General features: G+C 46.5%; 45 protein-coding genes and 1 riboswitch (2 of these 46 running past the window's edge). Of the genes, 11 read left to right on the plus strand and 34 right to left on the minus strand.

Annotation, left to right across the window (positions count from 1 at the left end):
• Window positions 1–887, plus strand: partial view of a glycosyltransferase family protein gene (locus AC1DLI_RS22030; protein ID WP_477606445.1) — the 3' portion only. Its footprint begins 169 nt before the window's first position; the window shows 887 of its 1,056 coding nt (coding positions 170–1,056); its start codon lies beyond the left edge, outside the window; it ends in the stop codon at window positions 885–887.
• A gap of 113 nt (window positions 888–1,000) precedes the next feature.
• Here AC1DLI_RS22030 and AC1DLI_RS22035 read toward each other — a convergent pair whose 3' ends face one another.
• The 5 genes from AC1DLI_RS22035 to AC1DLI_RS22055 form a co-directional block, all read right to left on the minus strand.
• Complete coding sequence (locus AC1DLI_RS22035) at window positions 1,001–1,813, minus strand: hypothetical protein (protein ID WP_477606447.1); 813 nt, start codon at window positions 1,811–1,813, stop codon at window positions 1,001–1,003.
• Window positions 1,814–1,980: 167 nt separating this feature from the next.
• Entirely contained in the window at window positions 1,981–3,825 is a 1,845-nt protein-coding gene (locus AC1DLI_RS22040) for a polysaccharide biosynthesis protein (protein ID WP_477606449.1), read from the minus strand.
• A gap of 16 nt (window positions 3,826–3,841) precedes the next feature.
• A complete protein-coding gene (gene wecB / locus AC1DLI_RS22045; RefSeq protein ID WP_477606451.1) occupies window positions 3,842–4,906 on the minus strand; it encodes a non-hydrolyzing UDP-N-acetylglucosamine 2-epimerase in 1,065 nt (354 codons plus the stop codon).
• Between the two features lie 34 nt (window positions 4,907–4,940).
• Complete coding sequence (locus AC1DLI_RS22050) at window positions 4,941–5,849, minus strand: glycosyltransferase family A protein (protein WP_477606453.1); 909 nt, start codon at window positions 5,847–5,849, stop codon at window positions 4,941–4,943.
• Between the two features lie 177 nt (window positions 5,850–6,026).
• Window positions 6,027–6,476, minus strand: coding sequence for a hypothetical protein (locus tag AC1DLI_RS22055; RefSeq protein WP_477606455.1), 450 nt, complete (start codon window positions 6,474–6,476; stop codon window positions 6,027–6,029).
• Window positions 6,477–6,606: 130 nt separating this feature from the next.
• On the opposite strand from AC1DLI_RS22055, the gene AC1DLI_RS22060 reads away from it, so the two are divergent.
• Together AC1DLI_RS22060 and AC1DLI_RS22065 are read left to right on the plus strand one after the other, a co-directional pair.
• A complete protein-coding gene (locus AC1DLI_RS22060) occupies window positions 6,607–8,022 on the plus strand; it encodes a glycosyltransferase family protein (RefSeq protein ID WP_477606457.1) in 1,416 nt (471 codons plus the stop codon).
• Window positions 8,023–8,041: 19 nt separating this feature from the next.
• Window positions 8,042–9,241 carry a glycosyltransferase gene (locus tag AC1DLI_RS22065; RefSeq protein ID WP_477606459.1) on the plus strand — a complete coding sequence of 400 codons (1,200 nt, stop codon included), beginning with the start codon at window positions 8,042–8,044 and terminating at the stop codon, window positions 9,239–9,241.
• Window positions 9,242–9,743: 502 nt separating this feature from the next.
• Here AC1DLI_RS22065 and AC1DLI_RS22070 read toward each other — a convergent pair.
• The 3 genes from AC1DLI_RS22070 to AC1DLI_RS22080 form a co-directional block, all read right to left on the minus strand.
• On the minus strand, window positions 9,744–11,057 hold the full coding sequence (locus AC1DLI_RS22070; protein ID WP_477606461.1) for a nucleotide sugar dehydrogenase: 1,314 nt from the start codon (window positions 11,055–11,057) through the stop codon (window positions 9,744–9,746).
• Between the two features lie 218 nt (window positions 11,058–11,275).
• Complete coding sequence (locus AC1DLI_RS22075; RefSeq protein ID WP_477606463.1) at window positions 11,276–12,439, minus strand: hypothetical protein; 1,164 nt, start codon at window positions 12,437–12,439, stop codon at window positions 11,276–11,278.
• Window positions 12,440–12,629: 190 nt separating this feature from the next.
• Window positions 12,630–13,355, minus strand: coding sequence for a YhcN/YlaJ family sporulation lipoprotein (locus AC1DLI_RS22080; RefSeq protein WP_477606465.1), 726 nt, complete (start codon window positions 13,353–13,355; stop codon window positions 12,630–12,632).
• Between the two features lie 158 nt (window positions 13,356–13,513).
• Here AC1DLI_RS22080 and AC1DLI_RS22085 point away from each other — a divergent pair, with 158 nt between their 5' ends.
• Window positions 13,514–14,521, plus strand: a complete 1,008-nt coding sequence (locus AC1DLI_RS22085) for a beta-ketoacyl-ACP synthase 3 (RefSeq protein ID WP_477606467.1) — start codon at window positions 13,514–13,516, stop codon at window positions 14,519–14,521.
• Window positions 14,522–14,605: 84 nt separating this feature from the next.
• Here the strand turns inward: AC1DLI_RS22085 and AC1DLI_RS22090 are convergent, their stop codons facing one another.
• The 18 genes from AC1DLI_RS22090 to moaA all read right to left on the minus strand — a co-directional run bounded on the left by AC1DLI_RS22090 (window position 14,606) and on the right by moaA (window position 42,390).
• Entirely contained in the window at window positions 14,606–14,782 is a 177-nt protein-coding gene (locus AC1DLI_RS22090; RefSeq protein ID WP_477606469.1) for a hypothetical protein, read from the minus strand.
• 27 nt (window positions 14,783–14,809) lie between these two features.
• A complete protein-coding gene (locus AC1DLI_RS22095; protein WP_477606471.1) occupies window positions 14,810–16,192 on the minus strand; it encodes a glycosyltransferase family 2 protein in 1,383 nt (460 codons plus the stop codon).
• 250 nt (window positions 16,193–16,442) lie between these two features.
• Window positions 16,443–18,350, minus strand: a complete 1,908-nt coding sequence (locus tag AC1DLI_RS22100; protein WP_477606473.1) for a hypothetical protein — start codon at window positions 18,348–18,350, stop codon at window positions 16,443–16,445.
• A gap of 918 nt (window positions 18,351–19,268) precedes the next feature.
• Entirely contained in the window at window positions 19,269–25,889 is a 6,621-nt protein-coding gene (locus AC1DLI_RS22105) for a WIAG-tail domain (protein WP_477606475.1), read from the minus strand.
• 153 nt (window positions 25,890–26,042) lie between these two features.
• Window positions 26,043–27,014 carry a FecCD family ABC transporter permease gene (locus tag AC1DLI_RS22110; RefSeq protein ID WP_477606584.1) on the minus strand — a complete coding sequence of 324 codons (972 nt, stop codon included), beginning with the start codon at window positions 27,012–27,014 and terminating at the stop codon, window positions 26,043–26,045.
• 62 nt (window positions 27,015–27,076) lie between these two features.
• Window positions 27,077–28,117, minus strand: coding sequence for a FecCD family ABC transporter permease (locus AC1DLI_RS22115; RefSeq protein WP_477606586.1), 1,041 nt, complete (start codon window positions 28,115–28,117; stop codon window positions 27,077–27,079).
• Window positions 28,118–28,321: 204 nt separating this feature from the next.
• Window positions 28,322–29,476: a glycine oxidase ThiO gene (gene thiO / locus AC1DLI_RS22120; protein WP_477606477.1), complete on the minus strand. Its 1,155-nt coding sequence runs from the start codon at window positions 29,474–29,476 to the stop codon at window positions 28,322–28,324.
• The gene (locus tag AC1DLI_RS22125) at window positions 29,476–30,294 is read right to left on the minus strand and encodes a thiazole synthase (RefSeq protein ID WP_477606479.1); all 819 of its coding nucleotides are present in this window, start codon (window positions 30,292–30,294) and stop codon (window positions 29,476–29,478) included. The genes thiO and AC1DLI_RS22125 overlap by 1 nt, the downstream gene beginning before the upstream one ends.
• Window positions 30,295–30,299: 5 nt before the next feature.
• Window positions 30,300–31,154: a thiamine phosphate synthase gene (thiE, locus tag AC1DLI_RS22130; protein ID WP_477606481.1), complete on the minus strand. Its 855-nt coding sequence runs from the start codon at window positions 31,152–31,154 to the stop codon at window positions 30,300–30,302.
• Between the two features lie 35 nt (window positions 31,155–31,189).
• Window positions 31,190–32,263, minus strand: coding sequence for a ThiF family adenylyltransferase (locus AC1DLI_RS22135; RefSeq protein ID WP_477606483.1), 1,074 nt, complete (start codon window positions 32,261–32,263; stop codon window positions 31,190–31,192).
• Window positions 32,256–34,019 (minus strand): phosphomethylpyrimidine synthase ThiC, encoded by a 1,764-nt coding sequence (gene thiC / locus AC1DLI_RS22140; RefSeq protein WP_477606485.1) that lies wholly within the window; start codon window positions 34,017–34,019, stop codon window positions 32,256–32,258. The genes AC1DLI_RS22135 and thiC overlap by 8 nt, the downstream gene beginning before the upstream one ends.
• 332 nt (window positions 34,020–34,351) lie before the next feature.
• A riboswitch (TPP riboswitch) is annotated at window positions 34,352–34,456 on the minus strand.
• A 73-nt stretch (window positions 34,457–34,529) separates the two neighbouring features.
• Window positions 34,530–35,687 (minus strand): glycosyltransferase family 4 protein, encoded by a 1,158-nt coding sequence (locus AC1DLI_RS22145; RefSeq protein WP_477606487.1) that lies wholly within the window; start codon window positions 35,685–35,687, stop codon window positions 34,530–34,532.
• A gap of 85 nt (window positions 35,688–35,772) precedes the next feature.
• Window positions 35,773–36,804, minus strand: a complete 1,032-nt coding sequence (gene ytvI, locus AC1DLI_RS22150; RefSeq protein ID WP_477606489.1) for a sporulation integral membrane protein YtvI — start codon at window positions 36,802–36,804, stop codon at window positions 35,773–35,775.
• A 75-nt stretch (window positions 36,805–36,879) separates the two neighbouring features.
• Window positions 36,880–38,019, minus strand: a complete 1,140-nt coding sequence (gene yfkAB / locus AC1DLI_RS22155; RefSeq protein ID WP_477606491.1) for a radical SAM/CxCxxxxC motif protein YfkAB — start codon at window positions 38,017–38,019, stop codon at window positions 36,880–36,882.
• A 134-nt stretch (window positions 38,020–38,153) separates the two neighbouring features.
• Window positions 38,154–39,272: an HD-GYP domain-containing protein gene (locus AC1DLI_RS22160; RefSeq protein ID WP_477606493.1), complete on the minus strand. Its 1,119-nt coding sequence runs from the start codon at window positions 39,270–39,272 to the stop codon at window positions 38,154–38,156.
• 149 nt (window positions 39,273–39,421) lie between these two features.
• Entirely contained in the window at window positions 39,422–40,870 is a 1,449-nt protein-coding gene (locus AC1DLI_RS22165; RefSeq protein ID WP_477606495.1) for a bifunctional metallophosphatase/5'-nucleotidase, read from the minus strand.
• Between the two features lie 41 nt (window positions 40,871–40,911).
• Window positions 40,912–41,379 (minus strand): hypothetical protein, encoded by a 468-nt coding sequence (locus AC1DLI_RS22170; RefSeq protein ID WP_477606497.1) that lies wholly within the window; start codon window positions 41,377–41,379, stop codon window positions 40,912–40,914.
• A gap of 9 nt (window positions 41,380–41,388) precedes the next feature.
• On the minus strand, window positions 41,389–42,390 hold the full coding sequence (gene moaA / locus AC1DLI_RS22175) for a GTP 3',8-cyclase MoaA (protein ID WP_477606499.1): 1,002 nt from the start codon (window positions 42,388–42,390) through the stop codon (window positions 41,389–41,391).
• 102 nt (window positions 42,391–42,492) lie between these two features.
• Here moaA and AC1DLI_RS22180 point away from each other — a divergent pair, with 102 nt between their 5' ends.
• The 4 genes from AC1DLI_RS22180 (at window position 42,493) to AC1DLI_RS22195 (ending at window position 46,776) form a co-directional block, all read left to right on the plus strand.
• Window positions 42,493–43,227 carry a molybdenum cofactor biosynthesis protein gene (locus AC1DLI_RS22180; RefSeq protein WP_477606501.1) on the plus strand — a complete coding sequence of 245 codons (735 nt, stop codon included), beginning with the start codon at window positions 42,493–42,495 and terminating at the stop codon, window positions 43,225–43,227.
• 52 nt (window positions 43,228–43,279) lie between these two features.
• Window positions 43,280–44,359 (plus strand): ThiF family adenylyltransferase, encoded by a 1,080-nt coding sequence (locus AC1DLI_RS22185; protein WP_477606503.1) that lies wholly within the window; start codon window positions 43,280–43,282, stop codon window positions 44,357–44,359.
• Window positions 44,360–44,451: 92 nt separating this feature from the next.
• Entirely contained in the window at window positions 44,452–45,507 is a 1,056-nt protein-coding gene (locus AC1DLI_RS22190; protein ID WP_477606505.1) for an HD-GYP domain-containing protein, read from the plus strand.
• Window positions 45,508–45,657: 150 nt separating this feature from the next.
• Window positions 45,658–46,776 carry a YhfM domain-containing protein gene (locus AC1DLI_RS22195; RefSeq protein WP_477606507.1) on the plus strand — a complete coding sequence of 373 codons (1,119 nt, stop codon included), beginning with the start codon at window positions 45,658–45,660 and terminating at the stop codon, window positions 46,774–46,776.
• A gap of 60 nt (window positions 46,777–46,836) precedes the next feature.
• On the opposite strand, the gene sufB is transcribed toward AC1DLI_RS22195, so the two are convergent.
• The 6 genes from sufB to AC1DLI_RS22225 form a co-directional block, all read right to left on the minus strand.
• Window positions 46,837–48,234 carry a Fe-S cluster assembly protein SufB gene (gene sufB, locus AC1DLI_RS22200; protein WP_477606509.1) on the minus strand — a complete coding sequence of 466 codons (1,398 nt, stop codon included), beginning with the start codon at window positions 48,232–48,234 and terminating at the stop codon, window positions 46,837–46,839.
• A gap of 29 nt (window positions 48,235–48,263) precedes the next feature.
• A complete protein-coding gene (gene sufU, locus AC1DLI_RS22205) occupies window positions 48,264–48,695 on the minus strand; it encodes a Fe-S cluster assembly sulfur transfer protein SufU (RefSeq protein WP_308996885.1) in 432 nt (143 codons plus the stop codon).
• On the minus strand, window positions 48,682–49,908 hold the full coding sequence (locus AC1DLI_RS22210) for a cysteine desulfurase (RefSeq protein WP_477606512.1): 1,227 nt from the start codon (window positions 49,906–49,908) through the stop codon (window positions 48,682–48,684). Before AC1DLI_RS22210 ends, sufU begins: the two co-directional genes overlap by 14 nt.
• On the minus strand, window positions 49,905–51,212 hold the full coding sequence (gene sufD, locus AC1DLI_RS22215) for a Fe-S cluster assembly protein SufD (protein WP_477606514.1): 1,308 nt from the start codon (window positions 51,210–51,212) through the stop codon (window positions 49,905–49,907). The genes AC1DLI_RS22210 and sufD overlap by 4 nt, the downstream gene beginning before the upstream one ends.
• A 21-nt stretch (window positions 51,213–51,233) precedes the next feature.
• Complete coding sequence (gene sufC, locus AC1DLI_RS22220) at window positions 51,234–52,013, minus strand: Fe-S cluster assembly ATPase SufC (RefSeq protein WP_308996882.1); 780 nt, start codon at window positions 52,011–52,013, stop codon at window positions 51,234–51,236.
• Between the two features lie 280 nt (window positions 52,014–52,293).
• Window positions 52,294–52,875 carry a DUF1802 family protein gene (locus tag AC1DLI_RS22225; protein WP_477606517.1) on the minus strand — a complete coding sequence of 194 codons (582 nt, stop codon included), beginning with the start codon at window positions 52,873–52,875 and terminating at the stop codon, window positions 52,294–52,296.
• Between the two features lie 155 nt (window positions 52,876–53,030).
• Between AC1DLI_RS22225 and mtnK the strand changes: the two genes are divergently transcribed.
• Together mtnK and mtnA are read left to right on the plus strand one after the other, a co-directional pair.
• A complete protein-coding gene (mtnK, locus tag AC1DLI_RS22230; protein ID WP_477606519.1) occupies window positions 53,031–54,242 on the plus strand; it encodes an S-methyl-5-thioribose kinase in 1,212 nt (403 codons plus the stop codon).
• A 24-nt stretch (window positions 54,243–54,266) separates the two neighbouring features.
• Complete coding sequence (mtnA, locus tag AC1DLI_RS22235; RefSeq protein ID WP_477606521.1) at window positions 54,267–55,319, plus strand: S-methyl-5-thioribose-1-phosphate isomerase; 1,053 nt, start codon at window positions 54,267–54,269, stop codon at window positions 55,317–55,319.
• Window positions 55,320–55,501: 182 nt separating this feature from the next.
• Here the strand turns inward: mtnA and AC1DLI_RS22240 are convergent, their stop codons facing one another.
• A complete protein-coding gene (locus AC1DLI_RS22240) occupies window positions 55,502–55,807 on the minus strand; it encodes a YunC family protein (RefSeq protein WP_308996878.1) in 306 nt (101 codons plus the stop codon).
• A 164-nt stretch (window positions 55,808–55,971) separates the two neighbouring features.
• Between AC1DLI_RS22240 and AC1DLI_RS22245 the strand changes: the two genes are divergently transcribed.
• Complete coding sequence (locus AC1DLI_RS22245; protein ID WP_477606523.1) at window positions 55,972–56,520, plus strand: hypothetical protein; 549 nt, start codon at window positions 55,972–55,974, stop codon at window positions 56,518–56,520.
• 63 nt (window positions 56,521–56,583) lie between these two features.
• On the opposite strand, the gene AC1DLI_RS22250 is transcribed toward AC1DLI_RS22245, so the two are convergent.
• Window positions 56,584–57,671, minus strand: the 3' portion of a protein-coding gene (locus AC1DLI_RS22250; RefSeq protein ID WP_477606525.1) for a putative bifunctional diguanylate cyclase/phosphodiesterase. The gene runs 811 nt beyond the window's last position; the window shows 1,088 of its 1,899 coding nt (coding positions 812–1,899); its start codon lies beyond the right edge, outside the window; it ends in the stop codon at window positions 56,584–56,586.

Here is a 57,671-nt window from a genome sequence, read left to right on the forward strand (position 1 = left end):
ACGGAATCGTCTCTCCGATCAAAAACGTCCCGGCCTCCAAGCATGGACATGCCATGATGCGCTTTACCAACAATGCTGCAAGAGCTTATGACATTTTTCATTTTCACGCGGGACAAACATGCACAAAATACTACTACAGGGATTTGCCTTATTTAAAAAAACAGAAGAAAAAATTGGTCATGACTTACTGGGGATCGGAAGCCCGGAGACTATCGATTGCCCTAAAACATAACCCTTATGCAAGAGTTAAACCGGGCCTGAAAGAGCCAGATATTGTATCTATGTTGAACTTCATCACTGCAAATGTTGATGCGGTCATCGTATCCGACTACGAGCTATACGAGAGTGTAAAAGGATTCTGCAATAAGGTTTATCTTGTCAGAATCGCAGTAGACCATCGTAATATTATCCCTTACTTTCCTTCGGAAACAAAAAAGATACCATTAATTGTCCATGCACCAAGCGACCGCTATATCAAAGGAACGGACAATGTAATAAGCGCGATCAAACGTCTGAGAGCTTACGCTGCTTTTGAATATGTACAAGTGGAGAATATGACGAACGCTCAAGCGCTCGAATGGATTAAAAAAGCAGACATTGTCATCGATCAAGTAAGATTAGGAATATATGCAACTCTTTCCATTGAAAGCATGTTGATGGGGAAACCCGTAGTCGCGTATATCCGCGAAGATCTGATCAGCAAATATCCGGAAGGGTTACCCATCGTATCCGCCAATCCGCTTACCCTTGAAAGCAAGCTTTTTGAGCTTATTCAAAATCCGAGCCTTCGCTATGAACTCGGCGTTAAAGGTCGTGAATATGCCGAAATATATCACGACCCGGAACGGATCGCACGGCAATTAATTACGATTTATCGTAGCCTGTAATACCATTCAACTCGCTTTGACTTTTCATCCAAATTAAATACAATAAACCCAGTACCGGCAAAGTACTGGGTTGTTTTTCACAGAAACTGTATTCGTCAATTTACAATGCTCTCTTAGTCCGCGTCATTATTCTGTTTATGAATCGTTTGCTGATACTGTCTGATTCCCCCCTTTCCGTCAGCAATACCGATAATCGTCCTAGGGGTGCCGATACTATCCACTACGATATCCCCCTCCCCCCCGATGATGCCTCCAGCGACATAGGTTTTTCCATCCTCAGTGAATTTACCTGCCGTGAATCTCAAAAATTGCTCTGTAAAAAGCACACTGTCGATGACGTAAGAAAAGACGATTCGGACATCCAAACGAATCATGGACAGTTTTGCATGTCTAGCTGCAGTGATTGCTTCCTCTGTAATCGTGCCGATGCCTCCATCAATAATAAGAGCATCCTCCGCCAAGGATGCTATCATCTTCCCATCAATGACCGGGTGCCCTTGTGTAAATCCAATGAGTACGTCCGCATTTTGTGCAGACAACGCGATGTTATCCTCGCTATAAATCATCCCGGAAGCATAGCGAGTTTTCATCATATTAATAGCTGTGGCAAGAAATTCGGTATTTTTATCCCTGCGGCTGATGTAAACGTTGGCTCCCCTCTCAACGAATGACATGGCGACTTTCAATCCAAGGTTACCAGCTCCGATAATAGAAACTTTCTTTCCTTTCAAATTGCCTTTCAATTCGCTTACCAGCAAGTCGCATGCAAGAGCCGTGATATCATTACCTTTATACGTCTTAATTTTGCTTTTTTTAACATAAACAAGCGCTTCTTCTACCAAACTTAATGCATTTTCCGATTTGTCCTCCGCATCCACCAGAACATAATCCACTCTTCCGTCCGCGAATTCGCAAATTTGTTTCACAAAACGGTTGTCTCGAATAATAAAACTACAGCCTATAAATCGCTCTGACTCCCGAACTGGCCCAATAAGGAATGTCGGATTATTATGCTTGGCCGTCGAACCTATGAAAACAACGGATGCTCTTTTGCTTTCAATGGCCCTTTGAACACATGCTTCTATTGTCTCTCTCAAATCCCCTCGCCCCGCTCCGGCGGGAGAGTGGTTTCATTTCTTATGATGATTTCAAGACACTGCCTCAACTGGGAGTGATCTTGCTCGCTTGTAACCATTTCAAGGCTTTTTACATCCTGAAGCAGCTGGTCCCATTGTATCGGTTTCGGGTTAGTGATGAAAATATACGGATGAGAGCTCGGCAAACTCCGTTCCTCATCGTAAAATAGTGATTCCGAAAGTTTTTCTCCCGGCCGTATGCCCGTATACACAATCTTAATGTCACGCTCCGGTTCATATCCGGCCAACTGGATCAAAGCTTTCGCTAAATCTGCGATTTTGACCGGCTCTCCCATATCTAACACAAAAACTTCACCCCCTCTGGATAATGCCCCGGCTTGCATAACTAGATGTACAGCCTCGGGGATAGTCATAAAATATCTGACCATATCCGGATGAGTAACCGTTACCGGACCTCCCTTCGCAATTTGTTTCTTAAATATGGGAATGACACTTCCGCGGCTTTCCAACACATTGCCGAATCGTACGATTGAAAATTTTGTTGTACCTTTTAAAGAAAAATATTGAATCATCATTTCAGCCACCCGCTTAGTCAGACCCATCACATTAATTGGTTGTACAGCTTTATCAGTCGAAATATATACAAAACGATCTACTCCGAACTTGATTGCGCTCTCAGCCATGTTAATTGTCCCGAACACATTGTTCTTTACAGCTGATCCAGGGTTATGTTCCATTAGCGGTACGTGCTTATGCGCTGCTGCATGAAAGACGACATGGGGCCGATACCGTTGAAATACTTGTTCAACATCACCAAGATTTTGAATATCTGCAATAACACTTTCAACTGCCACATGAGGAAAATGTTCTCTTATCTTCATTTCAATCTGATGGATGCTGTTCTCGCCATGTCCAAACATAATCAAGCGGCGCGGGTTAAACTGTGCAGTTTGGTAGACAAGCTCACCGCCTATTGAACCGCCTGCTCCAGTTATTAGAATAATCCTGTCCTTTAAATAATGCTCCATGTCGGCCGTAGAAGTGATTACCAAGTCTCTTCCAAGCAAATCTTTTACATCAATTTCGCGTATATCATCTGTAGAAACCCGGCCAAGGATCACATCATACATACGAGGTAATATCCTAATACTCGCCGACGTTGTCTTACAGATTTCTACGATTTCTTTTATTGTCTTCTTTGAGGCAGAGGGAATCGCGACAATGATGTCTGTAATCCCATACTCAGCCACAATTCGAGCTATTTTGGTTCTGTCTCCCAGAACGGGCAATCCATTTAATTCAAAATACAGCTTCCTTTGGTCATCATCAATGAAACCGATAGGATTCAATTCCTTCCTATCAGATAAAATAAGTTGTTTGGAGACGATGGTTCCTGCTTCACCCGCTCCTATTATTAACGCTTTTCTATTTAATTTTGATAGTGTCTTATTCTTATATTTATTAACTATTGATCCAACTCTAAATGAACAAAGAAGCAAAATAGCGATTGTGCCCAGAATAAAATATTCAGGGAGCTGACGAGGAGTTTCCATAAAAAGTTGATCGACTACCGCATACAATATCGTCGATAAAAGGATCGATTGAAATACTTTGAACAGTTCCCGAATGCCTGTGTATCGCCTTAAAGCCTTATACGATCTATTAACGGCAAGGATGATATTACTGGAAACAATAAAGATAATGCCGGACATCAAGTTTATCGAGGACCAATCAAACTGAGGAGTTCTTTCGCCGGTTAAATAAATGGAGCATATCAAACTCAAAGCCAATAAGGCGCTATCTGCAATTGCCAAAAGCATTAACTTGATTCTATAATTCATCATTCACTCCTCCCTTTTATATAGAAGTTAGAATTTTACATATCTTGCCAGATGAATTACCATCCCCAAATATTGGCGGAGAATCGGTTGGGATCTGCAGTTCGGATATTAACTTGATAATACGGGTTCCATCAATACCTGCAATCTGATTCCAACCGGCCTCCACTGTTTCCACCCACTCCGTCTCGTTGCGAAGTGTAATGCAAGGGACTTGCAGCATATAAGCTTCTTTCTGAACGCCGCCTGAATCGGTTAAAATTAATTTTGCATTATATTCCAAATTAAGCATATCTAGATAAGAGAGCGGCTTTACGATAATTAAGTTGGAAGCACTCAAGTACTCTTCTAAATGCCATTGCCTGATCAGCTTCTCCGTTCTTGGATGCAGCGGAAAAACAACCTTATGGTCCAACTGCCTTAGGCTGTCTAGAAGATGAGACAACAGAGCGGGATTATCGGTATTTTCCGCTCTGTGAATGGTAGAGAGATAGTAGCTGGAAGGGGATAGCTGTAACTTTTCCAAAATGTCGGAGTGCTGCATGGCTAACTCTTTATATTGCAGTACAGAGTCATACATGACATCGCCTACCAAATGAACTTGTTGTTGAATGCCTTCACGTTGGAGATTTCTCACAGCTACCTCAGTCGGGCAAAAAAGCAATGTAGATAAATGATCGGTAACTACCCGATTAATTTCTTCTGGCATTTTCTTGTTAAAGCTTCTCAGCCCCGACTCAACGTGCGCGATCGGAATACCTAACTTGGATGCGGCTAAACTTGCAGCTAATGTAGAATTTGTATCTCCATAGACTAATAGCAATTGAGGCTGTTCAACGTTCAAAACAGTTTCAATCGCTTCAATCATACGGCCTGTTTGTTTGCCGTGAGTGTCCGAGCCAATACCCAAATGATACTTAGGTGTCGGAAGATCCAGCTGCTTGAAAAAGATGGCTGACATTTCGTCATCATAATGCTGTCCGGTATGAACGATGATTTCTTCTACACAGCCCTTCAGAATTCTACTGATCATTGAAGCTTTGATGAATTGCGGTCGTGCCCCAATAACCGTAACAATCTTCAATAAATCCACCTCTGTTCTTACTTCAAATTAGAATTTATCTGTACAATTTCAAAATTTTTCTGATTCGTTTTCGCTTAACCCTATAATCTGTCTTTTTTTGAATTCTGTACCTGGTTGAAGTATTCTTTCCATGAATAACCACCATATAGTTACGCGGCTTTAACTTTTCATGACTGAGCCGAATCACACTTCCATGCCCCTTAAGCGGGTACCGCATTCCTTTTTTAAAATCTTCCGTCTTAAAAATAAGTGTATAAAACGGCGGAGATTTGCGAACGACGGCTGCCAATCTCTTGCGATTGGAATCATACCAGAAGCCTCTTTGATTGATTAAAGCTTTTGTTGACGGTTTCGGCTTAAAAGCGTGGAGCTGTGCAATGAAATTTTTACGGTACATGTCGTCGGAATCGACACGTACAAAATATACATGCTTAAATCCTTCTAAGCAGTCCAGCACTCGCTTATTTCTGTCTGAGATTCGAACAAATTGTATATTGGAGGGAAGCTTCTTATATCTACGCAGCGCTCGTTGAATCAAAGAATTAGACTGATCCGCATAATAAATAAAAGCTTTAAAGTTTTTGTTAGTTTGTTTCATCAAACTTCTGCACGTATACATCATGAAAATCTTTATCCTATAATCGATCCATTTTTTTGTGAATCTTTCTTTTTTGAAACCGTAAGAATTAAAATGAATTTCTACGATCACACTTTTGTTAATCAACGGGCGTATCGGTAGCACCGGTTCGATCGGAGGCTCCAGGAGCATTGGCAGCACCTGGAGAATATCATCCGTATTCTCATTTGCAGTTTCTGAGGGGATTAGAATCGAGGTGTCGTTTGTCTCTTGCTCCTGATGTTCTTCTTCACTTGAATCAACTACCTTCTCGATGTCTTCAGTTTGATGATGCTTTTCTTCAATAGGCTTAGAGAATGGATTCAAGAAGCATCTCCTCCACCTTGGCCTATTATTACAACCGTTCGCTGATCAATATTGTTTTTTGGTATTAAGTCATCACTCATATCCTATTATCCCGCCTTCTTTCTAGTTTGTTACCAAGCTAAAATTAGTATATGAGTTGACTCATAAAGCGGATTGGACGTATTACTAAAATCAAGTCTAGAAAGCGTATAAATATAGAGCGAACAACTTTGTAGGCATTCTGTTTTTAAGAGGCGCTGCTGTGGAAACCGTATGAACAGTAGAAGGAGCGAATTCATCGGCCACCGAGCCTGAAGTCGCTGGTCGAAGGCGAATCGAGTCTCCGTAAGTGCGAGATTGATCCGACTTATTATTGAGTGAATAAGAACGAAAATGCACCTTTGCGATATTAATTGCATTATTTCGATAGCGAAATATCAAAATTTCATAAGAATTAACGTGTGCGCTTTTTCCGAGAAATATAACGTTTTTGTGAGGAACTCTCCTCCGTTTAATCCAATTTTTGTTGTTTGGCTTTCCTTTTGAATGAAGAGGCTTACGGGGGATAGAAATCAAATCATCCTTACCATGTGCTTTGTCCGACTCAACGAAGGAATTAGATAACATTACTTTCATATCCAAGTCCATATAGATTATCCTGAATTTCGAAAGCTCATAGTAATGGTCCTCACTTGCATTGGACGATAGCCGTTTCCTTGTACCTGCTTATGAATAGACTACAAAATGTGATTACTAAACATCGGGACGTGGTAAATGGATGAAAATGAAACGAAAAATACCCGTAAAAAAAAGAACATCCAAAAGAAGAAATGCAAAGAGAAAAAAAATAACTACAGGAGTGAAGAGGAACCGTAGATCCATACGAAAAAAAACTTTCCGTAAACATGTAGTCAAAAAAAAAAGAACATCCAAAAGAAGAAATGTAAAGAGAAAAAAAATAACTAGAGGAGTGAAGAGGAACCGTAGAACCATACGAAAACGAATTCCTAAAACAAAAAAAAGAAAAGCAGCAGTAAAAAAAAGGAATACACAAAAAGCAAATCCTATACAGTTAGTACCTCTTCGTTTTACTATGCGAAATACGAATTTACACAGTAAATTAATTGAACCGAAGCCTGCCAAGGATATAGAGCTAGATGCAGTTGGCATAGGACCTGTTTTACATCTGCCTACGAATCCAGCCGGTCAGATGAGTATCCAAGCCAATACACTTCGAAGGCTTGGCGTTCCTGCATCTTTTTGCTCGTATATAATTTCAACATACAAATACCCTAATGGTTTACCATCTCCAATTAGTAAGCTCCCTGTGCCAAATCAAGGATACTCCATGATGAGTTTCGCCGCAGAATCCGCCAAAAAGTACAATATTTTTCATTTTCATGCAGGCGAAACATTTACTAAATACAACTACACGGACTTACCGTACCTTAGCCTCTTAAATAAGAAGATGGTTATGACCTACTGGGGATCTGAATTAAGGAGAAAGTCGATTGCCGAAAGAAACAACATATTCACGAGGATCAAGCCGGGGAAACTTACAACGGAAACGGAAATTCTTAACAGATTAAACGTTATTTCCCGTTACGTCGACGCAGTGATCGTTTCTGATTATGAATTATTTGAACATTTGAAAGGTTTTTTTAATAAAGTCTATCTCGTTCGTATTGCAGTAGACTACAGCAATCTTTCACCTCATTATCCCTCCCTGACAGTAAAAAAGCCGCTGATCGTTCATGCTCCTAGCAGCCGTTATATCAAAGGAACGGACAACGTCGTTAAAGCAGTGCAACGACTTAAAGCATATGCCGATTTCGAATTTATCCAAGTGGAGAATACGTCAAATGCTGAAACGATTGAACACTTAAAAAAAGCAGATATCGTGATCGACCAGCTCCAGCTGGGCATATATGCAACATTGTCGATCGAAAGCATGCTACTGGGTAAACCTGTAGTGACCTATATTCGGGATGATTTATGGAATAAATATCCAAAAGGATTGCCTATCGTATCAGCAAATCCCAATACAATCGAAAAAGTTCTTTATAAACTGATCTCCGACCCTGAACTTCGATATGAGTTGGGGGTAAAAGGACGTCAATATGCTATCAAACATCATTCGCCTGAAAAAATAGCCCGACAGCTGATTACCCTATACAAAGAGTTATATGCCTAATGATAAGGGAGCTGCATGAATGAAAAAGGTTTTATTTATCAGTTATCACTTTCCGCCGATTGCAATGAGCCAACGAGCACTTAAGTTCGTAAAATATCTTCCGAAATTTGACTGGACACCTATAGTACTTACCCCCAAAAAAACAAACTATCCTATAGATATCACCTTGTTAGAGGAAATACCAAAGCAATGCCAAATCATTAGATTAGACACCTGTAAAAAATGTCCTCCCGCCTTTATTAGTTTATCTGATTTTATAGAGGGTTGGTTCCCGATTACATTAAAAGAGGGAATTAAAGTTATCGAAGAACAGAACATCGATGTCATCTATAGTGTTGCAGCACCTTTTTTATCGCTGGTTAGCGGAGTCGCATTGAAACGTCTAACAGGAAAACCATTAGTCGTTGATTTAAGAGATGAATGGACAACAAATCCTTATTTTCAAAATTTAGATTGGAACTATCAGAATGTGTCCACTAAACAGTTTGAAAAGCAAGTATTAAAGGAAGCCGATGCCGTTATCTCTGTAACGGATGAAATCGTAGGCACGTTGAATAGGCTTTCCGGTGGTCAGCAACGAAGCAAATTCCATACAATTCCTAACGGATTTGACCCTTCGGATTTTGAGCATATAAAGAATACACCCCAAAAAAAGAAGTTTACATTAGGATACATGGGATCCATTTATGGTTTACGGCTAGCAACGGCTAATCAGTTCTTCAAATCACTGAATACTGCTATCCAAAACCAAATAATATCGAGCAGCCAAATTAAAGTACTTTTAATTGGTGGTGATATTCCGAATCTACCCTATCAGAATGTCAACAGAATCATAAGCAGAACCGGATTTGTAAACCATCGTTCTGCCCTATCGCTAGCGGCTTCGTGCGACATACTTTTGCTCTTTATCGATCCGAGGGAAGGAAATCAAATCGTAACAAGCAAAATCTTCGAGTTAATTAATTTGGGGAAGCCTATTATAGCGATCGTTCCACCACAAGGCGTCGCCGCGAATATAATTAGGGAAACCCGAACGGGGTTCGTCATAGATTCTCGATCGCCAGCTTCAGCGATCCCTACTATTGATAAAATTATTCAATCTTGGAAAAAAGGTACCAATCTCATTACTCCGAACACCAAATCAATTCAAAAATACGATAGAAAAAATCAAGCGGGTGCACTTGCGTACATCATGGATCAATTGATAAAGGCTAAATGATAGGTTTAGCACATTAAATACCTATAGAGGCAATCCATCAAACGGAATAAACTGTTTGATGGGTTGCCTTTACTAATCTCTCCTAAACTTAGATTCTTCACTATTTTCGATATTATGAACGACGATATCACCTTTCTCGCCAATGATTCCAGCAACATAAGTCTTTTCGTTCAAAGTTCTTGTTCCCGCGATCAGCAAAATAGATGTAATCCACAGCGCTAGATAAAGTGATGTGGTATGCTTGCTATTCAATAGGAAAGTGTCCAATTTCGCATATACTATCGTAGATAGAGTAATAGACTGGAACACTTTCAACAGGATCATAGATGCATAATTTACAAGTGGAAAAGAGAGAAGTACACCCGCCCTTAATCAGAAACACAGAACAAACACAGCTTGTTAGGGGCAGGATGTTATCAATTAAGGATAAAACCACCATATTTTGTCTGTACTTCGTTAGTCCTTTCAACTTCCCAAGTAGAAGAATTCTTCGAGAATTGACTCAAGAATCTCCTCCTCCCAGCCTCACGATTTTGCCTTTGCCTGTTACACCTTTGGTCACATTCCGCGTGTCATATACAAGTGGCGCGTGTTCCAGTATGAACGCTAGAGGCATGGAGGAATGATCGGTAGCGATGACGACGCAATCCATTTTACTAAGCGCTTCTTCGGTCAGTTCTAAGCTGACGAATTTGTTATCGCCAAGCTGCAGTGAAGGAATGAACGGGTCATGATAGAACACATCTGCCCCTTCAATCTGAAGCATATGCATAAGCTCCAGCGAAGCGGATTCGCGGTAATCGGCGATATCCCGTTTATAGGCAGCCCCATAAACTAATATGCGTGAGCCCGTCAGCGACTTCTGTTCCAGATGTTGTTTAAGCTGCCGCGTGATATACAAAGGCATCATATGATTGACCGCATTTGAAATTTGAATAAAATCAGAACTAATGCCATATTGTTTAATCTTCCATAACAAATAAGAAGGATCCACTGGTATACAGTGTCCCCCGATCCCTGGACCCGGATAAAAGGCTTTAAAGCCGAATGGCTTACTGCTTGCTGCTTCGATAATCTCCCATAAATTCAAGTTGAGAACATCGCAAATCATTGCCAATTCATTGATGAACGATATGTTGATCAGTCTATATGAGTTTTCCAATAGTTTCGTCATTTCAGCTGCGTCTGTTGATGAAATGGGATGGACTTTGATAAATAGCTGACTGTATAACTCTTCTACTCTGCCCAAGCAGCTAGGCGTGATTCCGCTAACTACTTTCGGAATGTTTTCAACCGGAAACTCCTCATTGCCGGGATCCACTCGCTCCGGTGAATAGGCCACAAAGAAATCTGAACCTACCTGAAATCCCGTTTTATTCAAGACAGGCAGCAGCACTTCTCTGGTCGTTCCCGGATAGGTGGAGCTCTCTAAAATGACCAGCTGACCTTTCTGTAATCTTCCGCCAATTTCCGCTGCTGCTTGCGTCAAATAACTCAAATCCGGCGTTCCATACGAGGTTAGCGGCGTGGGAACACAGATAACGATTGCTTCGGCTGCCTCCATAAAGCTGAATTGATCGGTTGGAGTGAACCTGGCAGAGGATATGGCTTCCTGAATATCGCTGTCCGGAATTTCAGTAATATAGCTCTTTCCTTTACGCAGCATTTCAATTTTTCTACGATCCAAATCGATTCCGAGCACATGAAATCCCTTTTTCACAAAGAGAAGCGCTAACGGAAGGCCGACATAGCCCTGGCCTATGATGGCCACCGTTCTCTGCTCTGTATTGGTTTTTGGTTTAAGGTCATCACTCATATCCTATTTTCTCGCCTTCTTTCTAGTTTGTTACTAAGCTAAGAGTAGTATATGAGATGACTCATGAAGCGGTTTGGACGTTCTACTACTATTAAATAGAGAATGCGTGGAATTATATAGATAAAGCTTTCAGCCTTATAAAGCTCTTAGCTAACGAAAATTAAATAGGCATCTACACGAGGGTAGATGCCATCATTTGTATGGGTTTAAATCTTCCATTAACCGTGTCGCCGAATTCGCTTTTTACGGCTAGAGCTGATCCTTTTACGGCTGGCGTTGATCTTTTTTCGTCTTGCTTTTGTTTTTCCGGCTTGAATCACCCGGCGCTGCTTTGGCATTATCTTCTCAGATCGTGCGCGAATGGGTATCATGTCGATGATTTTACGCTTTGGCTCCATATTGAAATAGGCATTGGATAATAAAAAAGGGTTTACAATTTCCGGGTTTTCATAATAATTTTTGAGAAAAATCCTTTTCGTCTCATCATTTATCGGTTCCCCGCTCGAGAAGAAGCCGTAGCTCCACTGTGATATACGTCGATTGCTTTGTTCCAGCTCTTTCATTTCGTTCATATATTGGTGATAGAGATCACTATAAATTTGTCCTTTGTGAGGATCGATCCACGAAGAGGCTTGCAGAAACTGGGGAGAAAATTGAATGCAGCGCAAAGGTTGACCGTTAATGACGTGTATATCCTCGCTGACCCTGTCTATATTCCATCTCTCTAATAAGTTCAAAGATGATATCGTATAGCCGGCATGCCGAAGTGAATATACGTCGTCAAAAAAGTGTTGGGATATATCCAGCCAATCTTGATCGGCAAAGCGATTTTTCTCATGATCGTAATAGCCATGATGATTGCAGAGCTTTGACCACCAGAGCAAATATTTTTCTGCCGCGGGATGCCTATTTAACGCAACAAAGCCCGAATGGTGTATGCCTGCTTTACGTACTTCTTCCAAATGATCGGGATCCAATGTTTCCGGATAAATGAAATGTCCCGTAAGCACTATAGGATGCTTCTCCAGAACGACTGGGAGCTCATCTAAAGGGCTTAATAACTTCATATCCGCGTCCACATAGACCATCATTTTCTCAGCTGCATATTTATAATAAATATACCTCATCACTTGCGCCTTGCATGAACGGATCGCTTCTTGCGTCGTATATTGAAAAAAAAACTTATGGGTATTGGAGCTCCGAAAGATATCTTTCATTAGAATAACTTCATCAAAATAAGGAAAACGGAGCGCCGGTTCCGGAATCTTATCTTCTATGATACCAACAACAACTTTGCTTCCTGGCATATGTTTTTTAACCGATATTGCCATGATCATTGCTCTCGGTAAATAGCCTGCGCTTGTAACCGTTCCAATTATCATGCTGCTCCTCCCAATCTAATTAAAGGTATACCATATCCTATGATTGCCTAATTTCATAGGAAACCCCTATCAAAGCCTATTTTAATTCGCTTTAATCTCTCATCCTTATCCGCTCTTTTGTACAAAAAAACCGGTTCTGAGAGCGACTGCTCAGTAAACCGGTTTCCATCTATTCTATGATATGATTTTATCAGTCGTAAATCATGCGTTTGTTTTTTATACTATAATTTTCGATATTCTTGTCGCCCGATTTCGCTGGGAATATTCGCTCGGCCATAGAATTAAATTCCGCAATAAAGCCCTGAATCGGATGTCCAAGCTTCACATCGTTCATATACGCGTTCATTCTTCCAACAAAATCAGGATTGGCAGATACGTACACATGCTCCACGCTTGGTCTTAAACGTTTGACCTCATTTGCGATATCATCTTTTATTTGTTCGGTGAGCATATCCTGCCCCGTTGATAAGCTGCTCATTCGCCTGCTCATACGGGCGCCTTCTTTGCCCATGTAACCGGTATTTGTACGGCTCATCAATTTCGAGTCACCTGCAGGCTCATTCTCATCAAGAGATACGGCGACATAGGCATTATGGTCGGTGAGCAAGACGTACGACAATTTAACCGCATCCATTTCCGTAATTTGCTCGGCAATTTTCTCGCTCATTTCCATCCGATAATTTTTATGCGACCCGATAACGTTATTGCTGTTCAACCTACGGCCGTTTACTCGGTTCATCTCATTCATCTGATCATCGGCAAAGCGCTTATCCTTCAGTAAATTACCGTTAGCATCATACCTTATGCTGTTTGAACGAATATTTTTATTACCCAGATCCCCTTGGTTTTCCGAACAGCCCACGAGCATTGTACTAAGCAGCACGCCAGCGGATAAAGCAATCATTTTTTTGTGCATTTAGCCATCCTCCATTTCGGTTTGATCAGGCTTCAGGCCCCATCTTAGCGTTCGCCAATCCCTTTTGAACTATTCATGACATTGACAAGAGCGGATCAATGAAGTAAATTAGCATCAGGTACTAGTACTTGATACTAAAAAATTGGGAGGCACTGAGGATGAACGATATAAATCGATCCGATATTCGCTCGAATGCCGTAATTACCGCTATTGGCTCATATGTACCAGAACGGATTTTAACGAATGCCGACTTAGAGAAGCTGGTTGATACGAATGATGAATGGATCGTGCAGCGAACCGGCATTAAGGAACGTCATATAGCGGCTGAGCATCAATTCACGAGCCACCTTTGTTTCGAAGCTGTCCATAACATGATTGAACGCTACAATATTACCGTAACCGATATCGATTATATTATCGTTGCCACCTCTACTCCCGATGCCGTGTTTCCAAGTGTAGCTTCGCAGGTTCAATCTCATTTGGGCATAGAAAACTGCGGAGCAGTTGACTTACAAGCCGCATGCGCCGGATTTACGGCTGCCATACAACTTGCTAACGGTTTATTGGTTTCCGGTGCATATCGCAAGATACTGGTGGTTGGAGCCGAGACATTATCCAAAATTACCGATTATTCTGACCGTACTACATGTATATTATTTGGAGACGGAGCCGGGGCATTCCTAATGGAATCTTCGGATGACGACCGCGGCAATGTGTTGTCTATGTATTCAAAAACAGATGGCTCCCGCGGACATCAGCTATATCGCAGCAGCTTAGCTTCTGCCATCGGAGATCATGCTATTCATACGAACGGAATGATCGTGCAAAATGGCCGGGAAGTGTACCGTTGGGCAGTCAGCCATGTAGCAGAAGGGGTAAAACAGCTAATGGAAAGAAGCAGGCTCTCGGCAGCGGATATTAATTGGTTCATTCCGCATAGCGCGAATATGCGTATTATTGAAGCCCTTTGCGAAAGAACGGGATTCTCGCTTGACCAAACGTTGTCCAGCATCAAACTCTTCGGTAACACTTCCGCTGCATCGATACCGCTCGCCATAGACGAAGCGGTCAAAGCAGGTACAATAAAACATGATCAGATCATGCTGCTTTACGGATTTGGCGGCGGCTTAACGCAATCTGGAATCATTATTCGCTGGTCGCTGTAGGCATACCAAACAGCCCTATATCCTTTCGTTTCAACTTACTTTAGCGAAACAATTATGGATATAAGGCTGTTGCCATACCGGCTCTTACGGCTGCTGCTCATAAGCCAATTGATGTCCTTCCTCAAAGCCTTTTGCAAACCCTGTATTATAACTATTGTTAAAAACCTGACCAATTTGTACGCGTTCATTATTCTTTTGAGAAAGGCGCTTTCTTTGTGCCGGCTTTCTGCGCTGAAGAGACTTTTTCTTACTTATTGCCATTGATTTTGCCTCCTAACGATAAGGAAATTACAAGGCTTGCCGAAGCTTGATCGGTCCAATTATAGGCAATCCATCGGGAACATCTAGAAGCTCTGATTCTAATAAGCTAATCTGCGAGCGACTATTCATGTACCATGCTTCAGCAGCTAATGGACTAACGATTGCTCGTTTCATGCCTTTTTCCATATAATACATACCGCCATCCGCTTTAACGCAGATAGAACCATGCAGTTCGGTATGCTGCCCGCGACCTTGGACAAGATCCAATTTATGCTGAACTTCGTCTTCAATCAAGGCTGGCCCGAATGTCCATCGCCTTAAATCAATTTGAGACAACTGAATGACAGGTCCATCCCATATCCCTTCAATGGCTCTTCGGACACCATCCTCAATCCAGAAAATAGTTTCAGTTAATCCTTTCACTGCAATCGCTTGCGGGTAAAATGCAGTTTCGCCAAGCCTCCGTTCATGCCACTCTGCTGATTGCCGGGCGTCTGTACGGTTTATCCCACTGTTATGTGCCAAGGAATTCAAAACTTCATTCGGTTTATTCCATTTATCAGTGAAATAGAGCAAACCTTTTTTCTTTTCAACTTCTTCATTGCCCGGTATCTTCTCATCGTCAGAAGTCAGATGAACGAAAGCATCACCTGCATAAACCAATGTAAGTCCTAGATTCCTTACTCTGATACAATAATCTTCCTCAACGTATGGTCTTTCTATGCAACCTTCATCCAAAAACCCGACCTTCTCTAGCAGATCGCGGCTAAACAACAAGCATTGGAAGGACAATCTCTCTGAAGTGCTCCATCTAGAAGGATCACTTATATTGTTCAATGTCGCAAATTCCTGCATGTTTTCCAAACTGCTGTAACCATGGTCAATCCGTTGGTCGCCTTTCATACCATTCGATACCGCTCCTACAAGGCCAATGCTAGGATTACTTTGTAAGCAAATAAGCATATTATGAAGCCAATTGTCTGTACAGACAACATTGTTGCTTAACAGTAAAATCGACGTTCCTTTGGCCATCATTAAGCCCCTGTTCAGTGCTCCTGCAAAACCATGATTATGCGATAAAATATGATATCTCACCATTCCGTCCAGTTGCTTCAAATAGTGCTCAATTCCATCGGATGAGTTGTTGTCGACAACGATTATTTCGTAGCTCAAGGTTGTATAATTGATGATACTTTCGATACAACGCTTAACTCTTTCTGCTGCGTTATGGCTCGTAACAACAATACTTGTTCCATCAAAGTACGAATCAAAACTTTTAAAACCTGCTTCTAATCCTTGCTGATAGCCTTCTTCCAAACCTCGGTTGGAATCTGCTAATCGTTTGTTCGCATATTTTTTCAATTCACTTTTTCTTTTAAGACGGTTGGCTATCTTTTTAATTCGTCTCATCGGCGATCACTCCATTTCTGTCAAATGATCGAACAGTTTAACATTATATTGTATGTTGGGTTTTCTTAACCGTAAGGGCATTCGTGTAGATCTCGAAATTAAACCATAGGTTCAATGTCCAACTGCTCCATGAAAAAAGAGGATTTTGACGCTTTTCGCGCACAAAATCCTCGTCTTGTTTCTGTGCCATGCCGATTGCAAACCAGTTAATATCTTCTTTGGGATCATAACTGCTGCGTCTATAGAACCGTTACTTCCGAGCACCAGATCTTCCCTTTTTTCGCTGCCTGTCAGCAGATGCCTTACTCCTACGCTTCTGAGCGCCAGCTCCCTCGTTACGTTTGCTGGCGACAACTGCTTTTCGTTTACTCTTCTGAGCGAGAGCTTGTTCCTTGCTGCGCTCCCCGCTGAAAACTACGCCGAATAACGCAAGTACTTCACCTGAGAGATGCGCTAGCGTAATATTCCCCTTACGAATGTGATGCCCTTCAATTGTTTCTGCCTTCAAGTGCTTGCCCGCTAACGAATCCGGTTGAACATGCTCGCCAATTACCGCACCGTGAACAAGCTTCGCTCCAGTTACTGCACCGTCCTGCAGCTGATTCTCACGTATTGACAGCTCAGCGATTTTGTCGGATGTAATCGCGCCAGCAGCTAAATGCTCCGTCCCTACAGCTTCTGGCTTCAGTGCCGCAGCCCCAACAACACCATTCTGCAGCTGTTTTTCACCTACGCTGCCCTCCGACAGCTTCTCCGAAGTAACGGAATTATCCACCAAATGAGCGCCGCGTATGCTACTCTCGCTCAGGTGGGTACCAAGCACAGAACCACCCGCCAGCTTACTGCTTGTGACTGACTCATTGGCTAACTGCGCCATCCCTATTGCCCCATAACTAATATGCTCCTCAAGAACCGCATGCGGCGCAAGCTTATCTTTATTAATAATTCTGTCTTGCAAATGATTGCTCTCAATTGCATTCTTCGACAGGTGCTTCGTTGATACCGAGTGATCGGATAACTTCGCCGACGTTACTGATTGATTAACGAGATGATCGCTGTTGATTTGCCCTTTTCCGAGATGTGCGCTTTGAACTGACTCTTCCTGCAGGTGGGATGAAGAAACCGAGTTGTTTGCTAATTTTTCTGATTCGACTGCGCCTGCTTTCAGCTCCCTTGTTCCTACTGCCCCTTCTGCCAAGTGCTCGGCCTTGATTTCGCCTAAGGTCATATGCTTTCCCTGAATGATACCTGGCGCAACATGCTCGGCTAGCAGTAAGCCCGGCTTCAAATGAACGGAATCTAATGCTTCCTTAGCAATCTTATCGCCTGTAACGGCTCCATCGCGCAGCTTCGACTCCGTAACCGCGCCGTCTGCGAGCTTCGAATTGTTAATGGCATCATTAGCTAAGTTTTCTGGGCGTATCTCTCCGATTTTTATTTTTTCTGATGTAATCGACTGTTCGGCCAACAGCTCCGTTGTAATCGCAAATGGCTTCAAATGTTTGGAGTCAATTGAGCCCAAAGCTATTTTGTGCGCGCTAATCGTGCGGTCAGCGAGCTTCTCCGAAGTAATGCTTCCATTCTGCAGCTTGCTTCCATTGATAGAGAGGTCCAAAATTTTATCTCCGGATATCGCGTTATTCGTCAAATGGTCCCCGGTAATCGTATGATTCGCAATTTTAGAAGAGTAAATGGCGCCATCCGCAATATGAATGTTCTCAACTGCATAATCGGCAATGGCGCCCGATTGAACGCTTCCTGCTCTGAGCTTACTGCTGTCGATCGCACTAGGAGCAATTTTGTCTGTGGTAACCGCTAAGTCTGCCAAATCGTCCGTATAAATAAATGGAATTGGCGCATCTAGGCTTTTCTTTTTCTCAACTCTTTCCAGCTTCTCTTTCAAGGTAGGCTCTATTACATCTTGAACCATTTTCTGAGGGTCCTCAAGATCCTCAAGATCCTCAAGATCCTCAAGATCTTCAAATTCAAGCAAATCCGGATGCTCTGCTTTTATCGCTCGTTTGTCTGCCATACTTTTCACACTTGGTTTCCGTTTGTTCAAATCATCCAGCATCTTTAACTCGGAAGTATTCGGATTTTCAACATAAAAAAGCGGCTTCCGCCCTCYCGGGCTATTCCCTTTTCTGCTTTTTTCCATTTTTTTCTCCTTCTTCCTCCAGATTTGTCAATAGCCTCTCGGCTTGTGCCGAGGCAAATGGAAAAGGGATTCCTTGTTGCGTCCAACATACCTTCCTTTTGTGGGAGGGTTTTTATTTCAACCACGACCCAAATTGGAGAACTCATGCCTGCAATCGGTCTGCTTCATCCCCGACATGGATTCTCACCTGCAAGGCGTGCTTCCTAGTACGTTTAATAGTCCTTACGGATTAAAGCCCATATTATCAATTATCGGGTCTACAGAGTCACTTGAAACTAATTTTCCCTGATCATTACAGTTTGGTTCTGCTCATACATGAAACATCCTCCCTTAGTAGTTATATGAGGAGGGACAATAGTCGGTATAGATAAATATCCATTAATAAAAGCCCATTTTGTCATTGCTTACGAAACATGAACAGGATAGAAACTAAGTTGTTTTACAAAAAGCCTGTTATCTCTCATTTTCTTGGAAGCTTTGGATCGACAAATAGACGTGTTGATCCATCATTCTAGCGATGGTCAAGTAAGCGTCAAAATAATCACGACCTTCTGAGAGGATGGGACTATTTGATATAAACTAAATAATAGACACGGATTATATTGAATTCAGATCATGAATCGATGGAACTATTGTGTTGTGAATAAGCACTTTGGAACGGATTGAAGCTATTTTGATATGTAATTCACTGAACTTTTGTTAAATTACAGCGGGAGGTTTTCGAACGATATACTACCATTTTCCCCTAATTTATTCACTGTGCAATGTCACTAGAAAAAGGTATAAAGAGGCTAGAAACTGATGGTAGAGGCAATGATAGAAAAGATTACGATTGATAAACAAGAGTTTTTCCCGAAAAACTGCTCATTAAAAAAGAGGATTCTGACACATTATGCGCACAAAATCCTCTTTTTGTTTCTATGCTCTGCCGATTGCAATCCAGTTAATGTCTCCACTGGGATCATGACTGATGCGCGTACGAATTACGGTAATTGTTGCTTGTTCGGCCGTTTTGGATAGTATGACTGCATAACAAGCGGGATTATCAATCGTCGCTGTCAGTACGTAACGATCGTCCGTGAAAGGCTCTTCGAACGAAATAACGACTTGAATCTGCTCTTCTTGAGAAGTGAAGCTAAAGGGCGACAATCCGAACTGTTGCTTAGCGACTCCGCTCCTTGAAGTCGATATAACCGGAGAAAAACTTAATCTAGATAGCTCAATCGGCGTTTGCTGCAATGGCAGAATTGATCCTTGGTCAAAAATATACTCTTGCAGCAGGCCTGGTGCGAGCTTATCTGCTGTCACACTGCCCGCAGCTAGCTGCTCGTGTCCCACACTTCCATGCGCTAACTTCGTCGTCGTTACACTGCCATCCGTCAGTTGCTCTGTTCCTACGCTTCCATACGCCAGCTTCTCCGTCGTTACGCTGCCATCTGTCAGCTGTTCTGTTCCTACGCTTCCAAGCTCCAGCTTCTCCGTCGTTACGCTGCCATCTGTCAGCTGTTCCGTTCCTACGCTTCCAAGCTCCAGCTTCTCCGTCGTTACGCTGCCATCTGTCAGCTGTTCCGTTCCTACGCTTCCAAGCTCCAGCTTCTTCGTCGTTACGCTGCCGTCTGACAACTGCTCAGAACTTACACTTCCAAGCGCTAACTTCTTCGACGTTACGCTGCCATCCGTCAGTTGCTCTGTTCCTACGCTTCCAAACGCCAGCTTCTCCTTCGTTACACTGCCATCTGTCAGCTGTTCCGTTCCTACGCTTCCGAGCGCCAGCTTTTCCTTCGTTACGCTGCCGTCTGACAACTGCTCAGAACTTACACTTCCAAACGCTAACTTCATCGTCGTTACGCTGCCATCCGTCAGCTGCTCAGAACCTACGCTTCCATGCGCCAGCTTCTCCGTCGTTACGCTGCCGTCTGACAACTGCTCCGAATTTACACTTCCAAACGCTAACTTCACCGTCGTTACACTGCCATCCGTCAGTTGTTCAGTTCCTACGCTTCCGAGCGCCAGCTTTTCCTTCGTTACGCTGCCATCCGTCAGTTGCTCTGTTCCTACGCTTCCGAGCGCCAGCTTTTCCTTCGTTACGCTGCCTTCATACAGATGCTCCGTTCCTACACTTCCATGTTCCAGCTTCGATGCAGTCACGCTGCCCATGGACAATTGCTCTGTCCCTACGCTCCCAAGCGCCAGCTTTTCCATCGTTACGCTGCCATCAGAAAGCTGCTCTTCCCCTACGCTTCCAAGCGCCAGCTTTTCCGTCGTTACGCTTCCTGCCGACAGCTGCTCTTCCCCTACGCTTCCAAGCGCCAGCTTTTCTGTCGTTACACTTCCTGCCGACAGCTGCTCTTCTCCTACGCTACCAAGCGCCAGCTTTTCTGTCGTTACGCTTCCTGCCCACAGCTGCTCTTCTCTTACGCTTCCAAGCGCCAGCTTTACCGTCGTTACACTTCCTGCCGACAGCTGCTCTTCTCTTACGCTTCCTATCGCCAGCTTTTCCGTCGTTACGATTCCTGCCGACAGCTGCTCTTCTCTTACGCTTCCTATCGCCAGCTTTTCTGTTGTTACACTTCCTGCCGACAGCTGCTCTTCTCCTACGCTACCAAGCGCCAGCTTTTCTGTCGTTACGCTTCCTGCCGACAGCTGCTCTTCTCTTACACTTCCTATCGCCAGCTTTTCCGTCGTTACGCTTCCTGCCGACAGCTGCTCTTCCCCTACGCTACCAAGCACCAGTTTTTCCGTCGTTACGCTTCCTGCTGACAACTGCTCTTCTCTTACGCTTCCCTGCGCCAGCTTTTCCGTCGTTACGCTTCCTGCTGATAGCTGCTCTTCTCTTACGCTTCCCTGCGCCAGCTTTTCCGTCGTTACGCTTCCTGCCGACAGCTGCTCTTCTCTTACGCTTCCCTGCGCCAGCTTTTCCGTCGTTACGCTTCCTGCCGACAGCTGCTCCTCTCTTACGCTTCCCTGCGCCAGCTTCTCTGTCGTTACGCTGCCCTCCGACAACTGCTCTTCTCCTACGCTACCAAGCGCCAGCTTTTCTGTCGTTACACTTCCTGCCGACAACTGTTCCTCTCTTACGCTTCCAATCGCCAGCTTATCCGTTGTTACGCTTCCTGCCGACAGCTGCTCTTCTCTTACGCTTCCAAGTGCCAGCTTTTCCGTCGTTACGCTTCCTGCCGACAGCTGCTCTTCACCTACACTTCCATGCGCAAGCTTTTCCGTCGTTACGCTGCCTGCCGACAGCTGCTCTTCACCTACGCTTCCCTGCGCCAGCTTTTCCGTCGTTACACTGCCCGCCAAGAGTTGTTTTGATCCCACACTTCCGAGTGCCAGCTTCTCTATCGTTACGCTGCCCTCCGACAATTGCTCTTCTCCTACACTTCCAATCGCAAGATTTTCAGTCGTTACACTGCCCGCCGAGAGTTGCTTCGTTCCAACGCTTCCAAATGCCAGCTTTTCCTTCGTTACGCTGCCGGCCGACAATTGCTTCGTTCCAACGCTTCCGAAGGTCAGCTTATCGGAGGTTACACTCCCTGCCAAAAGCTGCCTCGATCCAATGCTTCCCTGCGCCAGCTTCTCCGTTGTTACGCTGCCGGCCGACAGCTGCTCCGTACCCACGCTTCCATGATCCAATTGCTCGGCTTTCACGCTTCTCAGTGCTAGCTTCTCCGTCGTTACACTGCCTTGTGAGAGCTGCTCCATTCCGACGCTTCCATGCGCCAATTTCTCTGTCGTTACACTGCCGACTGACAGTTGCTCCTCGCCTACGCTTCCAAATGCCAGTTTATCCTTCGTTACGCTGCCTGTCGAAAGCTGTTCCTCACCTACGCTTCCATGCGCCAACTTCTCTGAAGTCACACTGCCCGTCGACAGTTGCTCTGCTTTTATACTTCCTAATGCCAGCTTTTCCGAAGTTACGCTGCCGTCTGACAACTGCTCATTTCCAACGCTTCCGAGCCCTAACTTCTCTTGACTTACGCTTCCTGCTGCCAGCTTTTCCTCGCTTATGCAGCCATTTGCAACTTTCTCCGTCGTTACGCTGCTTGGAGCAAGCTGATCCGAGCCTACGCTTTCAAACGCCAGCTTTTCCGTCGTTACGCTGCCTGCTATCAGCTTCTCCGTACTTACGCTGCCGGGCGCCAGTATCTCTTCAATCACGCTTCCGGGCGCCAGCTTCTCTTCCGTAACGCTTCTTGCGGACAGCTGCTCCTCGCCTACGCTTCTAAGCGCCAACTTCTCGGTCGTTACGCTGCCTGCAGAAAGCTGTTCCTCACCTACGCTTCTGAGAGCCAGCTTCTCCATTGTTACGCTGCCGGCTTCCAGTTGTTCTGCTCCTACGCTTTCGAGCGCCAGCTTCTCGGTCGTTACGCTGCCTGACGTAAGCTGTTCCTCACCTACGCTTCTGTGAGCCAGCTTCTCCATTGTTACGCTGCCGGCTTCCAATTGTTCTGCCCCTACGCTTTCGAGCGCAAGCTTCTCCTTCGTTACACTGCCTGCCGAGAGCTGCTCTGTGCGTACGCTGCCGATTGCCAGCTTTTCAGTCGTTACTCCGTAATCTTCCAGCTGGTCTGCTCCTACGCTCCTGAGCTCCAGCTTCTCCTTCGTGACGCTGCCAACAGCCAGCTGTTCTGTCCGGACTGCACCCGTTTCGATTTGCTCACTGCCAACCGCAGCTGCGAACAACTTCTCACGTGTGACAGCACCTGAAACGAGCTGAACCGTTCCTACGCTGTTTTCTGCCAATTGCTTTTGGCTAACTGAACCCTGCCTAACTTTGCTGCCGGGAATCGTATCATCCGATATTTTCTCGAAAGCAAGCACTTCGTCAGCAAGATGACCAAGCGTAATCGTCCCCTTGCGAATGTGATAACCTTGAATCGTATCGGCCTTAAAATGCTTACCCGCTAACGATTCCAGCTGCACGTGCTCTGCCGACACCGCCCCGAAATCAATCTTCTCCCCAGTTACTGCTCCAGCCTGAATGGCCGACTCGCTTACGCTCTCCGCATCCAAATTCGCCGCCCTCACAGCGCCTGGCTGTAAATGCTTCGAGCTGATTGACAGTTCCGTCAGTTTATCGGACGTAATTGTACCGTCTGCTATGTGCTCTGTGCTAACAGCACCTTGCTGCAATGCTGCAGCTCCGACTGAACCGATTTGCAGCTGTTTTTTTCCTACGCTGTCAGCAGAGAGCTTCTCCTGGGTAATCGATTCTTCTGCAATATGGGCACTGTGCACACTATTTTCACCTAAGTGAATACCAAGCACCGAAGCATTAGCCAAATGCCGGCTCTTCACGGCTTCATCTGCGATTTGCTTTGACTGGACAGAACCAGTTGATAACTTCTCTGCGTTTATGACGCCATCCTGCAGCGCATCTGTACCAATCGATTGGGCAATTAGATGATTGGTTCCAATAATACGATCCTGCAAATGCGATGAACCAATCGCACCATGTCCAATATGCTTAGCTTTTACGGATTCATCCGCTAAATGGTCAGATTGAACCGAGTTCGGAGCGATTTTTTCGCTTATCACGCTTCCATCCGCTAGCTTCGAGGTTAAAACACTTAAATCAGCCAGCTTATCAGCAGTTACAGATTCCGGGGACAGCTTGAGTGAATTGACGATATGATCGGCCAAATGATGTGAAAATACGACACCAGGTCCGATATAACTCTCCGTCACAGCGCCGTAAGCCAGTTTACTGCTCGTTACTGCTCCGTCCTGCAGATTTTCCGTGTCGATTGCATTAACCGCCAGATGGCTATTGTCTATAAGGCCTGGCTGAAGATGCTCCCCGTTTACTGCTTTCGGCGAAATGGACTCTTCCGTCACGGCCCCTGCGGAAAAATGATATGCTCTTAACGCTTCTGGAGCTATTTTCTGAAACGTAATGCTGTCATCCTTCACATGTCTCGATTCTACAGAGCCGTTCGCCAAGCTGGATGAGGTCACTGCCCCTTCGGTTAGCTTGGACTTGGTTACGGACTCATCGGCTAATTGCATCATGCCAACAGCTGCCTTAGCGATATGTTCTTTCCGAACAGACTGCAGCGCAAGCTTATCTTCGTTAATAATGCCATCCTGCACATGCTCTCTCATAATGGCATTCGGCGCAATCTGCTCCGTCGATATCGATTCGGCTGCCAGATGCCATTGCAGGATTTGAGCTTCGGCAATTTTGTCTGATGTAACGCTGAAACGTCCCAGATGACGATTATGCACCGCATCGTTAGACAGTTTTTGCCCGTTGACGCTTTGGTCTGACAGCTTTGATAAAGTAATGGCATGGTCGACGATTTTGATCGTCGATACCGATTGATCGGCTAGCTTCGCGGATGTAACGGAAAGGTCAGCCAGTTTACTGCTGTTGATTTGTTCCGCACCGATGTGACTGTTCTGAACGGCTCCCGCTTGAAGATGTACCCCAGCTACCGACCCAGAGGATAAGTGCTTGGCTTTGACGGCATCCGTCCGCAGCTCTCTGGCACCTACTGATCCCTCGGCCAAATGATTGGCGTAAATTTCCCCCTGCGCTAAATGTTTACCCTTAATGGCGCCTGGCGCAACATGATCGGCAAGCATTAAGCCTGGTTTCAAATGGATGGCGTCAATCGACGCGGGCGCAATCTTCTCGCCCGTAACCGCCTCGTCGCGCAGCTTTGAGCTTGTAACGGCAGCATCGCCCAGTTTGGAGTTGTTAATGATGTCATTAGACAAATTTTCTGCACGAATCGTACCGCTTTGTATTTTGTCCGACGTAATTGATTGGTCTTCAAGCAGATCTGAGGTAATAATGAGCGATTTTAAATGTCTGGCTTCGATCGAACCATCGGCTATTTTGTGTGAGCTGATCGTACGATTTGCCAACTTCTCTGACGAAATGCTTCCGTCCTGCAGCTTGCTGCCGCTGATCGAGTGATCCAAAATTTTATCTCCGGAAATCGAGTGATCCGTCAAATGGAATCCCGTTACCGATTCCGGCGCGATTTTAGCGGATGTAACGGCGCCGTCCTCGATATGGATATTTTTTACGGCGTAATCTGCAATGACTTCCGATTGGACGCTGCCAGCTCCGAGCTTGCTGCTTTCGATTGCGCCTGCTGCAATTTTCTCGGTGGTAACGGAGTAGTTGACCAAATCATCCGTATAAATAAACGGAGTAGGCCCTTCCGGGTATTTCTTTTCCTCCAGCTTCGCCATCTTCTCTTCTTGGCTCATTTCCTCATCATCCACTATTTCATAAATCTCATCGATTTCAGACGCATCAATCTCGAGCAAATCAGGCTGCTCTTCGTCTGAAACTTCTGCTTCGGCGCTCTCCATTTCCAAAGTAGCGCTTGCCGCATGGATTGTAATCGTGGCTTCTTCCTCATCTATGGCATTGACCGTTCGCTCTACTGCCGGCGGATTAGGTGAAGCAACTTTCTTCGTTTTAGACTGATCCAGCCACTTTAACTCGGAAGTATTCGGATTATCAACATAAAAAAGCGGCTTTCGCCCCTTCGGGCTTTTCCCTTTTCTGTTATTTTTCATAGTCCTCTCCTTCTTCCACCTGAAATGTCATAGGTAATATATGCAGGTACCCATAGGCACGCTACAAGGAGAGGCGACGAAAAAGGCTATCCAGCTCTACTTCAAACAAAAACCGCGGAAGCATACTGCTCTCCGCGGTTTTAAAGAAGCTGTTTATTTGGATCTGGATAACAAATATAAGAAATAAGGTGCGCCGATGACTGCGACGACGATACCGGTCGGAATCTCATTAGGCTGAAACGCCCAACGTGCGAGCGTATCCGCTACGATGACGAGCAAAGCCCCGACGAATGCCGATGCCGGAATTAACACCTGATGCTGCGGACCGACTAACCTTCTTGCCAAATGCGGCGCGATTAGTCCCACGAACCCAATGCCGCCGCCGACGGCGACGCAGGAGCCTGCCAGCCCCACGGCTGCCGCAAGCAGCCATGCCCGCTCTTTATTCACCTCGGCGCCCAGGCCGACAGCCATTTGATCGCCAAGATTTAATGCATTCAATGATTTCGCCTTATATTGAGCAAACGGTAAAATAATGATTAACCATGGCAGCAGAGCCAGTACGTATTTCCAGTTCGTTCCCCAAATGCTGCCTGCCATCCATACGGCAAAATACTGGTATTTTTCCGGTGAAAGGCGCAAAATCAATATTTGCATGGCTGCGCTAATCCCCGCCGCTACCGCAATACCGACAAGTATCATCCGAGTAGGCAGTAATCCGCGGTGCCGCTTATAGGATAAGACAAAGATAAGCAGCGCCGTCAGTGAGGCACCGATCAATGCCAGAAAAGGCATTAAGAAAATCGATCCCTTTTCCGTCGTAGGATAAAAAGAAATAAACAGAATGACGGCCAGACCTGCCCCGGCGTTAATCCCAAGCAGTCCCGGATCAGAAAGCGGATTGCGGGACAAACCTTGAATAATGCAGCCCGATACGGCAAAACCTGCTCCGATCAGGATGGAAATAACGATCCGCGGTAAGCGAAAATCAAATAAGATAAGCTCTTGCTTGGCTGTACCTGCACCGAACAACGTTTTGATCACATCGATTGGCGCTAAACGTATATGGCCTGTATTCATGCTTATGATGAAAGACGCTAAAATTAACGCGCTTAGCACGGTCATCACAGTAACCGCACGTTTTCTTCTGCGCAGCTCTGTAGCTGTAATGAATAAATTATCCACGGTTACTCCCCCTTCATTCTTGTTACGAGATAGAGGAAGTAAGGAACGCCGAGAACCGCGATAATAATGCCGATCGCTACTTCCTGCGGCGGATTAATAATTCGCCCGCCAATATCTGCAAGAACCATCAGGAGGCTGCCGAGAACAGCCGAGGACGGAATGATCCATCTATAGTCGACGCCGACTAGAAAACGTGAGATATGAGGAATGATCAAACCAACAAACCCTATGGAGCCCACCGCAGATACAGCCGTGCCAGCGAGAAGCAGAACGATAATGACGCCTGCCGCCTTTACCAGCCCCGTTCGCTGGCCAAGACCTGCCGCTACGTCATCTCCTAAGCTAAGCAGTGTGATTGAACGAGATAATGCAATGGCGCCGAGCAAACCGCCGATGACCCAGGGCGACACAATTTGAATTTGCTCCCATTTTGTTCCTGCAACGCCGCCTGCATACCAGAAAGCCAAATCCTGACCGATTTTGTAGTAGAGAGCGATGCCCTCCGTAAGCGCCAGCAGCAGCGCGCCGACAGCAGCACCGGCTAACGTTAGCCGGACTGGCGTTAAACCGCCTTTGGCCATCGATCCGATTCCGTAGACGAGTCCCATGGAAACAGCAGCACCGGCAAAACATACAAACATAAGTCCCATATAGGAAATGGACGGAAAAAACGCAAAGCAAAGTGCCAGCATAAAACCTGCGCCTGCGTTAATGCCGAGCAAGCTTGAATCCGCGAGCGGATTCCGGGTCATTCCCTGCATAATCGAACCGGCTACTGCAAATGCCGCGCCAACCAAAGCAGCCGCCAGCGCACGCGGCATACGAAGCTCCTTGATAATCTGATGCTGAATATTATCTGCGTCGAAATGGAATACGCCTTCCCATACGGTAGCGAGACTTATATCCACTGCACCTACTGAGATAGATAGCGCGAGGGACAATAAAAGCGCTGCTATCCCGCCAAACAAAATAATCGTGGCCATTAATGGCCGTGTGCGCAGCTTGGAGCCTGCCAGCGCTTTCGCATTTAATGGAGAAGACATCATCTAACTACCCTTCTATATGTATACTTTGGATTAAAATAAACGGACTAATCGCAGCTGCCGCAAAGGAGTCACAAGGGTAAGATTCTTATGGCATAAAAAAAAATCCGCTTCATTGATAACGATTCTCGTTTTCAATATAGCAGATTTTATATGAATTTTCAATGCAAGAATGAAGCCATTTCGTGACGAAATGGCTTCATTCTATTTCATGGCGTGGGCCTTCATCCGATTCGCCGCGGTCGTAAAACGATTTGGAGCGAATCGGCTAATAGATGGCTTAACCTCTTTCCCCTCCAAAATGTCTGCGGTAAGCAGCGCCGTAATCGGACTTAACAAAATGCCATTGCGATAATGTCCCGATGCCATAATAACGGAAGGCATTCCGGAGATTTGCCCGAGAAGAGGCTGTCCGTCTTTGGTTGCGGGACGCAGGCCTGCCCAGCGATGTGCGGTTGACTTGCCCTCGAGAAATGGGAATAACCGATTGCTGCTGCGAATGAGGCGTCCGATTCCACGCTCCGTCACGCTTGTCTCGAAGCCTGCAACATCCTCGGATGCGCCGCAAACGAGGCGTGCATTATTTTTGCCAACCCAATAGGCTTGACTGGAAAAAACCATATGGCGAACTTCGGCAGCCTGATGCTCAAAAGAGCAAATTTGGCCGCGAATCGGGTGAATCGGAATCGTTAGCCCGAACCATCTCTCATAGGCGCCCGACCAGGCTCCCGCGCATATTACCAGCCGATCCGCATGTACGAGACTCTTTAAGGCTTGGGCGCGTACCGAAACCCCGCCGCTCTGATGCACTGACACATCCTCTATTTGACCGGCATGCTCAAGTATGCGAACGCCTAGATTTCGGCAGGCTGCTTCAAGCGATGCTACAATCTTAGGTGCGTACACGTGGCTCTCATTTGGCGTGAATACACCGGCAACCGCCGAATGCGCAATCATCGGCTCCAGCTTCCGAAGCTGAGCCGTATCGACAAGCTGGGCCTCGGCTCCCCATTCATTTTGCCAATCCAGCCTGGACTGAATGGGAAGAACATCCGCTTCATGCATAAACACATTCACGCTGCCGCTTTGTACCCATTCCGCCGACATGCCCGAGGACTCCTCGACGGCTTTTATCCACTCCGGATAGCATCGGAGACTGCTTAAGCAAAGATGAAAGAAATCATCCGGCTGCTCCGTATTTTCTGAATAGGGGGCAAGCATGCCGGCAGCTGCTCCGGATGCTTGCCCGCCCAAACCGTTTGGCTCAATAATCGTTACAAGCATTCCTCTACGTGCCGCTTCGAAGGCGCAGGACAAGCCGATAATGCCGCCCCCGAGCACGATTACCGATTGAGGCATTACTGCTCCCCTCCGCTGCCAGCCGCTGCTTCAAACAAAGAGCCGGCCCAATCACTGCTTGCCGATGCGTAACGTTTCTTCGGAATACGGCCTGCCAGCTTCGCTAGGCGTCCCGCTTCAATGGCTAAACGGAATGCGCGGGCCATCATGACCGGATCCTGCGCTTTTGCGATTGGCGTATTCGCTAATATGCCGTCCGCGCCCAGCTCCATCGCTTCGGCAGCATCCTTGGCCGACCCAATGCCGGCATCAATAATAACGGGAACACCCGCCTGCTCTGTAATAAGACCTAAATTATAAGAATTCAGCAAGCCGAGACCCGATCCGATCGGTGATCCGCCTGGCATGATCGCAGAAGCTCCCGCTTCCTCAAGCCTCCTGCAAAGCATCGGATCGTCCGATGTATAAGGAAGCACTATAAAACCTTCTTTGGCGAGCTGCTCCGTTGCGCGCAGCGTTTCTATGGGTTCAGGCAGCAGCGTACGGTGATCGCCGCTGATCTCAACCTTGATCCAGTTGCCAAGACCTGCTTCACGTGCCAGATGCGCAATTCTTACGGCTTCCTCAGCCGTTCTGGCTCCCGAGGTATTCGGTAAATAAATAATAGATCTGTCTTCAAAATGCTGCAGCACAGAATCGTCTTCCACGCTTTCGAGATTAACCCTTCTCACCGCGAACGTAATGACCTCCGAGCCCGATGCTTCAAGCGCTTCTTGCAGCACCGCTGGGCTTGGAAACCGACCCGTCCCGAACAAAAAACGCGATTGCAGCTTATGCCCGCCAATAACTAGCGAATCATCGCTTATCCAATCTTTCAACCCTCTCAGCCCCCTCCGACAAAATGAACCAGCTCGATAGACGCATCTTCAAGCAGCTCCGTTTGTGACCATAACGCACGCTGTATGATTACGCCGTTAAGCTCGACGACAAGCCTCTTATTCTGTTGTCCAAGCTGTATTACCAGCTCCTCAACATCCTTGGCACTAGTCAATTCCTCACGGCCGTTGATTTTAACCATCTTCGTTTCATTGGCTGACCCGTGCACGGCAGCTTCAATCCTCTCCAGTAATGCACGGCATATGCTCGCCGGATCTGCATGGCCGACAATCGCCGAAACCGCACAAATTCGCTCGGCACCCGCTGAAAGCACGGCATCAACATTGTTAAGCGTAATGCCCCCGATCGCGACAAAAGGAATCGAAATATGACGGGCTGCTTCCTTTACATAGCTTGTCGTGACAGCGGCACGGCCTGGCTTGGTGTCGGTCGGAAACACCGGTCCTACGCCGATGTAGTCCGCACCATCTTGTTCAGCAGCCAGCGCCTGTTGTAAATTATGCGTGGATATGCCAATAATGCGGTCAGGTCCGAGCATAGCTCTAGCTTCGCTGATCGGCATATCGTCTTGCCCTAAATGAACGCCATCCGCATCAACCTCAAGGACAATATCCGGGTAATCATTGATAATGAATGGCACATGAAATTTCCTAGTCAACTCGCGCAGCGCCTTTGCCTGCTCCAGTACTTCTTCCCTCTTGCCTGTCTTATTGCGAAGCTGCAAAATCTGGGCTCCTCCAAGCAAGGCTTGCTCCATCACTTCCACGACCGATTTTCCAGGGTGGTTGGATTCCGCTGTGATCGCATACAGCCGAAAATCCTGCCATGAAGGTCTACTCATCCTCTCACGCACCTCACTTTCATCAAAATCATTATTCAGCCCTGCAATAAATACGTTTTGCAAAGTTTAATTGCATTCTCAGCATCCGCCGTTCCTTGCACGAGCACACGTCCATCCGGGAAAAGAATGAGCAGCTCACCGCTTGGAAGCTCCGCTTTTATTAAGTAGCGATTCACGGTAAGCCGGCAGCCACGCCCGCCTAACGAATCCTCCAAAACGCCAAGAAGGAGCGGCATGCCTAATGTGACCTGCACCGTATCTCTCCCGCATAATACGGTTGAGACCATTGCTTCTTCCCGATACGGAGCCGCTTCTGCCGCTGTCCGGTCCACTCGCATTTCATGTCCCTGGCCGCAGTGCGAACAATCAGCATTTCCTGCAGGCAGCTCCGATTCTCTTAGCTTAAACTTCCATAAGTCAACGCTTAACCATGTTCCGCGAATCGCTGCTTGATTGCCGGAAAGCCATTTAATGGCTTCGCCTGCTTGCAGGGAGGCAATGAATTCGACAGCTGGCGCAAGCACGCCAACTGTATCGCAGGTGTCTCCCTCGCTTCCCGAATCCTCGGAGCCGATCAAGCAGCGCAAACAGGAGGTCTTCCCGGGTATAAGCGCAGCCTGCATGCCTTGTGCGCCTGCTACCCCGCCGTAAACAAACGGAATGGCTTGTTTAAAGCATATATCGCTAAGCAGCAGCCTAGTCGCTGCATTGTCTGTTCCGTCAAGCACGAGACTTACGTCTCTCGCCAGCATTTCGATATTCGATGCATTAACATCCGCAACGGTAGCTGCCACATGTACGCTGCTGTTGATTTTCCTCAGCTTATTAGCGGCCGCAGCTGCCTTCGGCAAAACAGCTATCGCATCCGCCTCATCAAACAGCATCTGCCGCTGCAGGTTACTGGGCTCGACGAAGTCCCGATCGACCAGTCTGACCTCGCCTACGCCTGCCCGCACCATATGCTGAGCCAGCGATGCGCCGAGCGCGCCAACACCGACGATGAGCACCGTGGCGGCTGCCAGCTTTCGCTGGCCCGCCTCTCCGATCGGAGCAAATCTCGTTTGCCTGGAATATCGATCCGTCATGGGGAACTCGGCGATATCAGCCATAAATCATACTCCCAGAAGCCTTGAATGCATCCGATTTTTCCTTCATACCCGCCTCAATTGCCTCTGTCGTTTCCATTCCGTTCTGCGCCGCATACTCCCTAATATCCTGTGTTATGCGCATGCTGCAAAACTTTGGCCCGCACATGGAGCAGAAATGGGCTGATTTCGCAGCATCCGCAGGAAGCGTCTCATCGTGATAAGCCATTGCACGCTCTGGATCAAGCGACAGATGGAACTGATCGCGCCACCGGAATTCGAATCGCGCCTTGGACAACGCATCATCGCGCAGTTTCGCCCTCGGATGACCTTTTGCGAGGTCTGCCGCATGGGCAGCGATTTTATACGTAATCACGCCTTCCTTCACATCCTCCTTGTTCGGAAGACCCAGATGCTCCTTCGGTGTTACGTAGCAAAGCATTGCTGTACCGAACCATCCGATCATCGCGGCGCCGATCGCCGAAGTAATATGATCATAGCCTGGAGCAATGTCCGTTGTAAGCGGGCCTAGCGTATAGAAGGGAGCTTCGTCACAAACCTCAAGCTGGCGGTCCATATTTTCTTTAATAAGATGCATCGGCACATGCCCTGGGCCTTCGATCATGACCTGTACATCATGTTTCCAAGCGATTTTTGTCAGCTCACCCAGCGTATCGAGCTCGGCAAACTGTGCGGCATCATTGGCATCGGCAATCGATCCCGGTCTCAGTCCGTCGCCAAGCGAGAACGAAACGTCGTACGCCTTCATAATTTCACATATCTCTTCAAAATGCGTATACAGGAAATTTTCTTTATGGTGGGCCAAACACCAAGCGGCCATAATCGATCCGCCTCGCGATACGATTCCTGTCACGCGCTTAGCCGTAAGCGGTATGTAACGCAGAAGCACGCCCGCATGTATTGTAAAGTAATCAACGCCCTGCTCGGCTTGCTCGATAAGCGTATCGCGGAAGACTTCCCAGCAAAGATCCTCTGCTTTGCCGTTTACCTTCTCCAGAGCTTGATAGATCGGCACGGTCCCTACCGGAACCGGCGAGTTGCGGACGATCCATTCTCTGGTCGTATGAATATTTTTTCCCGTGGACAAATCCATTATGGTATCAGCACCCCAGCGGGTGGCCCATGTCATCTTCTCTACTTCCTCTTCGATGGAGGATGCAACAGCTGAGTTGCCGATATTCGCATTTATTTTGACATGAAAGTTCCGCCCGATAATCATCGGCTCACTCTCTGGATGGTTGATGTTAGTCGGAATGATCGCTCGGCCGACTGCAATTTCACTCCGGACGAATTCCGCGCTCATCCCTTCGCGTATAGCGATATATTCCATTTCCGAAGTAATAATCCCCTTGCGCGCATAATGAAGCTGCGTCACGTTTTGCCCGGCTTTTGCTCGCAGCGGTTTTCGTGACAGGCCCGGGAACAATTCTGCTCCCCGCTCCTTCACTTTATCCTCCGATATAAAGCCGTTATCCTCTGGCTTTATTTCACGGCCTTCATAAGCCTCTACATCGCCGCGCTCCTGAATCCATTCGTTGCGGAAGGCAGGCAAGCCGCGCCTTACGTCGGCCTCATGGCCATCTTCGGTATAGGGGCCGCTCGCGTCATAAACCCTAATTGGCTCATTTGGCAGCTCTTCGCCATTTCTTCCCGAGCTTGCCTCGAGCGCGATTTCTCTCATCGGAACACGAATGCTTTCCTTGGAGCCAGTCACATAGACCTTGCGGCTGCCCGGAAGCGGAGTGGTAATAATTGACATTAAAAAAACCTCCCAAGTGGATAATTTAGAATTTCTCCTGGAGGCATACACAAGCATATAAGAAAGTTTAAAGCACCGCTGCTTTACACGCAGCCACTGGCTGCATGAGCTGCAATCGCTGGAGCGGGTTAAGCTACTTTGCAGCCCCTCCTTGGAGAAGCCCCACAGTCTGCCCAACAAAAAAAACCGCTCCAGCGAAGGAGCGGTCGAAGTGTGTCGTCATGCGAGTGTGACCTAGCCAAGGAACCCTTGGACAGATCTGCTCTGCTAATCTTAGATAATCGAGCTGACGAAGCAGCTGATTTCCGCAGAGCATTCACGCGCTGTTGCTTAAACGCACAATCCCACTTTCCTACGCTGGCATAACCCAGATCAGGTTCAAAGGGACCAAAGCGTTTCGCTTTATCTCAGCCATGACGGCGCCCCTAGTGGATTTCCTTGTTTGACTATAACGTTTTGTTAAGAAATGTGTCAACCCTCAATTTCCCAAAAGCCAATAAATACACCTAGCTACAGGTTGCTTTCCTTTAAAAGCTTTACCCACCGATCGGCCGTATGCCGCCATGTGAATGTTTGCTCTACCCGCTCACGGCTAAGCCGGCCCAGCTTCTGACGAAGCTGCTTATCACCAAGCAGCTCATGGAGCCTTTCCTTCAGCTCACGCTCGATATTGGATTGATTTACCAAATATCCAGTTTCCCCGTTTCGAATAATTTCTTTCATTCCTCCGGCACGCGTTGCAATAACGGGAACGCCGCATGACATTGCCTCGACGTTTACAAGCCCGAATGCCTCGCGGGCTCCGGAGGGAACAACCACTACGTCGGCAACCAGCATCCAGCTTGGCACCTTCGTATAAGGAACATAGGGAACAAAACGAACATGGCCCGGGCATTTACGACCCATGCGTTCAAGCTTGCGCGCATAGCCCGTTTTACGGTGCGAGCCGTAAAACGGGCTGCCCACAATGACGACAACGAGATCAGGATGTTTTTTTACCAGCTGCGGCACGATGTTGAGGAGATGGTGTACGCCTTTTAGCGGAATAAGTCTTCCCATAAACAGCACGACCTTTTTACCGCTCAGTCCGCGTTTCTTTCTCAGGCTTTCTCTTTTGGCAGACCCCTCGCCCGAGAATTGCGAAGGGAATCGGAACGTGTCCACACCTGGATATACGACACACACCTTTGATGCGACTTCAGGTGCTTTGGATACGACGATCCGCCGGAGAAACTCGCTGTTGACGATGATTTTATCTGCGGCCTGCAAGCACTTATGCAAGAGGGAAGATGAAATATAGGGAGATGAGATGAAGGTGGATGAATGCAAATAAAGCCAGACGAGTTTGCCTGGGTTCATTCGCTTCATCGTTAGGACAAATTGAGGGCGGTTCTCGACATCGATGACCTGAGGAGAATATCGCCGCACAGCGCGTCCTACTTCATGAATATATCGCTGCTTGCTGCCGGCTGCAAACCGTTCGCATACAACGCCTTTAAACTGTCCCTTGCGGGGCAATCGCTTACTTAATCTTCCAAAGATCCGCGGTTCGGCATAAGGCTTCAGCAGCGGAGCAAATTTCTCTACCACCCGCTCTACAGAGCTGCTTCCGGGCGATGGGATCGGGAAAGAGCCGGGGGTGACAATCGCCACTTTTATAGGTGCCATTTAATAAGATGCCTCCTAATGACCTGCTTTTTTGCAGTATCATACGCATCTTATTATGGCTTTGTTACGACACCCCGCCATCCGTCTAGAGCTTGAATTTCATTTGAAATAAGCCTGCTTTACGCGCCGCCATATAAATGATGACGACCAGCGGTCCGATAAATACTCCGATAACGCCGACTAGCTTAAAGCCAACATATAAACTTATTAGCGCTGACAATGAACCGATGCCAACGGAATCGCCAAGAATTTTCGGCTCAACAATACGGCGGAATACTGTAATGACGAGAAAGAGCACGATAAGCCCTACTCCCATATACAAATTACCCGTAATGATTAAATAGCTTCCCCATGGCACAAGCACGGAGCCCGTTCCAAGGATCGGCATAATATCAACGACGATGATAAGCAGCGCAATGGCCAGCGGATACTTGACGTTAAGGACCAGAAGGCCGATTAATGAAATAATGTATGTAAGAGCGCTCAAAATAAACTGAGAACGCAGGAAGCCAAAAATTGACTTCTTTAGATTATTTAATAATGCATTTACCTGCGGCTGCGATTTCTCATCGAATAAAGAAAGGACAGTCGCCTTCATCGTATTCAAGCTAAAGCTCATCATATACACCGCAACCAAAAAGACGACGAAAAAGATAAACATTCCCGGAATGCTTGAAGCGAAAGCTATCACGGTATTCGATAAGGTGCCGACCATTTTCGTTAATGTGCTTGTAAGCCCCATCAACCAATTTTCCAGTGTTTCAATTGTATCCGGCGGGAAGTTTTGATAAAGCGATTGTGCTTGGAGCATCAAATCGTCTACCATGCTATTGGCATTTTCAAAATAATTAGGCACCTTCTTAAAGAAGGCAATTAACTCCGCAACAACCTTAACACCTAGCAGCGCAATTAGACCAATAAGGATGATCGTAAATAGACTGCTGGATATCGTGGCAGCGAGAAGCCTATTCATTCGGAATTTCTTCATAAACAACTGATTGACCGGCTCGAGAAAAATAGCTACGACAAGCGCCAGCAAAAACGGTGCACCTACCGTAAAAAACAAATAGAGCAGCAGTAATCCTACAGCAATAAACACGATTGTCTTGATCGACAACAGCTTCTCCTCCTCTCTTTACTTTTATATGCTGCTTATTCCGCGGTTAAGCCTGAAGAACCTGCTTTCTGTAAGCTAATCCATCACAGCGCTTTGCTCATGGAAATTAACGTCCTTATAGTACATATCCTTTACAAGCAGATTTGGTCCGCAGCATGCTGCCGCTGGGCAATGGCAATTTACACTCTGAGCAAGAGAATGGTCCAGCCACTTATCAAAGAGCTCCTCAAGCTTGGAAGAATAGATGCTGCCAAAAGCAGGCACATCCGAAAAGTCGGTTACAAAAACGTCGCCCGTAAACAAATTGACATTAAGTCGGTTCCGGCCGTCAGGATCGTTGCGTACCGTCACATTCGGCTCATTCGCTAATCTTCTAAGCAGCTTGCGCTCAGATAGGTTATCACTGCATTGATAGAATGGCAGCGTTCCGAATAACATCCAGACTGATTTGTCTCTTGTCTTCAGCAGTCGTTCAATCGCTTCCAGCATCTGCTCTCGCGAAAGGACCGGCAAATCCTTGGCAAAGGAGCTTGGGTACATAGGATGAACCTCATGCCGCTGACATCCCATTTCAACGATCAGCCGATGAATCTCGTCTATTTTGTCATACGTTCTGTAATTAATCATCGATTCTGCAGAAACAAGTACGCCAGTCTCACTTAGCCGACGCGCATTCTCGATCATTCTCTCATAAAGCTTTGTTGCGGTTTCAAGTGAAACCTGATGTCCTGCTCTCGCAAATCCGATTTGGTGAAAATCCTCTGCGGAAGTATAGTTGAACGAAATATGCATGACGTCTAGATAGGGAGCAAGCTGCTCATATCGACTATATGGCAGAGTCACATTTGAATTGATTTGGGAGCGGATTCCCCTGCTGCGGGCATATTGAAGCAACGGCACCATGTACTCACGGACCGTTCGGTCGGAGAATGAGGGCTCCCCGCCTGTTATGCTGATCGTTTCAAGATGCTCCACTTCGTCCAATCGGTCCAGCATCTGCTTAAGCGGCAGCTTGGCGGGTTCAGATAATACGAGTGTGTCTCCAACGGCGCAATGCTCACATCGCATATTGCACAGGTTAGATACGGTCATTTCTACGCTAGTTAATCGATGTCTTCCATATTGCTGCAGCGAACGAATAGGATCCCATGGATCATTCGTTGGCGAAAGTACGGATAATGGTTTTCTTGCTTGCTGCAAATCTATCGTGTTCATTTTTTTCAGCACCTGACTTATGATCTGGAATGAAACATTCTATATTTATTGTAATGCGCGACCGCAAAGGAAGCAAATAAAACGGTGAAAAAAGAAGCAAAAAGGAGCCTCGGCGGCTCCTAACTCTTAAGTCTTTAAATACCCGCAGCATGCTGTACTTCGTTGGAATCGTCATTCACGCTGACGATCATCATCGTAAGCTGCTTCGACAAGTCAATCTCATACGGCAATTTCAGTTCCTCGCCCGCTTCATTATACAAGATGCGGATAATCGGTCGATGCGGATAGGAGTGGTTTAAATCTGCAACGACTCCTGATTCTCCCGTCTGCAGCTTAACCGTTATCCCGATTGGATAAATGGCGACCTTGTCACGGAACAGTTGTAGCATTTGCTGCTCATAAAGTGTTCCAGTCCCGGCATACAGCCGCTCGATCGCATGATGCGGCAGCATCGGTGCGCTATAGACACGATTAGTCGTCATGGCATCGTACGAATCGACTAGCCCGATCCATTTGGCGTAATCGTGAATCTCATTCCCCTTAATACCTCGCGGATAACCGCTTCCGTCTATGCGCTCGTGATGCTGGAACGCGCAGTGGGCTACAAGCAGCGGCAGGTTAGGCTCATCCTTAAGCAGTTCATAGCCTATTCTGGCATGCTGCTTCATAGCCTCAAATTCCTCTTTCGAGAGCGAGCCCGGCTTCCTAAGCACATCGATCGAAATTTGGGTCTTGCCTATATCATGCAGCAGCGCCCCCATGCCGAGCGTCGTAAGCTCCTCCTTCGTATAACCGTTCGACATGCCCAGCAGCGTTGTATACACGCATACATTCAAGGAATGCTGGAACAAATAGTGGTCAACGGAGCTCATATCCATCAGCATGATCATCGCATCCTTGTGACTGGAAAGATCATCGATAATCATATTCATCATTTGTTTTAACGGCTGCGCTATATAAGGATAAGTAACACCTTTCTTACGCTTTGGGCGATCCATCATCTCGCGGAAATTCGTACGAATTTCTTTAATTGCGAGTTGCATCGTTTCCTCGCTGATTAAGGTGGGCGGTACAATATCTTCCGTTTTCGGATCGGCTATATAAACATATTGTATTCCACACTGCTCCAAGCGGGAAATTAGTCTTTCAGTCAGCTCTATGTTTTCGCCAAGAAGGACTAGGCCCTCTTGCGAAAATATTTTTTTGGCCAGCTTCATGCCAGGCCTGCATTTCGCAATTGGAAACAAACGCATTTTCTCGATCCTTCCCCATAAAAAGATATCTTAACTATTACATCGGAAAAAGCCGTTCGTAATGTTAATGTACGGGAAATTCACGAAAATCGCAACCATTTTATACTATTTTTTTCGACATTATTTGTCGAGATTATTCATAATTTTTGTTATATTGATTCATTTCGCCACCGCAGCCGGCGACTTTCGATAATAGCTGACGGATACTGCAGCTGCACTCCGATAACGTCCCGTATGAATTCAGGCAAATAATATTGGTATTGGACGGCATTGGCCAGTGTCTCGTATCCGGCTTTGAAGCTGAACATATCAATCGTGCCGAGCTTATACAGGCGCTCGTCTTCCAGCGGCTCACCGTTGACGGAAACTTGGGTGAGCTTGCTCATCGGAGGTTTGGCGGAATCATAAGAGATGGATAAGCCGTCTACCGCAAGAGTTCCGAGAACAAAGCCCCGGAAGCCGTAGCCCTTAATCGGCTTATGGATAAATTCAGGCAGCAGCGCTTGCTCCAGCGCTGTGCGAATATCCGTGCCGGAAATCGTCATCAGGCACGGATTAATAGGAGACGGGCAGAGGGCATGCAGTTCGCCCGCTGTCACGTCCCCCTGCGCAAGGCCGCCGAGCAGCTGCCCCGTGTTGACCATGCCGATCTCGGCATCGGTCCAGCGGCGCAAGCCAGCGGCCAGCAGGTTGCCGAGCGGTGATTCCCGCTCGTCTCTGGCGGGCAGCGGCGAATCGAGCCGGGCAACGACCCGGCTCAGCCGCTGCTGTCCCGATACGCGGTAGCTGCTAATGATGGCGGCGGCTTCAGGATGCTCCGCCAATGCAGCCGTTGGCACGCAGGTTCCGCGGAACATAGGGCGGGCAATCTCCTCATCGAACCCGATCTCCACTCGCCCGAGATACTCGCCGAATTTCCCGGCCGCACAAATCGTGGTGCTTCCGAGAACGATCGGCTCCTCCAATAAATGATGGGAATGCGCGCCTAGGATGAGGTCGATGCCGTCAAGCTTCTCCGCCATCAATCGATCGGAGGTTATCCCAAGATGCGACATGATCACCAATACGTCAACTTGCTCACGCAGCAAGCTGACCTGCGCTCTCACTGCTTCAAATGGATCGGTAACCTGCCACCCAAGCAAGGAATAAAAATCAACAAAGGGCGCGGTAACGCCGATTAACCCGATCCGCAGCCCATTTTTGTCAACGATGGTGCTCGGCAGCAGCCATTCAGGCTGCTCCCTCGTCGCAGAATCCAGCATATTCGCGCATACGATCGCAAATCTTGCACGGTTAACATAAGCATCTGCTATCGTTTGGGAAGAATAGGTAAGACCCTCATTATTTCCAAGCGTTATAACTTCATATCCCGCGTTATTCAACAGTTCTACATTTACGATACCGTCGCTGCCTTCCGTTTCAACGCGCATCCGGTCCATATGATCGCCGCAGTCTACGGCAAGCACGAGATCGCTGCCGTAAGAGCGGCGCTCCTCCGCGATAAGCGTTGCGATTTGGGCGGCATGCTCGAGACGGCTATGTATATCATTGCTATGAAGAAGTACCACTCGTGTATGAAAGCTGTCCGTCAAATTCATGCACGCCTCCTTATTCCGTATTACAAGCGGAGCAAGCCACCTTATTTGTTTTTACGCAATTCATCAGCAGAAAATGTATGTTTAAATCCATAAGTCGCTTCTTCCGTACCGTTCGCTGCATTGTGCCCAATCCTAAGCTTTACGATGCTCTTCACATTTAAGCATTTGCTGCTTCCATTCGGCACGTATAAGCGAATAGGCCCAGTCTTTTGCAGCGGCTCTCCGTTTTGCCGGTAAAGAACGGCTGCTTCTCCCAGTTGATCCCAGGGAATGAAAGCCTGGAAAGTATCAGCTGCTTCTACTGTCAGTTGTGAGGGGGCAGGAACGGCATCAGCACCGCTGACCTTCTCGATCCATGCCGAGTACCAAAGTTGCCAATCAAAAGCTTCCCCGACCGCACCAGGAACTCTGTGTGCGATGGGGAAGCTTACACCTGCCAGTATGGCCATCTCTTCCGGGCTCGTTGTGAATGAGCCCAGCTTGAAATGCTCGATCTTGATTTCATGCATACGTATTCGTCAGCCTCCTATTTGAGACATGCGACGCTCCGTAGGGACGTGTGTTTGCGCGCCGTCTGCCAGCTTTGCCGCCATCTCGTGATTTTCCGGCTTAATGTCCATCGCTCGAAGCAGCAGGCGCTGCATTTCTTCCGGATGGCCAAAAGCATCCTTCACATTTAACTCATCCACCCAGTACAGACACGGCTTAATCGATCCGTCTGCGGTTAAGCGCAGCCGATTGCAATTGCTGCAGAAGTGATCGCTTATCGGATGAATCAAGCCAAACGATCCGCGCGCCCCCTTCATCTGCCAGTCATCGGAAGGACCATTGCCATGCACATTCGTCCTTCGGCTAATTTCATAGCCTTCTCGCTCTGCTACTTCAAGAACCCGGGTTAAAGGTAAATAGTGCTTTTTCCAATTTTCATCGGCATGCCCGATTGGCATATATTCGATAAACCGAACATGCATCGGCTGATCGTAAGCCAGCTTTAAAAAATCGGCTATTTCGTCCTCATTCACTTCTTTAAGCAGCACGCAATTCAGCTTAATTGGATCGAATCCGACGGCTGCTGCCGCTTCGATCCCTTCCATTACTCGTTTTAATTCGCCGCGCCGCGCAATAAATCGAAATCTGGATGAATCTAAAGTATCCAGGCTAATATTCACACGGTTCAAACCAGCCGCTTTAAGCGCCTCGGCCTGCTTTGCGAGAAAAATGCCATTCGTAGTTAATGCTATATCTCGAATCCCGTTAATTGCAGATAATCTACTAATTAATCCATCGAGTCCCGGCCGAATAAGGGGCTCGCCGCCTGTGATGCGCAGCTTCGTAATACCAAGAGCCGCACCGGCTTCCACGACCTCGACAATTTGATCATACGACATCAAATTCTCGGATTCCGTGAAGTCCATTCCTTCTTCAGGCATGCAATACAAGCATCGCAAATTACACCGATCGGTTACAGAAATACGCAAATAATCGTGTACCCGTCCAAAACGATCCGTCAATGTAGGCATGAAACTCACTCCCTTTCTGTCTATGTATTAGCATAACATTTTTTTGTGAATTATGATATTCTATAAACAGCTTTGAGCCTAAATGATGAGAGGTTTTATATCATGACATGTAACTGGTCTATTAAACTATTTGCCGGCCTTCCCGAACGCTTGGGAGTCCCTTCTATAAATCTGCAAGCCGAATCCGATCAAATGAGCGTTGCTGATTTGAAGGCCGCGATATCTGCGCAATACCCGGATCATAAAGCATTAATACAAATCGCATTTATTGCACGCAACCATGCTTATGCAGCCGAGGATGCGATCTTGCTTGCTTCGGACGAACTTGCCCTTCTCCCTCCCGTCTCCGGAGGCGAGGAAGCTGCTCAGCCTGTTAATGAGCCTGTGGAACGCTATGTCATTACATCCGAAGTGATTAGTTCGGACGAAGTGCTTGCAAAAGTGATCGTACCCGAGCATGGAGCGGCCATATCTTTTGTAGGCACGACGCGCGAATGGACGCATGGACAGCGTACGGTAAGATTGGAATATGAAGCCTACGCTCCTATGGCTGTTGCGACGATGCGCCAGATTGGCGATGAAATCTCCGAGCGCTGGCCMAATGCTTTATGTGCGATCAGCCACCGTATCGGCGTAGTTGGACTGGCTGAAACCAGCGTCGTTATCGCCGTATCTGCTCCTCATCGAGACAGCTGCTACGAGGCAAGCAGATACGCGATTGAACGCCTCAAACAAATCGTACCGATATGGAAGAAAGAAATCTGGGAGGACGGCTCGGAATGGAAAGGACATCAACTCGGACCTTGGAATCCAACCGAACAGCTAACTGATTTTTAGTTTTTCCGATCGGGTTGGCCTCATTCAGCAAGCATCGAAGGAGAAATAAAAGATGAACAATTTTGATAATAAAGCAATCGCTTMTCCCAGCCAAGCTCTTCAAAGTTCGGCACGCTATGCCAGGCAAGCCCGATTTGCTCCCATCGGAGAGAATGGCCAGCAGCTTCTTTCAAGCAGCCGCGCGGCAGTCGTTGGTATGGGGGCGCTCGGCTCTGTCATCGCCCAGCATCTAGTTCGATCGGGCGTCGGATACGTACGGATCATTGACCGCGATATTATTGAATGGAGTAATCTGCAAAGGCAAATGCTATATACCGAACAAGATGTCCTAGCCTTGCTGCCAAAGGCACAGGCCGCGGCAGTTCATTTGCAGGAAATAAACAGCTCGGTAACGATCGAGCCGGTAATTGCTGATTTAACGGCCGCAAATGCAGAGGATCTGCTTGCTGACGTTGACGTTATCATTGATGGCAGCGATAACTTCTCCGTTAGATATCTTATTAATGATTATAGCGTGATGCACAATATTCCTTGGATTTATGGGGGAGCAGTCGGAGCATCCGGCATGACTTTGACGATTATTCCGGATAAAACCCCCTGCTACCGCTGCCTGTTTAATGAACCACCTCCGCCTGGCACGACCGATACATGCGAGACGGCAGGCGTGATTTCGCCTATCGTAGACATAATCGGGTCTCTTCAGGCCGCTGAGGCGATTAAGCTGCTTTCCGGCAACGTTAACGCGCTGCACGGTACATTGTTTCAAATCGATCTCTGGAACCATGCTTGGCTTCCTGTTTCCGTTTCGAATGCCAAAAAAGCCGAATGTCTCTGCTGCGGCCAGCGCCGTTTCGAATTTCTGGATGAACGCGTAACGGATCCTTCGGCAGCCTCTCTTTGCGGGAGAAATTCCGTTCAAATTACGCCTGGTCAACCCGTTATGCTCAATTTGACTGAGCTTTCTCAAAGACTAAAGCCTATTGGGGCAATAACCGTTAATCGTTTCTTGTTAAGGATCGAACTAACAGACGAAATAACTTTTGTCTTATTCAGCGATGGCCGCGCTATCGTTCAAGGTACCGATGAACTGACGAAAGCAAGATCAATTTACGCAGAAATATTAGGTAATTAGACCCTATTTCAAAATCCTCTTATTGCCATTCCGATCATTCATTGCTACTATTGTAGGTATATATCTCTACTACAATCAATTGGGGTGTCTCGATGAGGGTTCATGTTACAGACTTAATAGATGGAGACCGTTTAAGCAATGATACGTTTAACGAATACGGTCTTCACGTACTCTCCAAAGGAACAGTACTCAATAACCAAGAAATATCAAGATTGTTTCAGCATCGAATTGATTATGTTGATATCGAACAAAGGGTTTCTGATGCTGCAAAAGGCCGGACACTTGAATCGACGGTAAATCCCAAGTGGCTTCCTACAGTGCAGCCCCTTTACGAAAACGCTGTCAAAAACTTCGAAGGCTTGTTCACGAAAGCATCTGCCGACGGGAAAATCGACGATGCCGAGGTATCGAACATATTCCAGCCGCTCCTTAATAATCTTCAGATGGAGCGCGATGTCGTCTCCATGCTGCTCTTGCTGAACACAAAGGACGATTACACTTATCAACATTCTGTGCAAGTAGGTATGCTCTCCTACTATCTGGCCACCTGGGTCGGCTATACGAATGAAGATGCTATGAGAATTGGCAAATCTGGTTTTCTTCACGATATCGGAAAATGCCGTATTGATGATCTTATCTTAAATAAACCTGGCAAGCTTACCCAGGAAGAATACGAAGAAGTGAAGAAACACACGATATATGGGCATGATATTATTTCCAAATCAACCGATGAACCGTTCATCGCTTTTGGAGCGCTGCAGCATCATGAACGTAATGACGGCTCTGGGTACCCCTATGGGTTAACCGGTGATAAAATACATCCCGTATCCAAAATCATTGCTGTCGTCGATATCTATAGCGCGATGATATCACAGCGTGTCTATCAGCAGAAACGTGACTTGTTATTCGTTTTGAAAGAATTGTACAAACTAAGCTTCAAAGAGCTTGATCCCTTTACGACGCACACATTTATTAAACACATGATGCCAAATTTCATTGGCAAGCGTGTTGAGCTTGTGAGCGGCGAAAGTGGAATAATCGTAATGACGCATCCGACTGAGTTTTTCCGTCCTCTTATCCAAATTGGAGAAAGCTTTATTGATATGGCTACAGATCGTGACTACGAAATCCATCAGGTCTTTCTATAACGATTCCTTAAGAAACTCGACTCCGATATTTTATCGTGGTTGAGTTTTTTTATCCATTCGACCAGCCTCTCATAGCAACAAAAGCTTAATTTATATCGTTAAGATGGTAAGAGATGCCAGCGGTATCCAAAACGTCTTGAGGTGAATACATTGCGAAGCATTATTCTGATTATATCCGTTGCTGTCCTGCTTGCTGGCTGCCGTACTGAATCCACAACCGTTAATCTTGAACAACCAAGTCTTAAGCCAACCACTATTTTGGCTGATGAGCCTCCTGCTGATCCTAAGAGCGAAGAAGTTCTCATCACTCCATTGGAAGACGATAGCGATCACCAAGGCGAAGCTGATTCTACTTTGTTGAAGCTCACGGATTCTGATTTAGTTAATGTATTTAAAACAGCCTTTCAAGACGTTGAACCGATACATGGCATTGTGAAGAGCAAAGCACCCTCCCATAAGGTCTTAATCAATAAAACGGAATATGATTTATGGATTGATGATGGAAAAACAGGTACGATTGCCCGTGCAGAAGAAAGCCACACGCTGTATTCGATGTCCCTTACCGCGACCTTGAAGATCAAAGAGATCTTATCTTGGTCAGAGCCTCAAAAACCCGTTCAAGGACTCGTTATGGACAAAGAAATCCATGATGTTTCGCTGCGTATTTTAGTTGCGACAAATTGGACTGGCCATACACAAAATATTTCAATGGATGATATGATTAAGAAATCCTACAAAACGAATGAACTCGCATGGTACACAGTATCCCAAGAGTTTTATGTTCAAGCTCATATAGGGCAGCAGGTTTCAATCATTGCAGCAGCCCAGCAGTTGGAGTCTAATCCGCCGATTCGATACTCGATCACCGCTCGGCTTATTGAACCGCTGATTAACAAATCCAGCTTTTATTTAAAGCTCGTAGAAGAGCAACTTAACAAGCAGCAATTAATCCTCACCTCTATTGATATAGAGAATGAATGGGTTTTGGAAGGCATCACGCCAAGCAGATATACAGTCGATCATGTTAAAAATGATAACAAGTCTGCAAACCATGAACAGCTTTCCATATACGTATTCAATTCTGAGCAGCATCTTGAAGCCGGTCTCGATGATTTTCACAAGCAAACCGCTTTAATGAATATGCTTTACCCCCGCATCTATAAAATCAACAATGTCATGTTATTCTATTGGGCACGCGGCGACATGGATAAGCAGGCAATCTTTGGACCCTCTTTCGACAAAGCAGCCGAGCAGCTCTTATTGAAGTAATTAAAAATAAACACAAAAAAGCCCCTTTGCAGGGGCTTTTTCTAGTTAAGCAGGCGGTTATTAACCGATACTGCCTTCCATTTCGAATTTGATCAAACGGTTCATCTCAACCGCGTATTCCATTGGAAGCTCTTTCGTGAACGGCTCGATGAAGCCCATTACGATCATTTGCGTTGCTTCTGCTTCGCTAAGACCACGGCTCATCAAGTAGAACAATTGATCTTCAGAAACCTTCGATACGGTTGCTTCATGCTCAAGCGTGATGTTGTCGTTCAAAATCTCGTTATAAGGAATCGTATCCGAAGTCGATTCGTTATCAAGAATGAGCGTATCACATTTGATGTTCGCTTTCGCGCCGTCAGAGTTGCGTCCGAAGGAAGCAAGACCACGGTACGTTACTTTACCGCCATGTTTACTGATTGATTTCGAAATGATCATGGAGCTGGTATCCGGTGCAAGGTGAGTCATTTTCGCTCCTGCATCCTGATGCTGGCCTTTACCGGCAACGGCAATGGACAATACCATGCCTTTCGCGCCGCGGCCGCGCAATACGACAGCTGGGTACTTCATTGTCAGCTTAGAGCCGATGTTTCCGTCTACCCACTCCATCGTTGCATTCTCGTCCGCAACTGCACGTTTCGTAACCAGGTTATAAATATTCGGTGCCCAGTTTTGAATCGTCGTATAACGAACGCGTGCATTTTTCTTAACCAAAATCTCAACTACTGCGCTGTGCAGTGAGTTTGTGCTGTATACCGGAGCCGTACAGCCTTCAACATAGTGAACGGAGCTGTCTTCGTCAGCGATAATTAGCGTACGCTCGAATTGACCCATGTTCTCGGAGTTGATACGGAAATAGGCTTGCAATGGAACCTCACATTTAACGCCCTTAGGAACGTAGATGAAGCTTCCGCCTGACCATACCGCACTGTTCAAAGCTGCAAATTTATTGTCATTCGGAGGAATAATCGTTCCGAAATATTCTTTCATCAGCTCAGGGTACTCGCGAAGCGCCGTGTCCGTATCCGTGAAGATTACGCCTTGCTTCTCAAGATCCTCTTGCATGCTGTGGTAAACGACCTCGGACTCGTATTGAGCCGATACGCCGGCAAGAAACTTTTGCTCAGCCTCTGGGATACCAAGCTTGTCAAACGTTTCTTTAATTTCGGAAGGAACCTCTTCCCAAGTCTTGCCTTGCTTATCCGATGCACGAACATAATATTGAATGTCGTCGAAATCGAGCTCATCCATATTGCCGCCCCATTTAGGCATCGGCATTTTGAAAAACTGCGCTAGCGATTTCAAACGGAAATCCAGCATCCACTCAGGCTCGCCTTTAATTTCCGAAATCGTGCGTACGATCTCTTCCGTTAACCCTTTGCCTGATTCGAATACGGCTTTATGCTCGTCACGGAAACCATACTTATAATCTTCCATTTCCGGCATTGATTTAGCCATGGTCATTCACGCTCCTCATTAATCTCGTTTTAATGTGATTCTTGCTGCTGCTCGATCCCCTTGCGCAAGGCGTTCCACGCGAGCGTCGCGCATTTGATCCGTGCAGGAAATTTGTTTACACCCGAAAGTGCATCCAGCTCCTCATATTCATCAAATTCGACCGGTTCGCCTTTCATAAGGGCTGAGAACTTCTCAGCCATTGCAAGCGCCTCGTCAAACGTTTTGCCTTTAACCGCCTCTGTCATCATCGATGCGGAGCTCATGCTGATCGAACAGCCTTCTCCGCTAAACTTTGCATCCGTTACTTTACCTTCAACAACCTGGAGCTGAAGCGATATCCGATCGCCGCAAGTAGGGTTATTTAAGTTAATCGTAACTGATTCTTCATTCATTGTACCGCGATTCCGAGGATTTTTATAATGATCCATTATAACTCTGCGATATAAATCATCCAATTGCATGACCGAAGAACTCCTTTGTTTGTAATAAGGCATCGGCTAAGCGGTCAATTTCATCTTCAGTATTATATAAATAAAAGCTTGCTCTCGCTGTCGCAGATACGTTTAACCACCGCATGAGCGGCTGGCAGCAATGATGGCCTGCACGTATTGCGATGCCTTTGGAATCCAGTACGGTTGCCACATCATGCGGATGTACATCCTCCAAATTGAAGGTCACGAGCCCTACACGATTTTGCTTTGGTCCGTACAGCGTAATGCCTTCAAGCGAAGACAATTTCTCATAGGCATAAGTGGCCAAGCGTCGCTCATGCTGATCTATCTCATCAAGCCCAATTTCCTGTAAAAAGTCAATTGCAGCGCCAAGTCCGACAGCGCCGGCAATAATTGGTGTTCCGCCTTCGAAGCGGTACGGAATCTCTTTCCAGGTAGACTCGTAAAGATCAACAAAATCGATCATCTCGCCGCCGTATTCAATCGGCTCCATCTTATTGAGCAGCGACTTCTTGCCATACAATGCGCCGATGCCCGTAGGACCACACATTTTATGACCGGAAAAAGCATAAAAATCTACGTCCAAATCTTGTAGATCAATTTTCATATGCGGTGTGCTTTGTGCACCGTCAACAACCATAATAGCGCCGTTTCGATGAGCGATTTGAGTAATTTCCTTGATCGGATTAATAAGCCCGAGCACATTCGAGACGTAGGTCACAGATACAACCTTCGTTTGCGGCGTGATCGTTTTCTCAACATCCTCCAAAGAAATCGTGCCATCCGGCTGCAGCGGTATATACTTCAAGGTTGCGCCTGTGGCTTTCGCTGCTTGCTGCCATGGAATCAAGTTGCTGTGATGCTCCATTGGCGTAATGACGATTTCGTCGCCTTCGCCGCACATCGACCGAGCATAGCTCGATGCAACCAAGTTCAGTGCTGTCGTCGTGCCGCGTGTAAATATAATTTGCTCCGGTGCTCCCGCATTCAGAAATTTCGCTACCTTCTCGCGCGCTCCCTCATAGGCATCAGTCGCCCTGGAGCCAAGTGTATGCACACCGCGATGAACGTTCGCGTTATCCAGCTCATAGTACCGATTAACCGCATCAATGACGGAGCGCGGCTTCTGCGAAGATGCCGCGCTGTCCAGATAAACGAGCGGATGCCCGTTTATTTCTTGATGCAATATCGGGAATTGCTCCCGAATCGCATTTATATTCATCCCTCTAGCTTCCTTTCGAGCAAACGCTGAAGCTGACCGCGAACCGCCTCGACTGGAATTTCCGATACGACCGGTGCCAAGAAGCCGTAAATAATTAAACGTTCAGCGTCTTGCTTAGATATACCGCGTGACATCAGGTAATAGACCTGCTCCGGGTTAACTTGCCCTACGCTTGCCGCATGACCGGCAGTTACATCATCTTCATCGATAAGCAAAATCGGGTTGGCGTCGCCGCGCGCTTTCGGGCTAAGCATTAGCACCTTCTCGGTTTGTACACCGTTCGCTTTCGTCGCACCTTTCTCGATCTTCGTAATTCCGTTAATAATCGCCGAAGCAGAATCCTTCATAACTGCGCGGGTTACCATGTTGCTGTCCGAGCTTTTGCCAAAATGAACGGCTTGCGTCGTCAAGCTGTTTTGCTGTGCGTTTTTGCCTACGCTGATAACCTTCGCATCCGAAGTGGAGCCTGTGCCTCTCAGCATGGATTTAGTGTCAGACAACGTATTTCCGTCGTTCAAATCACCGATAATCCATTCCATTTGACCGTCATTCTCAATAACCGAACGGCGGATCGACATATCCACACCTGTCTCGCCCATATGATGGATCGAGCTGAAACGAACGTGAGCGCCTGGCTTAACGAACACTTCAACGACAGACGGGTGTACGAATGGCGCACTGTTTGCTCCCGGCTCGGAAACAACGCAATCCACGTATGTCACTCGGCTATTATTATCCGCAACGATCAGGATATGCGGAGCAAAAGTCGCTTCGGCATTGTCGTTGTAGAAAATAGCCTGCAGCGGCAGTTCTACTTCTACATTTTTAGGAACATAGACGAATACGCCGCCGTTCCAAATTGCTGCATGAAGCGCCGTTAGCTTATCTTCATTCTTTGCTACGGCTTGGAACAAATATTTCTGAACGAGCTCGCCATGCTCCTTGCATGCGGTCTCCAAATCTGTAAAAATAACACCTTTGCTTGCATAGTCGCTTGAAAATTGATTCCATACGATACCGGAATTGCGCTGTACCAGCAAATTTTCAGTTCCTTCTGCTACCAATTCGCGAACAACCTCTGGAAGCTCGCTGATTGCTCCAACCGTTGACGGCTGCTCGTAGCTGCCTACTGCTGTCAGATTCCATCTTTCGATACGAACCTTTTCTGGCTTTGGCCAACCGAGTGTTCCGGCAAGCTCTGCCGCTTCTCCGCGCAGTTCAACAAGCCAATTTGGCTCGCCTTTGCTGCGTGCCAGTGCTTCTGCAGCTTGACGGTTTGTCGGAGTAGTTAGTTGTGTACTCATCCGTTATGCCCCCTTCTCCGCTTAAGCCTGGCCGACTGTTTCATCTACGATGCCAAGTTCTTCTTTAACCCAATCATAACCTTCGTTTTCCAAACGTTCTGCAAGTTCAGGACCACCGGATTTAACGATGCGGCCTTGCATCATTACATGTACGAAATCCGGAGTAATATAGTTAAGCAACCGTTGATAGTGAGTAATAATCAGGAAACCGCGATCTTCCGAACGCATAGCGTTTACGCCTTGCGATACGATACGAAGTGCATCAATGTCAAGACCGGAGTCAATTTCATCAAGCACAACAATTTTAGGATCAAGCAGCATCATTTGCAAAATCTCGTTACGTTTTTTCTCGCCGCCTGAGAAGCCTTCATTCAGGTAACGGTGAGCGAACTCAGCGTTCATTTCCAGTTCCTTCATCTTGCTTTCCATTTTGCGAATGAATTTGATCAACGAAATTTCGTTGCCTTCGCCAAGGCGTGCATTCAATGCGCTGCGAAGAAAATCAGAATTCGTTACGCCTGGAATTTCGCTTGGGTATTGCATTGCAAGAAACAAACCGGCAAGCGCACGCTCGTCAACGCCCATTTCAAGGATATCTTCGCCGTTCAATACTGCTTTGCCTTCGGTTACTTCATATTTAGGATGTCCCATCAAAGCGGATGCCAGCGTGGATTTACCAGTACCGTTAGGGCCCATGATTGCGTGAATTTCTCCACCTTTAATGTCAAGATTGATTCCTTTTAAAATCTCTTTTCCGTCGATTGCCGCTTTCAGGCCTTCGATGACAAAATGCGTTGCCATAATATGCTGATCCCTCCAAGGTTGGTTTAATTCGGTCAGTCACTTCTATATAGAATAGGCTTACTATTATAGAGTGATTCTCAATGATTCTCAATAATCATTTTAATATAGTTTTTGTTATAAATCAATGCGAGATGTCTTTGTTTCGCTGATTTTGTCTTATTTCAGCAAATAAATACCGACATTCCCCTTCTTCCATCATCTAATATTTTCCAAGAAAACCGAAAAAGTTTATCGTTCATTCTCAATCAACCGTAGACCTTGCATGCTATCTCGCTTATTAGGCTAATGCCTGTTTAATCTTTTCCACTTCAGTCTGAAACGCTTCGTCATCCAATACGGGAATCCTTACCGATAATCCGATTTCCTCTTCCAGTCTTACCCAAGATTTACATCCGTTATAAGCGGGAACCATGGGTAATTCGAAAGGCTTCTCTAATCGGTATACGCGGAGCACCAAAACATGCAGAGGTTTGGTTTTCTTCCAGCGCAATCTTTCCTCCGCAAATGTATCTGTCCATATATGTAAATCACGCAGGCGATCAAGCGTCTGCTGGTCCGTTATTTCGATATCCATGGCAACCTCGGCATAAGCTTCAAGCTTAACCGTATCCATGTCCAAAGACCAGCCTGCCAGCGTTTCGTCCAAATCATCCGTGAATTCATCCTTCAAAAGATGCTTTTTCTGATGCTCAAAAGCGGGCATTAAGTAAAAGCTTGGGCTCACCAGTTGAAAATCCCGTGTTTCTTCAATGATTCCGCCCTTGCGCATGACGATAATTTGCTTTCCCTCTGCGAGTGCTTTAACGCTGACGGCCCATTCTTTCAAAGCGATGTTTTGCAGCACATTTTGTGTAGTCATTAAGCTTCCTCCATCCTACTCGTCAATAAACTTGTCTCTATTTGATAACATTATATCAAACGAAGGTATTCCAAGGCGAAATAATATACATTATACTATGTTGAGATGAATACTGGGCATTGCTGCCCGACTACTATAACCGGAGGTGGACAGCCATGTCTGCATATCATCCATTAACAGAACAAGAAGCCATTCAAATAGCCCTTTCCCTTGACGGTTTTTTTCCGCAAGGAGCAGCGCTTACGAGCCGCGAGATTGGCGACGGCAATTTAAACCTGGTGTTTCATATCACGGACTCTGCCAGCGGAAAAAGCCTCATTATGAAACAAGCCCTGCCTTATGCTAAAGTTGTAGGCGAGTCTTGGCCGTTGACGCTTGACCGTGCACGGATCGAGAGCGAGAAGCTTATTTTGGAAGGAACACTTGCTCCAGGACTTGTCCCAAGCGTATATAAGTATGATCCAGAGCTGTATCTGACCATTATGGAGGATCTAAGCGATCACATCATTATGCGTCAAGGTTTAATCGGTGGAACACGGTATCCAAAGTTCGCGGATGATATTTCAACCTTTATGGCTCGTACGTTGTTTTTCACTTCCGATCTAGGAATGAACCAGYAGGAAAAGAAGCTTCAAGTAAAAGCTTTTATTAATCCCGAGCTGTGCAAAATAACAGAAGATCTTATTTTTGACGATCCGTATACCGATTCACCTAACAACAGCTTTGACCCGGCCATTCGTGATGCAGCGGAAGCGCTATGGCAGGATCAAGAGCTCCATCTGGAAGTCGCTATTCTTCGTGATAAATTTTTAACAAATGCTCAAGCATTGCTTCACGGGGACCTTCATACGGGTAGTGTATTCGTAACGCCGGAATCGACAAAAGTCATCGATCCCGAGTTTGCTTATTACGGACCGATCGGTTTTGACATTGGTGCCGTTATCGCGAATCTTCTTCTAAATTTCGCCGGTCAAGAGCATTGGATCGCAGATGCGGACAAGAGAAACGATTTCCGTCAATATCTAACCACTACCGTACGCGATGTATGGAACTTGTTTGACCAAAAATTCCGTGCGCTTTGGAATGAACATGGACTGGATCGCCTTGCTTCTTCTACGCCGGCATTTCAAGACTACTACATGGACCGCTTGCTTCAGGATGCCGTTGGGTTTGCCGGCTGCAAAATGGTGCGCCGCATCGTCGGCTTGTCACATGTTGTTGATATTGATCGTATTCCGGATGCTGCCGCGAAAGAGAAAGCACAGCGCTTAGCTCTTGCTATCGGAACAACACTTATACGGAACAACCGCAAGGCGCAGTCCATTGAGGAAGTAATCGATGCGGCCTTATCCCAAGCAAATAATTGATAGACACAGAAAGGAATTGACATCATGACAAAGAATTACGCTGGTTTGCAATCTGTGATTTGGACCCAGGACAGACTTGACCTGCTTGATCAGAGGCTGCTGCCCGAGGAGATCGTATATTTGCCTTTATTGACAGCAGAGGATGTATGGGAAGCCATTCGCCATCTAAAGGTAAGAGGAGCACCGGCAATCGGAATATCCGCAGCTTACGGGGTTGTGCTCGGCAGTCGGGATGAGCAGTCATCCGAAGCTTGGCTTGCCAAAGTGGTCAAACAAGCAGAGTATCTCGCTACTTCCAGACCAACTGCTGTTAACTTGTTTTGGGCGCTTGACCGCATGAAAGCCGCTGCTGCTTCTTTCGTTGAACAGGGCATGTCTCTGGAAGCAAGCAAAGCCGCTTTGCTTACAGAAGCGATCGCGATCCAAAGCGAGGACGAAGAAACGAATCGATTGATCGGGGAGCATGCGTTGTCGCTGTTCAAGGACGATATGGGTGTTCTCACCCATTGTAACGCCGGCGGTTTGGCGACTGCGAAATACGGTACGGCACTCGCTCCCTTCTATTTGGCTTTAGAACGAGGCATTACGCTTCGCGTATATGCCGATGAGACGCGGCCAGTCCTACAAGGAGCTCGCCTTACTGCTTTCGAACTACAACAGGCAGGCGTAGACGTAACGCTAATTTGCGATAACATGGCTGGCATGATCATGGCCAAAGGCTGGGTCGACGCAGTCATCGTCGGTACGGACCGTGTTGCGGCTAATGGCGATGTCGCTAACAAAATCGGCACGTACAGCGTAGCTGTCTTGGCTAAAGCGCATGGCATCCCTTTTTATGTAGCGAGCCCGCTTTCTACCATCGATTTAAACACGCCAACGGGTTCAGAAATACCGATTGAAGAGCGTAATGCCGAAGAAATCACAGAAGGCTTTGGCAAACGTACAGCGCCGCAAGGCATTAAAGTGTATAATCCAGCTTTTGATGTTACGCCAAATGAATATGTTACAGCCATTATTACGGAGAAAGGCATCGTGCAAGCACCTTACGATGTCAACCTGCGCAAGCTGTTTGAGTAAACAACAGATGGCAAGCGTAAATGGCGTTTCCGTCTATTAGCAGCAGAAGCATCCGTTTCGCGGATAATAAATAAGCAGATTTATAAGTAAAAGCTTATAATCCTTATTAATTAAAAGAAGCCCTAATCTGATGTGCAAGCTCTTGTTTGCCTGCACAGAGGTTAGGGCTCTTTTCCTTTCCGTTAAAGCATCAATTGGAGCGCTTCCGAACCCTTCATGCCTACAACGACGCCTATTGACTCTGCAGACGTTGTGACAGACTCCAAAGGAGCTGCCATAAGCTCCTCCAACGTCCGTACGCCGACAGCGCGGCCGGCCAATATTTCCCGGTCCTTGAGACGCTCGTTCAGCAGAGAAACATCTAGCGCTCCGCACATAATATATCCTTTATCAGTCATAATCGCGAGCAAAGTAGTTTTGGGCAGCTTCACTTCAACGCCAAGAACGGTTTCTCCATTCTCAAGTATGAAAGGAACCATCCGCATCATACGGGATCCACCCCCTTCGTTTCACATAATAATAGGCAATGCACTGCAACATCATTATATGCACAAAATATTTTGGCAGTGTTGGATAATTGCTTATTTATATCCCTACATGAAAGCTTAATTTAGTGGTATATTAGTACTACATCACTCAGTTCGGAGGTACTATGGAAAAACATCGCTCAGCCCAAGACCAATCTTCCTTTGTTTTTAACATCGAGGTGCTTGTTGAAGGGAAAAATAATGCTGCAGCTTTGGAACAATTGCTTCATTCGCTAAATCGTTCAGGCTTCATTGATTTTCGCATCTTATCCGGCATCCAGTTGGGTGAACAAATCGATCAGCGTAGAACGAATGCACAGACCRTTCGAGAGATACCCATACCATCGGTTCAGACTGAAAACGTTATCATTCCGAATCAGAAAAGTACGCGAGCCGACGAAAAAAACGATAAGGGAAATGTCAAACCGGTAGACAAGCCTGCAGCTGAATCCGAATCATTGGAAGCATTAAGCTATTTCGATAAAATAAAAACGATCATGAAGAACAACACTCTCATTCGGTTAATCGTAAACAAAGGGCTCGGCATAAAGCTCAGCATCCCATGCAGAATCATTAATTTGGATGAAACGGATAATATCATTACGGTCTACCATGTCGACGAGAAGCAAGTATATACGTTCCGGTTAAATGAAATTGAAGACTTCTCCTATTGATGAAGCGTCAAAATGCATAAAAAACCGTTCAATTGACTGTTTGACAGTCAATGAACGGTTTTTTTATGCATAACCCGGTGTGAGCATCTGTTCAATATTTTCACTTGATACAGGCGGACTCCAGAAGTAACCTTGCATTTCATCGCATTTGTGCTTTCGTAAAAAAGCCATCTGTTCTTCTGTTTCAACGCCCTCTGCTATAACTTGGATATTAAGGTTGTGGGCCATCGCAATAATAGCCGCAACGATTTCTGCATCACTCGGATCCTGCTGAATATCCCGTACGAAGGAACGGTCGATTTTCAAGCGATCAATCGGGAAATTTTTCAAATAATGAAATGAGCTATAGCCGGTACCGAAATCATCGACGCTAATATTGACGCCTAAATCCGTTAAGTCTAATAAGCATCTGGATACATGGCTGACATCCATTGTCATGGACTCTGTAATCTCTAGATCGAGGTATTTAGCATCGAGGCCCGTCTTCTCCAGCACGGCGGATACCTTGCTTGCCAAATCATTTTGAACGAATTGTCTAATCGATAAGTTCACGGAAACGGGTATTAAGGGCAGCCCCGCATCTTGCCATGCTTTGTTTTGACGGCATGCCTCTTCGAGTACCCAATCGCCGATTTGCACGATCATACCGCTTTCTTCTGCTAATGGGATAAAGTTTCCTGGCGGGATCATGCCTTTTTGGGGGTGATTCCACCGCACAAGAGCTTCAACACCAACCATTGTCCCTGATACTAAGTCATATTGGGGCTGATAATGCAGGATAAACTCGCTTCGCTGTATGGCGCGGTACATTTCATGCTGAAGGGTAAGCCGTTCAAGCGACGAGTTGCTCCAGCTGTCCGAATACAGCATGCAATCATTTTTCCCGCTTTCCTTTACCTTTACGAGTGCCATATCGGCTTTCTTAATTAGCGCGTAACTATCGTCATTCTCATCACGGTTGGTAACCAAACCGATACTTGCAGTAATATGTAGCGGAAAGCCGCTTAATTCATAAGGTTCTTCGATTGATTTAAGAAGCTGCCTCGACAATTCGAGCAAATGCTTCTCCGATTGCAGGTTGCAATATAATAAGGCGAATTCATCGCCTTCCATTCGGGCTGCAAAATCATTGTCCGAAAAATCACGGTTCA

It is taken from the genome of Paenibacillus sp. 01T443, from assembly GCF_056398325.1.

Coding starts and splice junctions, on each gene's coding strand:
- mtnA (WP_477606521.1), top strand. CDS start 54,267: ATGACAAAGAATTACGCTGGTTTGCAATCTGTGATTTGGACCCAGGAC.
- AC1DLI_RS22085 (WP_477606467.1), top strand. CDS start 13,514: ATGAACGATATAAATCGATCCGATATTCGCTCGAATGCCGTAATTACC.
- AC1DLI_RS22240 (WP_308996878.1), bottom strand. CDS start 55,807: ATGATGCGGATGGTTCCTTTCATACTTGAGAATGGAGAAACCGTTCTT.
- AC1DLI_RS22145 (WP_477606487.1), bottom strand. CDS start 35,687: ATGGCACCTATAAAAGTGGCGATTGTCACCCCCGGCTCTTTCCCGATC.
- thiE (WP_477606481.1), bottom strand. CDS start 31,154: ATGAGTAGACCTTCATGGCAGGATTTTCGGCTGTATGCGATCACAGCG.
- AC1DLI_RS22105 (WP_477606475.1), bottom strand. CDS start 25,889: ATGAAAAATAACAGAAAAGGGAAAAGCCCGAAGGGGCGAAAGCCGCTT.
- AC1DLI_RS22065 (WP_477606459.1), top strand. CDS start 8,042: ATGAAAAAGGTTTTATTTATCAGTTATCACTTTCCGCCGATTGCAATG.
- AC1DLI_RS22040 (WP_477606449.1), bottom strand. CDS start 3,825: ATGAATTATAGAATCAAGTTAATGCTTTTGGCAATTGCAGATAGCGCC.
- AC1DLI_RS22070 (WP_477606461.1), bottom strand. CDS start 11,057: ATGAGTGATGACCTTAAACCAAAAACCAATACAGAGCAGAGAACGGTG.
- AC1DLI_RS22135 (WP_477606483.1), bottom strand. CDS start 32,263: ATGGCTGATATCGCCGAGTTCCCCATGACGGATCGATATTCCAGGCAA.
- AC1DLI_RS22080 (WP_477606465.1), bottom strand. CDS start 13,355: ATGCACAAAAAAATGATTGCTTTATCCGCTGGCGTGCTGCTTAGTACA.
- AC1DLI_RS22095 (WP_477606471.1), bottom strand. CDS start 16,192: ATGAGACGAATTAAAAAGATAGCCAACCGTCTTAAAAGAAAAAGTGAA.
- thiO (WP_477606477.1), bottom strand. CDS start 29,476: ATGCCTCAATCGGTAATCGTGCTCGGGGGCGGCATTATCGGCTTGTCC.
- thiC (WP_477606485.1), bottom strand. CDS start 34,019: ATGTCAATTATTACCACTCCGCTTCCGGGCAGCCGCAAGGTCTATGTG.
- AC1DLI_RS22060 (WP_477606457.1), top strand. CDS start 6,607: ATGAAAATGAAACGAAAAATACCCGTAAAAAAAAGAACATCCAAAAGA.
- AC1DLI_RS22190 (WP_477606505.1), top strand. CDS start 44,452: ATGAGGGTTCATGTTACAGACTTAATAGATGGAGACCGTTTAAGCAAT.
- yfkAB (WP_477606491.1), bottom strand. CDS start 38,019: ATGAACACGATAGATTTGCAGCAAGCAAGAAAACCATTATCCGTACTT.
- sufD (WP_477606514.1), bottom strand. CDS start 51,212: ATGAGTACACAACTAACTACTCCGACAAACCGTCAAGCTGCAGAAGCA.
- AC1DLI_RS22170 (WP_477606497.1), bottom strand. CDS start 41,379: ATGCATGAAATCAAGATCGAGCATTTCAAGCTGGGCTCATTCACAACG.
- sufU (WP_308996885.1), bottom strand. CDS start 48,695: ATGCAATTGGATGATTTATATCGCAGAGTTATAATGGATCATTATAAA.
- AC1DLI_RS22110 (WP_477606584.1), bottom strand. CDS start 27,014: ATGACCGTGCTAAGCGCGTTAATTTTAGCGTCTTTCATCATAAGCATG.
- AC1DLI_RS22225 (WP_477606517.1), bottom strand. CDS start 52,875: ATGACTACACAAAATGTGCTGCAAAACATCGCTTTGAAAGAATGGGCC.
- AC1DLI_RS22090 (WP_477606469.1), bottom strand. CDS start 14,782: ATGGCAATAAGTAAGAAAAAGTCTCTTCAGCGCAGAAAGCCGGCACAA.
- AC1DLI_RS22055 (WP_477606455.1), bottom strand. CDS start 6,476: ATGGACTTGGATATGAAAGTAATGTTATCTAATTCCTTCGTTGAGTCG.
- AC1DLI_RS22210 (WP_477606512.1), bottom strand. CDS start 49,908: ATGAATATAAATGCGATTCGGGAGCAATTCCCGATATTGCATCAAGAA.
- AC1DLI_RS22165 (WP_477606495.1), bottom strand. CDS start 40,870: ATGAATTTGACGGACAGCTTTCATACACGAGTGGTACTTCTTCATAGC.
- moaA (WP_477606499.1), bottom strand. CDS start 42,390: ATGCCTACATTGACGGATCGTTTTGGACGGGTACACGATTATTTGCGT.
- sufB (WP_477606509.1), bottom strand. CDS start 48,234: ATGGCTAAATCAATGCCGGAAATGGAAGATTATAAGTATGGTTTCCGT.
- AC1DLI_RS22075 (WP_477606463.1), bottom strand. CDS start 12,439: ATGATAATTGGAACGGTTACAAGCGCAGGCTATTTACCGAGAGCAATG.
- AC1DLI_RS22160 (WP_477606493.1), bottom strand. CDS start 39,272: ATGCGTTTGTTTCCAATTGCGAAATGCAGGCCTGGCATGAAGCTGGCC.
- AC1DLI_RS22115 (WP_477606586.1), bottom strand. CDS start 28,117: ATGTCTTCTCCATTAAATGCGAAAGCGCTGGCAGGCTCCAAGCTGCGC.
- sufC (WP_308996882.1), bottom strand. CDS start 52,013: ATGGCAACGCATTTTGTCATCGAAGGCCTGAAAGCGGCAATCGACGGA.